The sequence below is a fragment of the Kocuria sp. UBA1838 genome, from assembly GCF_002338785.1.
Classification (GTDB): domain Bacteria; phylum Actinomycetota; class Actinomycetes; order Actinomycetales; family Micrococcaceae; genus Kocuria; species Kocuria marina.
Window position 1 is genome coordinate 72,639 of the sequence record NZ_DDIY01000017.1, and the last position, 48,451, is coordinate 121,089.

The following is a 48,451-nucleotide window of genomic DNA, read 5'->3' on the forward strand; positions in this document are numbered from 1 at the left end:
GGGCCCGGGGCACCAGGGCCCTGACACGTCCCGCTGACACTCACACGGGGCCCTGTTTCCGCTACTGTGACCTAGATCAGTGCAACAGCACACGTCAGTCACCCGGTTCCCCGCTGCCCATCGCGCAGCGGCCGGAACCGTCTTGAGGCAGAATTCCGGGGAATCACATGGATGCGTTGACAGAACTCGTGGGAACGCTGGGCGGTTACATCTGGTACGTCGTCTTCGCGATCCTGATTGGTGTGGGGTTGTACCTGACCATCCGCACCAAGGCCATTCAGCTACGCGGGATCCCCGAGATGTTCAGGGTGCTCACCGATCCGCCCGGTGATGCCGAGAACGGCCGGAAGGGCATCTCCTCGTTCCGCGCGTTCACGGTCTCCGCGGCCGCTCGCGTGGGCACGGGCAACATCGCCGGTGTGGCCATCGCCATCAGCCTGGGTGGGCCCGGCGCGGTGTTCTGGATGTGGGTCATCGCCGCGATCGGCGCGGCCAGCGCGTTCGTGGAGTCCCTGCTGGGGCAGCTGTACAAGGTCAAGACCGGCGACGGCTACGTGGGCGGTCCCGCGTACTACATGGAGCGCGGGCTCAACAAGCGCTGGATGGGTCTGCTGTTCGCGGTCATCATCACCGTGACCTACGGTTTCGTGTTCAACTCCGTGCAGTCCAATTCCATCGTGGACGCCGTGAGCGGGTCCTTCGACGTGGACATCACCAACGGCCAGGGCATGTGGATGCGTGTGGTCCTGGGTCTCGCGCTCGTGGTCATCACCGCGGCCGTGATCTTCGGCGGCATCCGCTCCATCTCCTCCGTGACGCAGATCCTGGTCCCCGTCATGGCCGTGCTGTACCTGGTCCTGGGGCTGCTCGTGGTGGTCCTGAACATCACCGCGGTCCCCGGCATGCTGCTCATGATCGTGGAGGGTGCGTTCGGCATCCGTGAGTTCGTTACGGGCAGCGTGCTCGGTGTGATCATCCAGGGCATGAAGCGCGGTCTGTTCTCCAACGAGGCCGGCATGGGTTCCGCGCCCAACGCCGGTGCGACCGCGTCCATCTCCCACCCGGCCAAGCAGGGCTTCGTGCAGTCCCTGGGGGTGTTCTTCGACACCATGCTCGTGTGCTCGATCACCGCGTTCATCGTGCTGCTCTCCAACCCCACGTTCGGCGACGAGCGCCAGGGTGCCTCCCTCACGCAGAGCGCCCTGGGCATGCAGCTGGGTGACTGGGCCGTGCACTTCCTGACCGTGGCGATCTTCCTGTTCGCGTGGTCCTCGGTGATCGGCAACTACTACTACGGCGAGTCCAACATCCGCTTCATGACCAAGTCCCGTGCGGCCATGAACATCTACCGCTTCGCCGTGCTCGTGTGCGTGTTCCTGGGCGCCATGCTCGCGCTGGACCTCGTGTGGTCCCTCGCGGACCTGTTCATGGCCCTCATGGCCACGCTGAACCTCATCGCGCTGTGCATGCTCGCGGGTGTCGCCGCCAAGGTGCTGGCCAACTACATGGAACAGCGCAAGGCCGGGGTGGAGCCCGTGTTCAAGGCCGGGGACGTCCCCGGGATCACCGGTCTCTCCGCCTGGGACGGCACGGACACCGTCACACTCCCCGTGTTCTGGGAACAGCGCGCCAACCAGAAGAACGGGGCGCGCCGCTGAGAGCGACCCGTACGCGGCGTCGTCGTCCCCGGCTCTTTGCAGGGGCGACGACGCCGCTGTCGTCCCCGCGCGCAGGTCGTCGTCTGTGCGCGGCGCGCGCGGACGACGCCGCTCGCGGGGGCCGCTCGACGGCTGCGCTCAGCCGCGCTCGGGCGAGGGGCTCGGGGAATCGCCCGAGCCGTCCGCGAGATCCTGCTGGACCTGGGTGTCGATCGCGCCGGTGAGGGCGTCGTCGTCCGCGGGGGAATCGTGGGCCGCGTCCCGGAGCTGGTGCTCGTTGAACTCGGAGAACTCCTTGTCCTGCGCGCGACGCTTGGTCAGCAGGGCGCGGATTCGGTTGCGGCGCCCGGCCTCCACGCTGATGTCCTCGCGGTGACGGAACCACCACCACAGCATGACGACCACCAGGACCATGCCCACGTACCCGATGATCGGGTAGACCACGCTCATCAGGGTGCCGAAGCCCACGAGGCTCACCACGTAACCCACCGCGCACAGGCCCAGGAAAATCGGGACGTAGCGGTGGCGGTGGTTCACGGTGACCCGGCGACCCAGGGCGTAGAACATGCTGATGGTCGTGTTGTAGATCATCACGAACGTCACCACAACCATCCCGAGTGCGGCCCAGGGGTGCATGGTCTGGAAGAGCTGGAGCATGGGCACCTCGGAGCCGCCCACGGCATCGAAGTTCACGAGTAGGGCGAAGGCGTTCATGGCCAGAAGAACGGTGTAGACCACGCCGCCCAGCAGCCCGCCCCAGCCGGCATCGCGCGGGTTGAGGGCGTTGCCGCCGATCACCAGGGACATGGACACGCCCAGCATCAGGGCCATGCACGTGTAGTTGATCGCGGACAGCCACCACGGGCTCACGGGGGAGCCCGCCTGCACCGCGAGCTCGTGCAGCGATCCGAGATCCACGGGGAGCTTGGTCAGGGTGTAACCGAACGCCACGATCACGGCCACGAAGATCGCCGGGGTGACCGCCGAGATGATGTTGGTGACCTTGTTGACGTTGAGCAGCCCCGTGACCATCACGAGCACCACCATGATGGCCGAACCGATCCACGCGGGCAGCCCGAACTGTTGTTCCAGTGTGGAACCCGCGCCGGCGAGCATCACGATGCCCATGGCCAGCAGGGTCAGACTCACCGCGATGTCCAGGAACCGGGACACCACGGGAGAGGACACGGACCGGAAGACCCGGCGGTGCTCGTCCGCCAGGAAGTAGCTGCCGATGTGGATGATCACGGCACCCGCGGCGATCATCAGGATCCCCGAGACCACCGCGCCGGCCAGCCCCCAGACACCGAACGAGATGAAGTACTGGATGACTTCTTGACCGGTGGCGAAACCGGCACCCACCAGCAGGCCCACGAAGGCCAGGGTGACTTGCAGGGTTTTCTTGGCGGACACGGGAGCAACTCCTCGGGGGTCGGACGGTTCTCATGTGGCTCGGACCACATTCCAGGTCTTCTCCACTGGTCAAGCATAGGGAGTGGGCTCGTCCGCGCCACGTGGCAGCGGCCTGCCCGTGACGTGATGATGCCGACACCTCCCGACTCGGGGGTCGGCGGAATACGCGGAGGTGGAGCATTCGACGAAGGGCGCACCCCGTGACGCAGCAGTGGCAGGCAGATCTCGAGAGCTTGGTGGCCGGTTGGGACGCCGCCCGCGACGACGCCCCGCAGCAGGAGGTCCTGGTGTGCTCCGGGGAGGCGGGATCGTTCGACGCCCCCATGGGTGACTACTCGCGCTTCGAGGTGGACGAATGGGGTCACCCGTGGTGCACTCCACCCTGAGCGACCCGCACTCGCAGGGCCGATAGCCCTCGCGATTTAACTGAGTAAAAGCAGGGTTTCGCGCCCAAATCTGTTTTTACTCCACTAGAAATTCGATTTCCGGTGCGGGCGTCAGCGGGGGTGGCCGGTCAGCGGCGTCGGCAGCGGCGCGCCGGCGCCGTCGCGCCCCGGTCTCAGGCCAGGACCTGGCGCTTCGAGGAGATCACTCCGGTGTTGAACCCGGCCAGGTGAAGACCGCCGTGGAAGCGCGCGTGCTCGATCTTCACGCACTGGTCCATCACCACGTCCAGCCCGGCGTCCTCCGCGATGGCCGCCGCTTCCTCGTTCCACGAGCCCAGCTGCAGCCACAGGGTCTTGGCGCCCACGGCCACGGCCTCCCGAGCCACGTCGGGCAGGTCCGCGTCCTTGCGGAACACGTCCACGAGGTCCGGGACCTCGGGCAGCTCCGCGAGCGACGGGTAGGCCTTCTGGCCCAGCACCTCGTCCAGCACGGGGTTCACGAAGTACACGCGGTACGGGCTCGACGACTGCAGGTACGTGGCCACGAAGTAGCTCGCACGGGACGGCTTGTTGGACATCCCCACGATCGCGATCGAGCGCGTGCCTCGGAGGATGCCGAGCCGTTCGGGGGCGCTGGGGCCCACCCAGGTGCGTTGCGTGCTCATACCTATTCTCCTTCGGCTCCGGGCAGCGCGCAGGCCGCCGCACTGTTGTCCTGGTCCAGGGTGGTGCGCGCCGCGTCCGTGAGCGCGGCGGAGGGGGCGACGACGCCGCCGTCCCGGTTCCTACCGCTGGCTGCGCTCAGTGCCTGGTCCAGGTCCCACAGGATGTCCGCGGCGTCCTCGAGACCCACGGAGATCCGGATCAGGTCCTCCTTGACCCCGCCCGCGGCGAGCTGTTCGGAGCTCAACTGCTGGTGGGTCGTGGATGCGGGGTGCAGCACAAGGGTGCGGGCGTCCCCGATGTTGGCCAGGTGTGAGGCCAGTTGCAGGCTCCCGATGAATCGGGCGCCCACCTCACGGCCGCTCAACTCGTCCGTGCCGGCCACACCGAAGGCGAAAACGGATCCGATGCCGTGGGGCAGGTACTTCTGCGCGCGTTCGTGGTGGGGGTGGCCCTCGAGTCCCGCGTAATTGACGTAGGAGATGCGTGGATCCGTGGCGAGCCACTGCACGACCTCCTGCGTGTTGGCCACGTGGGCGTCCATGCGCTGGGGGAGGGTCTCCACACCCTGCAGCAGGTTCCACGCGGCCTGCGGGGTCAAGGACGGCCCGATGTCCCGCAGCTGCTCCGAACGCAGTTTGGTCAGGAACCCGTACTCACCGAAGTTCCCCCACCACGTCACGTTGTTGTACGAGGGAACCGGTTCGGTCATGGCCGGGAACTTCCCGTTGCCCCAGTCGAAGCGGCCGGATTCGACCACCACGCCGCCCAGAGTGTTACCGTGCCCGCCCAGGAACTTGGTGATCGAGTGGATCACGATGTCCGCGCCGTGCTCGAACGGGCGGCACAGGTACGGGGTGTTGAGCGTCGCGTCCACGATGAGCGGCACGCCTGCTTCGTGGGCCACCGCGGCGAGCCCCTCCAGATCCGCGATCTCCCCGGAAGGGTTGGCCACGAGCTCGGTGTACACGGCCTTGGTGTGTTCGGTGATCGCGGCCTTGTAGTCGGCGGGCTCGGTCCCGGGGACGAAGGTGGTCTCCACACCGAAGCGACGCAGGGTCACGTCCAGCTGGGTGACCGTTCCGCCGTAGAGCTGGGACGAGGCCACCACGTGGTCACCCTGGCCACACAGCGCGGCGAACGTGATGAACTCGGCGGCCATCCCGGAGGACGTGGCGACCGCCCCGATCCCGCCCTCGAGGGAGGCGATGCGCTCTTCCAAGGCCGCCACGGTGGGGTTGCCGATGCGCGAGTAAATGTTGCCGTACTTCTGCAGCGCGAACAGGTTGGCGGCGTCGTCGGCGTCCTTGAAGACGAACGAGCTGGTCTGGTAGATGGGCACGGAGCGGGCGCCGTGCTCGGCGTCCGGGGTGCCGCCGGCGTGCAGGGCGCGGGTGCGGAAACCGAACTGGTGCTCGGCCATGGATGTCCTCCTCGTCGGCCGGGTACGGCTCCCGTCCGACAGCTGCCCGGGGCCGCGCAGCACTCCATCGGTCCTGGCGGTAGCACCGTGCAGTTGGCCGAGCACTGCGGGTTGCTGCGGCGTCATGGATCCAGGTCTCTCGGCCGCTCGGGATGGTGCGTCTATTGTGTCGCGCGCGTGGGTGACGGACCAAACCGTGCGGATCGCAGCCGCCCGAAAGCGGGTGCGATTGATTCAGAGGGCGCGCGCCACGGGTGCCCCGCCGCGAAGGTCACGCTACAGAACAGGTTCCAGCGTTCTCTGGCCCGCAGGATCCCGGATGCCACGGTGGTCGAGGACTCACGCTCGGCGGCCCGCACCACCACGCGTCCCGCCGGGCCGTTGCGGCTGCCCTTTCCCCGGTGGCGGAAGGGCTGACCCGCCCGTCCGCGGTTCGGCCCCCGGTCGGTGGGGCCCGCGGTGAAAGCGGTGAACTTCCCGCCCTTGGGGTCGCCGACTGCTGGTGAGCTCGCTGGCTTCGGGGCGGAACTCAGCCGTACTTCTCGGGGTCTTTCCGGCGCAGGTTCTCCCGCGCCACCGCGGTGAGGTTCTCGAGTGGCAGCCCCGCCGGGCAGACCTCCGTGCAATCGCCCAGCAGGGAGCACGGGCCGAACTCGTGCTCGGCGGCGTCGAGCACCTTGCTCGAGCGCTCGTCGCGTTCCTCGGGCGTCTTGGCGAGCGGCGGCAGTTCCTTGAGCAGCGTGCCCACGTAGAGCTGGCCCGAGCCGTTGGGGCACGCGGCCACGCACGCGCCGCAGCTGATGCACCCAGCGGTGTTCAATGCCTTCATCGCGACCGGGAACTTGGCCTCCTTGGCCACGCGCCGCAGGGCCTTCTTGTCCACGGACAGGTCCTTCTTGACCGGGAACGCTCCCGCGCGCAGGGGCTCGATGAAGATCTCGTCCCCGTCCCGGTAGGCCCTGAGCGACTGCGTGCACGAGGCCCGGTTCTTCTCCGGCCCGTGGGCCACGCCGTCCACGGTCACGCCGCACTTGCCGCAGATGCCCTCGCGACAGCCGTCGTCGAAGCTCACCGGCTCTGCACCCTGGCGCTCGAGCGTCTCGTTGACGGCATCGAGCAATTCGAGCATGCTCAGGTCCTCGCGGGCCTGCACGGGGTGGACGGTCTCGAAGCCACCGGGCTCGTCCTCGCCCGCCTGGCGCCACACGTGAACGGTCAACAGCATCAGCGCACCACCTTGGTCAGTACGGCCACGGGAATGCTCACGTTCCCCAGGGCGACGACGCCGCCCACGGCCTTAGCGATCGTGTCCACCTGTCGTACCCGTCGCGCGGTTCCGGTCACCCCGGTGTCCATCGCGGCGGTCCGCAAGCCATGGATCATGTGTCCGGCGAGCGCGGCCATCGAGGCCGTATAGAACACCGCCACGGACGGCCGGGACAGGCTCGCCACCAGGTTGCCGTACGCGTCACCGTGGGTGTGGCTTACGGAAGCAGCAGGCCGGGCGCCCGCCGTCAGGTCCAGCACGTGGTACACCGTGAACAGTCCGAGCACCGCGCCCGTGGAGCGCATCGAGCGGGCGATGATTCGGGGGACGGAGCGGCGTCGGCCTCGGGGACGCTGACGTGGCGCGTGGCGGTCGAAGTGGCTGGCCAGGAAGGCTCGGTCGAACGCCGCTTTCCGGTACCGTTGCGTCCCGCTCGGGGCAGGCGCAGTGGGGAAACCGTTCCGTATCTTCTGAGCGGCGGCGCCCACCCGCCACGTGATGGGCCGGAGCGCATCCGCCACCGCGCGGCCCTCGGCGCTCATGGCCCGCAGCGTGAGCTCGGTTCCGGCCAACACATGGGTCGCAGCACTTCCGATCAACCCGATACGCACGACCCACAGCACGGAGTTGCGGGGCAGCACCGGCGCGCCCACCGTGCGAATGAACTCGGCGTACTCGTTGTAGTGGTCCCGGCCTAGGTAGACCTGCATGTTCCCGGCCATGTGCCCCACAGTGAACACGCTCAACACGGTGCCCGAGGCGGCCATGGCGAGCTTGAGGTCGGAGCTGTGGGTGTCCCCGAACATGCGCTGCCAGGCATCGCCGGCCACGGCAGCAATCCCGGCAGTGACGGACGCGTCCGCGGGGGCGGTGGCCGTGCGGGTAGTGCCGGTGACGGGTCGCTCGGTCGAGGGCTGCGCGGCGGAATTCATCACTGAGCCATCTTAGAAGTTCCTTCGGGGCATAACAGTTCGCGGGGTCACACGCGGTCATGCCCGCAGATCAGGAAGAAGCCTGGGTGGTGGTCATCCGCAGTTGGTGGCGTGGGTTCCCCGGTCGGCTCCTTCGTGCGGATGTTCCCCTCCCGATAAGTGACTCACGTGTGCCGTGCGGGCGCGTCCGCGCCGGCCGGGACCGCCACAGATGGATCAGCAGCGCGGCACCCCAGACCAGGAACAGTGGATCCCACAACCATGCGTGACCGATCATGGCTAGTCGCTCGTATCCGGTGGCCGGGCGGATGAGCCCGATGAGCACGGCATTGCTGATCACCGTGTTGGTCCCGCCGTAGACCACCAGGACCACGGCACCCACCCAACTTATGGCCCGCCAGAACCGTCGCCAGGGCACCCTGTCGTAGGCTTCCGCCACTGGAATGACGGCCGCCATGAGCTTGAAAAGCGAAACCATGCCCAGCCCCAGCCCGGCGGCCAGGGGTGCCTCGTAGGACAGCCGTACCGTCCACTGCCCCACGGTGTCCAGCAACCAGTGCCCGCCCAAAGCCCAGTAGAGGCTGAATCCGGCATTCACGACCCCGGCCGCACACGCCAACCAGACCCAGCCGCGACCGCCGTGGGATCGGGGCAACAAGCTCATGTGGTCAAGCTAAGCACGCCCTGCCAAGACCTCCGCGATCGCGTTTAGCGCTTCCTCGTTCTGCAGCGAGGAACGGTCGCCCAGCTGCTCGCCCTCGTAGAGCTGGGTCAGCAGGCGGCGCGTGATCTTCCCCGAACGGGTCTTGGGCAGATCCGGAACCACGATGACCTCGCGCGGTTTGGCGATCGGGCCGATCTCCCGGGCCACGTGCGCGCGCAGCTCCTCGCGGACCTCTTCCGTGGACAGCGATTGCGCATCCGCCGTGAGCACCACGCACGCCAAAATGGCGTGGCCCGTTACCGCGTCGCGGATCGGGGTGGCCCCGGCCTCCACTACGTGGGGGTGGGTCACCAGGGCGGATTCGATCTCGATCGTCGACAACCGGTGCCCGCTCACGTTGATCACGTCGTCTACCCGCCCCAGGATGTAGAGGTCGCCCTCGTCATCGGTGCGTGCGCCGTCCCCGGCCAGGAACCAACCGCGCTCGCCGTAGGCCGCCCAGTAGGAGGACAGGTAGCGCTGCGGATCGCCCCATACCGTGCGGGCCATGGACGGGCCGATCTTGTCGATCACGGCATAGCCCTGCAGGTTGGGGCCCACTTCCTCACCGGCCTCGTCCAGCACCCGCACAGATACGCCGGGGACCGCACGCGTAGCGCAACCGGGCTTGAGGGAGGTGTGCGCTGCGGCCTCGTCGAACGTGCCGGGAGGGGCGAACTGCGGATCGTGCGGGCGCGGGGATGCGACGCAGGAGCCCGTCTCGGACTGCCACCACGTGTCCACGAAGGGCACCTCGTCGCGGCCGACCTGGGCGCGCAACCAGCGCCACGCCTCCGGGTTGATGGACTCGCCCACGGAGCCGAGCAACCGGATCGAGGAGAGGTTGTAGACCGGGGGCAGCCCCTTGGGGAACGCGCCCATGAGCGAGCGGATCAGGGTGGGTGCCGTGTAGTAGTTGGTCACGCCGTAGCGCTCGATGATCTCGAAGTGGCGACCGTAATCCGGGGTGTTGGGCGTGCCCTCGTAGATCACCTGGGACACGCCGTTGACCAGCGGGCCGTAGATCTCGTAGGTGTGCGCGGTGACCCACGCGAGGTCCGCGGTGCACCAGTGCACGGTGGAGTCCACCTTGGCGGGGTCGTTCACGGCGGAGAGCTCCTCCGGGCGCAGCACCCCGGACGCGTCGGGCACGTCCGGGAGTAGGTCGAACAGCAGGGCGTGGGTGTATGCCGTCTGCACCATGTATCCGCCCATCGTGTGGACCAGGCCCTTGGGCCTCCCCGTGGTGCCGGACGTGTAGATGATGAACAGGGGCGTCTCCGCGTCGAACGCCTCGGGCTCGTGGACGTCCGAGACGCCCGCGGTGAGCTCGTGCCACCACACGTCACGCCCGGGGGTCCACGGCACGAGTTCCTCGTCCTTGGAATGCAGGCCCCGGGTGCCGCGCGGCAGATCGGTGCGCCCGGGCCGGGACGTGCGGCGCACCACGATCACGTGCTCGATGCTGTTCTCACCGCTGCAGGCCTCGTCCGCATTGGTCTTCACGGCGACGACGGCGCCGCGCCGGTTCTGCCCGTCCGTGGTCACCAGGACCTTGGCTCCGGTGTCCTCGACCCGGAACTTGAGGGCTTCTGCGGAGAACCCGCCGAACACGAGCGAGTGGATCGCCCCGATGCGCGCGCACGCGAGCGTGATGATCACGGTCTCCGGGATGACCGGGAGGTAGATGACCACGCGGTCGCCCTTCTCCACGCCCAGTTGGAGCAGGGCGTTGGCGGCCCTGGATACCTCACGCTGCAGGTCCGCGTAGGTATAGACCAGGCGGTCCCCGGGTTCACCCTCGAAGTACAGGGCCACGTGCTGACCACGCCCGGCTGCCACATGGCGGTCCACGCAGTTGTACGAGACGTTGAGTTTCCCGCCTTCGAACCACGCGATCTCGGGCACGGTGTAAGTGGGGTTGCCGTCGTGGTCCTCACCCGTGCGCTGCGGCTTCTCGAACCGGTGAGCCGTGTGCCACGGCTGCGCCCAGTCCAGCCGCCCGGCCTGCTCGACCCAGAACTGCACCCGGGCGTCGTCGGAGATCAACGCCGGGTTCGGTGTGGGGTGAGCGGGGTCTGAATACGAGTGCGTACCGGTCACGAGTCCTCCTGTGATGTCGATCCGAACGGTCGGTGTCTGTAACGGCCGGGCCCCCGGTCGAACGACCGGGCCGCGGTGGAACGGCGGGCGCCGGCGGGAACCGGGCGGGTTGTCACCTGGTTCCGGCCACGCTCCAGCGCTGCTGCGTCCACCGCTCGAAGATGCCGAGCAGGGCGTCCGTGAGCTTGCCCAGCACGGCCAGCAACACGATCGCGAGCAGCAACCGGTCCGTGCGGCCGTTGTTCTGCGAATCGGTGAGCAGGAATCCCAGGCCCATGGAGGAGCCCAATAGTTCCGCGGCCACCAGGAACAACCACGCCTGGGCCAGGGCCAGGCGCAGCCCGGAGATCACGGAGGGCAGCACCGCGGGCAACTGCACGGTGGTGAAGAGCTTGACCCCGCGCAGCCCGAAGGACCGTGCGGCTTCGATCAGGTGCCGGTCCACGTGGCGCAGCGCGGCGGACACCGTGGTGTACACCGGGAAGAAGGCGCCGATTGCCACCAGGGTCACCTTGGAGTTCTCCCCGATCCCGATCCACAGCAATAGCAGCGGTACCCACGCGAGGGACGGCACGGCGCGCAGCGCGCCGATCGTGGGCGAGCCGATGGCCCGCGCCCACGGGGAGAGCCCCAGCAACGCGCCGAGCAACAGCCCGAGCCCACTGCCGATCAGGAAGCCCACGATCACGCGCTGCGTGGAGATCCCGACGTGCAACCACAGGTCACCGCTGCGCAGCAGCTCCCATCCCGCGGCGAGCACCGCGGACGGGCGCGGCAACTGCACGGGGGAGAAGGTCCCGTTCGTGGAGAGGGTGTGCCACGCGAGCACCAGCAGCACGGGCAGGACGATCCCGATCAGCCCCAGGGCCCAAGGATTGCGCAGCGCGCTGGGACGCGTGCGGGAATCCGCCGCGGCAGGGGTGTCTGATGGGGGTGCGACGTCGCCGGGTGCCACCGCGCCCGCCTCGTGGCGTCCGTTGTCGTCGGACAGTGTGGCCACCGCAGTGACGCCAGCTGCTTCGGAGGACGCGCCGTCCGAGGACCGCGGTACGGTGGAGGAGGTGTCGTGAGTGCTCATGAGGACTGCTTCCCTTCGATCACCTGGGCCACGGCGGCCGCATCGGCGTGTTGTGCGTAGTGCTGCTCCACGATGTTCGCGAGCGCCTCGTCCACGTCCTGCTGCGAGGAGACGTCCCCGGATTCCACCAGGATGGGCCCGACCCGCTCGAGCACCGCGAGCTGTTCGGGGCCCGGAACGGGGTCGATGTCCAGGTGGGTGCGCTGCCAGACCCGCCGGGCGGTGTCGCGATCGATGCTCGCGCCTTCCGCGAGGATCGCGATCCCCTCCTCCGGGTGCTGCAGCGCCCACTGCCGCGCGTAGGCGTACGTGTTCACCACGTCCTGCGCACCCGTGGGATTCAGCTGCAGGAACACCTCCCTCGCGTTGAGGAACCCGTACGTGTTGAACTCCAACTGCCGGTGGAACAGCACGTCCCCCGCCTTCTCCGCGGCGGCCATCACGGGGTCCAGTCCGGACCATGCGGCCACCTGACCGGTGTCCAGCGCGGTGCGCCCGTCCGCGTGCTGCAGGTTCACCACGGTGACGTCCTGTGCGCTCATGCCCGCCGCGCCGAGGGACTGCAGGAGGAAGAAGTACGGATCCGTGCCCTTCGTCGCGGCCACGGACGTGCCCGCGAGGTCCGCCACGGTGCGCACGGGGGAGTCCGGGGTGCGCACGAGCGCGGACCACTCGGGCTGTGAGAACAGGTCGATCGTCCTGATCGGCGAGCGATTGGCACGCGCGAGCAGTGCGGCGGAACCTGCCGTGGAGCCCACGTCCACGACCCCGGCGCGTAGCGACTCGTTGGCCTTGTTGGAACCGGCCGAGTACACCCACGTCACGGTCTGGCCGTGGGCCCCGGCGACCTTTTCGAGCCAGCCCTTGGCCTTGATGATCAGGGACAGCGGGTTGTAGGTCGCGTAGTCCAGGTAGATCTCGTGCGCGGAACCGCCGGCCACACCGCGGCCCGGACCTTCGCCCTCCATGACGCATCCGCTCAGGGGCAGCGCCAGCGCGGACAGGCCGAGTGCCTGCAGTGCGCGGCGTCGGGACAACTGCGCCATGCGCTCAGCGCTCCACGCCGAGCAGGGCCAACAGGTGGGTGCGCAGTGCGGTGATCTCACTGTCCTCGCGGGAGCGCGGGCGGGCCAGCTCGGGGGAGATGATCTCGGCGATGGTCGCGGGGCCCGTGGCCGTTTCCCGCGCGAGCACCACCACGTGATCGGAGAGCACCAGGGCTTCCTCGACGTCGTGGGTGACCATGAGCACGGTCGTGGGATCGGCGCGGTGCACGTCCAGCAGCAGATCCTGCATCCTGATCCGGGTCAGGGCGTCCAGGGCCCCGAAGGGCTCGTCCAACAGCAGGACCCGCGGGTTCCGTGCCAGGGCCCGGGCGAGGGATGCGCGCTGTGCCATGCCCCCGGAGATCTCCGAGGGACGGTGATTCGCGTGGTGGGACAGGCCGACGAGCTCCAACAGCTGCGCCACCCGCCGCTTCCCCTCCTGGGCGGGAGTCCCGTGGGGCAGACCCAGTGCCACGTTGCGCGCCACGCTGCGCCACGGCAGCAACCGCGGTTCCTGGAAGCCGACGGCGCAGCGCGGGTCGATCTCGCGCACCACCGAGTCGTCGATCCGGACTTCGCCCTCGCTCGCCGTGCCGAGCCCGGCCACGGCGCGTAGCAGGGTGGACTTGCCGCACCCCGAGGGGCCCAGGACGGAGACGATCTCGCCCGGACGCACCGTGAAGGTCACGTCCCTCAGGACCTCGTGGACATGCGCTCCGTTGTGTGCGGGGAAGGACTTGCCGACCCGGTCGAAGGTGACCGCCGCGGCGTCGACGGCAGATTCCGGGCGCGTGAGGATATGGCTCAATTCATCAACTCCATCGTTCCTGGCATTAGCACCTTGCCCGCGTGGGGCTGGTTGCTGCGACGTCAACGAGCCAGGTCTCTCAGCCGCTCCGGATGGGAACCCCACCATTGAACGGGCCGGGAGCCCGCGGGTGCAAATCGTGTGACGCGCCGGGGCGCCGTCGTGACGTGCTGTAACCCGAGGTGTTTCCGAGGACCGGGGATCCCCGTTAGGATCGATGCCACAACGATCACGAGTGCCGACGTTTAGCCCTGGCTTGTCGGACGGCAACCCTCTCCCGTAGCGGGGTGCCCCAGGTGAGGATCGGGCCGCATGACACACCGCATGCGGCAAGTACGGCGCCACACAAGCGCGCTGGACCCGCAAGGTAGGCCGCCGTAGGTGGTGCACGGGGCGCGGGTCGTGTTCCTGCTGAGGGGCTGACCGAGATGAGCAAACGGATTTCCGTCAACGCGTTCGACATGACCTGCGTGGATCACCAGAGCTTCGGGTTGTGGCGCCACCCGCGGTCCCGGGCCACCGAGTACAACACCATCGAGTACTGGACGGAGCTGGCCAAGCTGCTGGAGCGGGGCAAGTTCGACGCCCTGTTCCTTGCGGACGTGGTGGGCATCTACGACATCTACAAGAACTCCGCGGCTCCGGCCGTGCGTGACGGGGCCCAGGTCCCGGTCAACGACCCGTTCATGCAGGTCTCGGCCATGGCCGCCGTGACCGAGCACCTGGGTTTCGGCGTGACGAGCGCGGTGACCTACGAGCAGCCCTACACCCTGGCCCGCAAGTACGCCACGCTGGACCACCTCACCAAGGGCCGCGTGGGCTTCAACGTGGTGACCTCCTACCTGCCCTCCGCCGCGGAGAACCAGGGCCTGCCGCGCCAGATCGAGCACGATACGCGTTACGAGATCGCGGAGGAGTTCCTGGACGTGTGCTACAAGCTCTGGGAGGGCTCGTGGGAGGAGGACGCTGTGGTTCAGAACCGTGAGACGGGTGTCTACGCGGATCCCACCAAGGTCCATCCCATCCGGCACAGCGGGGAGCACTTCACGGTTCCCGGAGCGGGGCTCACGGCACCGTCCCCGCAGCGCACACCGCTGATCTTCCAGGCCGGCGCGTCCTCGCGCGGGCAGGCGTTCGCGGGTAAGCACGCGGAAGCCGTGTTCATCGGCGGGTTGCGCCCGGACCTCACGCGTTTCGTGACCGACAAGATCCGCGACCGGGCTCAGGCCGAGGGCCGCAGCCGTGACGACGTCAAGATCTACGCGATGCTCTCCGTGGTCGTCGCGGACACGGACGAGCAGGCCCAGGAGAAGTACCGCGATTACCTGCAATACGTGGACCTGGAGGCCTCCCAGGCGATCATCGGTGGGTGGTCCGGCGTGGACCTGTCCCAGTTCGACGAGGACGAGGCCCTGAACTACATCAAGACCGACTCCATCCAGTCCTTCCTGACCCCGTTCACGCTGCAGTCCAAGGACAAGCAGTGGACGCGCGAGGAGATCGCCAAGCACTGCGCCCTGGGCGGGATGGGTGCCGTGCTCGTGGGCTCCGCACAGACCGTCGCGGATCAGCTCGAGACCTGGGTGGACGAGGGCGGCCTGGACGGCATCAACCTGGCCTACCACGTGAGCCCCGGTTCCTTCGAGGACTTCGTGGAGTACGTGGTCCCCGAGTTGCAGAAGCGCGGGCGCTACCGCACCGAGTACGAGGGCACCACCCTGCGCGAGTCCCTCTACGGCGAGGGCCAGCTGCGGGTCAAGGACACCCACCCCGCCGCGAAGTACCGCGGCGCGTTCGTGGGCAAGCCCTCCGTCGCGGACACGCCGTCCCGCGAGCTGGTGGGCTGACACCTCCCTCCAACGACGACGCCGCTCGCGCCCGGTCCCGCAGGTCCGGCAGGGCGGCGTCGTCGGCTTCCTCGCCCGTTGCCAGGGCGGGACCCCCGTGTGAGAGTGGAACGCGTGCAACCCGGTTACGACCACTTGGCGAACGACTACGAGAAGGCTTTTCCCGCTCCCTTCCGCACGGCGCTCGAACGGCGCGCGGTGGAGGCCTTCGCGGATCACGTCATCGCGGCAGGGGCGCCCGGCCCCGCGATGGATGTGGGGTGCGGCACGGGCCACGTCACGGCCGCACTGTCCGAGCGGGGTCTGCACGTGGTGGGGGTGGACCCGTCCGAATCCATGCTGGGTATCGCGCGCACATCGTACCCGCAGGTCGCCTTCGAAGCCGGCGATGCGAATCCCACGTCGTGGGGTGGTGCAGCGGGGCCTGACCGCCGAGTGGCCGCCGTTCTTGCGCGGTTCAGTCTGATCCACGTGCCACCCGCGCGGCTCCCCGGCATCCTGGACTCCTGGGCGGACGTGATGGCACCCGGAGGGGTGGTCATGGTGGCGTTCCAAGCACTCGACGGAGAGCGTGCCGTGGTCTCGTTCGATCACGCCGTGGCTCCGGCGTGGCGCTGGCATCCGGACGTGATGGCCGATCATATGAAGCATGCCGGGTTCACGGAGGCCTGGCGTACCGTCAGTCGCCCGGACGCAGAACATCGCTTCCCCGAGTGCCACCTGTTGGCGGCACGGTGACCTGATCGAGCACGAGATGGATGGGTTGTTTCATAGTGTGGGGGAAATGCCCGTGACCCGGAGGGAACCGTGGACGAGGACCTGCTCGGAGTGATCATGCTGTCGTTCAGCACGGTCCTGGTGTGCGTCGTGACCGTGGTGACCGTCAGGGCAGCGGCCGCCGGCTCGCTCGATCGCAACGGGGCCGTGGGCCTCCGGACCTGGCACACGCGCACGTCCGACGCCGCGTGGTCCGCGGGTCACGCCGCGGCCCTTCCGAGGGTGCGGTGGTCCGTTCCCGTGGCCGTGTGTGCCGTGGTGGCGGCGATCGTGTTGCTCGTTCTGGGGCGGCCCGAATGGGGCATCGTCGCCGGGCTGGTGGGTGTACTGCTGCAGGTCGCGGTGCTGGTGTCCGCCGTGGGGCCGGCCAACCGTGCCGCTCGGCGGGCCGCGCAAAAGTCGGCTCCGGAACCCCGCGCCTGGGACCGGGGCGCATCAGCGGCGTCGTCGACGGCGCGGCGGGCGTAGGGGGGGTCACGACGGGGCGCTCGCGGGAGGCCTTCGCCGGAATGGAGAGCGGCCGGTGCGGGCGGCCAGGTTGCGGGTCAGTGACTCGCTTCGAGCTCCACGAGCAGGACACCGGCGGCGGTCCAGATCCCGTAGGTGACCCCCAGGGGCATCCCGCGGCGCAGTACCAGCGTGAGACACATGAAGGCCCCGGCGTACCCCAGCACCACCACGGCGTACAGGGCGGGTTGTCCCAGGGCCGCCTTGATGCTGAGCGTCGCGGTGACCTCCAGGAGGATGGCCCCGGCCAGGAAGAACCAGGCCATGACGTTGCCCTGCCTCATGACACCCGGTCTCGGCGGTTGCGAACACCGGCGACGGCACGGTCGGGCGCTGTGGCGCTACTCGGGCAGGAGATCATCGCCGGTGAGCCTATCGCGGCGGCACCCGGAGCCATGCCGTGTGACCGAAGTCGGGCGGCGGTTGCCGTTGACCGCGCGGGGGCGCGCGAGCGTCGTCGTCCCTCGAACCGACGGGAGCGAGTCCGTGGACAATTCACCCCGGCGGCCTAGAGTGGTGACACAGCTTACATGGTAAGGCGATTTCCACACACGCTACGAAGGAGTAAACATGAAGGTTTTCGCGCACACGGAGCCGGGTGGAGCAGCCCAGGAACTCGAGGTGGAACGGCCCGAACTGGAAGGCTCCGCGGTCATGATCCGCGTGACCAACTCGGGGGTCTGCCACTCGGACGTGCACTGCCAGGACGGGTACTTCGACCTCGGCAACGCCGGGCGCTACGAACTGACCGCGGCGGGCGCGCAGTACCCCGTGGTGCTCGGGCACGAGATCGTGGGGGAGGTCGTGGCCGCGGGACCGGACGCCACGGTGACGCCCGGGGACACCAAGTACATCGTGTTCCCGTGGATCGGTTGCGGCGAGTGCCAGGCCTGTTCGGAGGACCGCGAGAACTACTGCAGCGGGAAGAAGCGCAACCTCTCGGTGCAGCGCCGCGGCGGCTACGCGGAGGAGGTCCACGTGCCGGACGAGCGCTACCTGGTGCCGCTGGGCGACATCGACCCGTCCTTCGGCGCCACGCTCGCCTGCTCCGGCCTGACCTCCTACTCAGCGGTCAAGAAGATCATGCCGCTGCCCGCGGATAAGCCCGTGGCCGTGATCGGCGCGGGCGGTGTAGGGCTGATGACCGTTGCGGTGCTCAAGGCCCTGGGTCACGAGAACATCGTGGCCGTGGACATGAGCGAGGCCGCGCTGAAGAACGCCCAGGCGGTGGGCGCGTCCGCCACGGTGGCCGTGGGCGGCGAGGACCTCGTGGGCGACATCGTCCGGGCCGGCGGGGAGAAGATTGCCGCGGCCATCGACCTCGTCAACAACGGGGACACCTCCAACGCCGCGCTCTTCGCCATGGCCAATGGCGGGACCCTGGTCAGCGTGGGCCTGTTCGGGGGCCAGTACCAGTTCCCCACCGCGCTCACCGCGTTCAACCTGCTGAACATCCGCGGCAATTTCGTGGGCAGCCTGCCCGAGCTCAAGGAGCTCGTGAAGCTCGCCCAGGACACGGATCTGCCCAAGCCGCCCATCACGGAGCTCCCGCTCACCGCACAGGAGGTCAACTCCGCGCTGGACGGCCTGCGCAACCGCACGTTCAACGGCCGCGCGGTGCTCGTAGCGGGCTGATCTGCACCGGGCCCCGTGCCCACCGTGCACGACGCCGTCGCCACCCCGATCTCTGCGGGCGGCGACGGCGTTCGCGCACCCGGGCGAGGAACGGACACTCGTGCCCGCCCCGGGTGGGCGGCACCGAGGGGACGGACGACGCCGCGCCCGGCCCCGCGGCGTCGTCGTCCGGGGCGCGTCAGAGCAGGCCGGAAGTAAGGCGGCAGACGTTCTCCACGAACTTGCGCCCCAGCGAGCGTTTCTCCCAGGCGTCCAGGTCCAAGAGGGTGGAGTTGGCGCGGAACTGCCCCACGACGTCCTCCATCCGGGTGCGGAACGACTCGTCCACGATCAGGACGGAGACCTCAAGGTTCAGCGCGAAGGAACGCTCGTCCATATTGGAGGAACCGATCACGGAGACGATGTCGTCCACGAGCACGAACTTGGCGTGCAGCACGGTGGGGGAGCTGTAGCGGTAGATCTCCACCCCGGCGCGCGCGAGTTCGGAGTAGTACGAGTTCTGGGCGTGCTGCGCGAGGAACTGGTCCGAGGTCTCACCCACGAACAACTGCACCCGTACGCCCGCCTGGGCCTCCGTGGTGATGGCGTGGAGCAGGGACTCGTCCGGGACGAAGTACGGGCTGGAGATCACTACGCGGTGATTGGCGTTGTAGATTAGGTGGTTGAACAGGCGCAGGTTGTTCTCGGTCTCGAACCCGGGCCCGGACGGCACCACCTGGGCGTACATGGGCTCGGCCGTGTGCTCGAGCGCGGCGGGGGTCTCGTCCAGCAGGAGGTCGTCGGTCTCCGAGTACCAGTCCGAGACGAACACCGCGTTCAACTCGGTGACTACGGATCCCGTGCCCCGGACCATGAGGTCCTTCCACTCGAGGCCCTTCCGCAGGTTCTTCTTCTTGTTGTAGGAGCGGTGGATGATGTTCTGTGAGCCCGTGTAGGCCACCTGGCCGTCCACCACCAGGATCTTGCGGTGGTTGCGCAGGTCCGGGCGCTGCCACTCACCGCGCCACGGGCGGATGGGAAGCATGCGCCGCCACGGCACCCCGGAACGGTTGAACTGGCGGACCAGTTCCGCGTACCCCGGGTAACCCAGGGACCCCACGTGGTCGATCAGGATCCGCACGCGCACACCTCGTTCGTGGGCGCGGATCAGGGCATCGAGCAGCTCTCGGGAGACCTGGTCCACGGCCACGATGTAGAACTCGAAGTGCACGTAGTCCGTGGCGCGGTCCACGTCCCGGGCCATCCGGGCCATGGAATCGTGATTGTCGGTGAGGACCTCGAAGTCGTTACCGCCCACCATGGGCAGGGCACCCAGGTTCTGGTTCAGCTCCGCGGTGGTGCGCACCCATTCCGGGTGCTCGGCGAACTCGGGCCCCAGCGGGAGGCGCTCGGGGGTGTTCTCCTGGATCACGTGGTTCATCCGGGCCTGCTTGGCCATGCGTTTACGCGGTAACCGGGTGGAACCGATCACCACGAACAACAAGAGCCCCGCGTACGGCATCAGGAAGATGGCGAGCAACCACGCGAGCGCCACGGACGGACGGCGCTGATGGGGGATCCAGCCCAGGGCCAGGATCTTCAGGAGCAGGTCCAGGACCGCCAGGATGATGAGGATCCACTCCGGCAGGGTGTCCGCGGGGAGCAGGTCGAAGGGTATCCAGGGGTACATCCGTGACCGTTCGTCAGGGGCGTCGCAGGTAGTAGGTGTCCTCCGAGCCCTCGGAGGGTCGTTTCACGAACCCGCAGCGCACGAGCACCCGGCGTGCCGGTTCGTGGTCGGCCGGGACGGAGCCGTGCACCGCACGGATCCCGGGGTCCTCGAATGCGCGGTCCACGAGCGCACGCAAGGCCTCGGTGGCCAGCCCCTGGTTCTGGTGCTCCGGGACGATGGACCCCTTGACCTCCAGTTCGTGGTCCATGGCGGGTCCCGCGAACCCCGCGGCGCCAATGACCTGCCCCGAGCTGAGCCGGATCACGACGAGCAGGGCGCAGTCGCTCTCCGTGAAGAAGTGCTCACCGGCCTCGATCGCCTCCCGGGCCCAGTCCTCGTTCTCGGGGGTGGGGAAACCCGGCGCGAACTGGGGCAGTCGTGAGCCCCCGGCCACGGCCTCGAGTTCGTCCGGTGTGAACGCGCGCAGCTCCAACCGCTGCGTGCGCAACGGCTGCGGCGGAACCGGCCGCGGCATATCGTCCAATATGGCTCCCTCCGAGGGTTCTCGTGCTCTGGCCCCGGCCCGTCAGCCGAAGTGACGGGGCAGGGTTGATGCGTGGGCGGTCTTCAGCTCGTCCAGCGCCACCGTGAACTCGCCCTGGAAGTCCAGGGCCCCGGCCTCGGTGTCCACCACGCCGATCCGCGCGAACGGGTAGCGGCGCACGGTGCACATGTCCTGGAAGCGCACCTCCTCCGAGCGCGGCACGGCCACGACGGCGCGGCCCTGCGTCTCGGAGAACAACAGCGTGAACAGGTCCACGCCGTCCCGCTCGGCGACCTCACCGAGGCCGATCCGGGCGCCCACGCCGAAGCGCAACGCCATCTCGGCGAGCGTGGCCCCGAGGCCGCCCTCCGCGACGTCGTGCGCGGCGTCGATCATCCCGTCCCGGGACATGTTGATGAGCATGTCACCCAGGACGCGCTCGCGGGCCAGGTCCACGCGCGGGGGCAACCCACCCAGGTGGCCGCGCACGCGCGCCCACTCGGAGCCGTCCAGCTCGTCCGCGGTCTCGCCGAGCAGGTAGATCGCCTGGCCATCCTCACTCCAGCCCGAGGGCGTGCGGCGCGTGACGTCGTCGAACACGCCCATCATGGCAATCACCGGGGTGGGGTTGATGGCCACGCCGCCGGTCTGGTTGTAGAGGGAGACGTTACCGCCGGTCACGGGCACACCCACGGTCTGGCACCCGTCCGAGAGGCCGCGCACGGCCTCCGCGAACTGCCACATGATGTCCGGGTCCTCGGGGGAACCGAAGTTCAGGCAGTCGGACACGGCCACGGGGCGCGCGCCCGCGGTGGCCACGTTGCGGTACGCCTGGGCGAGCGCCAACTGGGCGCCCTGGTACGGGTCCAGGCGGGTGTAGCGGCCGTTCGAGTCAGTGGAAAGGGCCACGCCCAGGTTGGTGCGCTCGTCCACGCGGATCACGCCGGCGTCATCCGGCATGGCCATGGCGGTGTTGCCCTGAACGTAGCGGTCGTACTGGTCGGTGACCCAGTCCTTGGAGCACAGGTTCGGGGAGGCCATCAGTTCCACGAGCGCAGGGCCGAGCTCCGCGCCGGACGGGCGGGCGGCGTCCTCCGGGGAGCCCGTGAAGTGGGCTGCCTGCAGGGCGTCCTGGGATTCGGGGCGCGCGTAGGGGCGTTCGTACACGGGACCGTCGTGGGCCACGGTGCGGGGATCCACGTCCACGATGACCTCACCCTGGTAGTCGATGACCAGGCGGCCGGTGTCCGTGACCTCGCCGATCCACGAGTACTCCACGTCCCACTTGGCCATCACGGCCTCGAAGCCCGCGACCTTCTCGGGGGTGACCACGGCCATCATGCGTTCCTGCGACTCGGACATCAGGATCTCGCCCGGGGTCAGGGACGGATCGCGCAGCAGGACCTCGGTGAGGTCCACGCGCATGCCGCCGTCACCGTTGGACGCGAGCTCGGACGTGGCACACGAGATGCCCGCCGCACCGAGGTCCTGGATGCCCTCCACGAGCGAGCCCTTGAACAGTTCCAGGCAGCACTCGATGAGCACCTTCTCCGCGAATGGGTCACCCACCTGCACCGCGGGGCGTTTGGAGGGCTTGGAGTCGTCGAAGGACTCGGACGCGAGCACCGAGGCGCCGCCGATCCCGTCCCCGCCGGTGCGCGCGCCGAAGAGCACCACCTTGTTGCCCGTCCCGGACGCGTTCGCCAAGCGGATGTCCTCGTGGCGCATCACGCCCACGGCGAGCGCGTTGACCAGGGGGTTGCCCTGGTAGCACGGGTCGAACTCCACCTCTCCGCCGATGTTCGGCAACCCCAGCGAATTGCCGTAGCCGCCCACGCCGGCCACGATCCCGTGCACCACACGCTGGGTGTCCGGGTGGTCGATCGCGCCGAAACGCAACGGGTCCATCACGGCCACCGGGCGGGCACCCATGGAGATGATGTCCCGCACGATCCCGCCCACGCCCGTGGCCGCACCCTGATAGGGCTCCACGTAGGACGGGTGATTATGGGACTCGATCTTGAAGGTCACGGCCCAACCGTCCCCGATGTCCGTGACGCCGGCGTTCTCACCGATGCCCACCATGAGGTTCTTGCGCATCTCGTCCGTGACCTTGTCCCCGAACTGGCGCAGGTGCACCTTGGAGGACTTGTACGAGCAGTGCTCAGACCACATCACGGAGTACATGGCCAGTTCCGCCGCGGTGGGGCGGCGGCCCAGGATCTCCTTGATGCGCTCGAACTCGGTCTCGTTCAGCCCCAGTTCCGCCCAGGGCAGCTCGGTGTCCGGGGTGGAGGCGGCGTGCTCCACGGTGTCCAGGTTGAAGTGGGTTTCGCTCATGACGACTACTAGATCCCTTTGCGAACGATGGGGCGTGCGGTGCCGGGCGGGCGCTCACGCGGAGGCATGGTGTGGGCCGGGTGCGGTTCCCCGAACTGGCCCGATGACGAACGGATGGGACGCCGCGGTCCTCGCTGCGGGCGAGCGCGGCGTGGACGGGTCAGCGCAATAGGTGTTCCAGGGCGGAGACGAAGACGTCCAGCCCGTCTGTTCCCTGGCGCATCTGGACCGGACCGGAGCCGGAAAGATCGGCGCCGAAGCCCGGTTCCACGGCGTGCTCGGGGTGGGGCATGAGTCCCACCACGTTGCCCCGCGCGTTGGTGATCCCGGCGATGTCGTTGCGGGAACCGTTGGGGTTGCCGCCCGCGTAGCGGAAGACCACCCGGTGCTCGGCCTCTAACTCGTCCAGGGTGCGCTGATCCGCGACGTACTGCCCGTCCTGGTTCTTCAGCGGCACCACGATGGTCTGGCCCTGCTCGAATCGCCCGGTCCACGCAGTGTCCGTGTTCTCCACGCGCAGCGCCTGGTCCCGACAGATGAACTTGAGCTGATCGTTCTTGATCATGGACCCCGGCAGCAGGTGGGCCTCGGTGAGCACCTGAAAACCGTTGCAGATCCCCAGCACCGGCATGCCCTCCCGGGCATTGGCAGCGTCCACGATCCTGTCCATGAGGGGGGCGAAGCGGGCGATCGCACCGGCGCGCAGGTAGTCCCCGTAGGAGAAGCCACCGGGCAGGATCACGGCGTCCACACCGTTGAGGTCCTTGTCTGCGTACCACAGCGGCACCGCGGTGCCGCCGGCGATCTCGACGGCGCGAGCGGCGTCGCGGTCGTCGAGCGTGCCCGGGAAGGTCACGACACCCACCCGCACGTCCGCGAGTCGAGAATCGGTGGCGGGTTCGGAGAGGTCCGCCACGAGGGGCGTCTGCTCGGCCGTGAGGTTCTGGGCCACGCTCAGTCCTCCTCGGGGGCCACGGAGACGTTCACGACGTCCTCGATCACCGGGTTGGACAGTAGCTTCTCCGCGGCTTCGCGGGCCTGGGCGAGCACCTGCTCGTCCGCTTCGCCCTCGACCGTGAGTTCGAACCGGCGGCCCTGGCGCACCTCCGTGAAACCGCTGAGCCCGATCCGGGGCAACTCATTCGCGATCGCCTTGCCCTGCGGGTCAAGGATTTCCGGTTTGGGCATGACGTCAACGACGATACGGGCCATTTCCACTACTCCTGCGCTTACGGGCCAATCCTCGCCCATCCTATCGGCCCGCGGGTGGGCCGCGGGCAGACGGCAGAGCTGCCGTGCGCGGCCCGCAGGGGATGTTTCCGGACACGGGCGTCCCCTACGATGGAAAGTGTGCTGAGCGTCGGCCCGCCCGGGAGCCCTCCCGGTCACCGGGTCGGCGAAGCGCGAGAGCTCGCCCGGACCCGCTCCACCAGAGAGGACACTGTCATGGGATTCCCTGAACAACAGCAAGAGGCCCCCGGACTGCAGGCCGAGATGAACCCTGTCCCCGATTGCGGTGAGGACAGCTACCGCGGATCGGGCAAGCTCGAGGGCAAGGCCGCGGTCGTCACCGGTGGTGACTCCGGGATCGGCCGAGCGGTGGCTATCGCCTACGCCCGCGAGGGCGCGGACGTGCTGATCACCTACCTGCCCGAGGAGGAACGGGACGCCCGCGACGTCGCCCGCTACATCGAGGAGGCGGGACGCAAGGCCGTCCTGGTCCCCGGGGACCTGTCCGAAGCGGCGCACTGCCGTGCCGTGATCGCGAAGGCCGTGGAGGAGTTCGGCAAGGTGGACGTGCTCGTGAGCAACGCCGCCTACCAGATGACGCGCGAGAGCCTCGAGGAGATCCCCGACGAGGAGTGGGAGCACACCTTCAAGCTCAACGTGGGGGCGTACTTCTACCTGGCCAAGGCGGCCGTGCCGCACATGGCGCCGGGATCGGCGATCATCGGCAGTTCGTCGGTCAATTCGGACATGCCGGTCCCCACCCTGGCGCCGTACGCGGCGACCAAGGCGGCGATCGCCAACTTCTCGGCGAGTCTCGCGCAGTTGCTCGGGGAGCGCGGGATCCGCGTCAATAGCGTGGCCCCCGGGCCCGTCTGGACACCGTTGATCCCTTCGACCATCCCCGCGGAGCAGCTCGAGAGTTTCGGGGACGCGGAGCCCCTCGGGCGCGCCGGCCAGCCCGCAGAACTGGCCCCGGTGTACGTGTTGCTCGCGTCCGACGACGGCAGTTACGTCTCCGGGGCGAGGATCGCCGTCACTGGCGGCAGCCCGATCCTGTGACCCGGCCGCGCTGACGTCACCGAGTCCTCCGGAGGGCGGGTCGTGCCGTTCCCGCGGCGCGATCCGCCGTCCTCCCGTCCCGCCTCACGAGAGAAACGAGCCCCGTGAACGCAACCCCCGACCGCGCCGAGTCCCTGAACAAGGTGTCCCGGCGCCGGGACGGCTACGTGGACCTGCGTTCCTACGCAGCCCTGGGTAACGGGCGCACCGTGGCGCTGGTGGCCCAGGACGGATCCGTGGACTGGTACCCCGTCCCGGACCTGGACTCCGCGCCGCCGTTCGCCAAGCTGCTCGACGCCGAGCACGGCGGGTGCATCGAGCTGCGCCCGGAGGAGGAGTTCGAGGTCACCCGGGAGTACGTCCCCGGGACCAACATCCTGACCACCACGTTCTCCACGGCCTCGGGGACCGTGCGGGTCACCGATTCCCTCAACATGGGGTCCACGGGGCAATTGCCGTGGAACGAACTGGCCCGCTCGGTGGACGGTGTGACCGGGAACGTGGCCATGGTGTGGCGGGTGGCCCCGGGCACCATGTTCAACACCGTCTCCCCGTGGGTCGAGATGATCGCGGGGGAGCCCGTGCTGCGCACGAACCGGGTGGGCATGGGGGTCCGCACCGACGATGCGGGGGAACCGCAGGTGGGGACCCAGCAGATCTCCGGGCGGTTCACCACGCGCCCCGATTCCGAGCACCTGCTCGCGGTGGTCGCCACGCACGATGAGCCCTTGCGCCTGCCCTCGCCCCGTGAGATCCGCAAGAACGTGGCCATGACCCGGGACACGTGGCGCCGATGGCGTGATCTGCTCGACTATGACGGTCCCTACCGCGCGGAGGTCGAACGCAGCGCCCTCGCGCTCAAACTGCTCAGCCACAGCCCGTCGGGGTCCGTGGCGGCCGCGGCGACCACGTCCCTTCCCGAGAACAGGGAGGGCACCAAGAACTTCGATTATCGCTTCGCGTGGATCCGTGACGCCACCTACACCCTGCACTCGCTGTTGCGACTGGGGGAGCAGGAGGACGTGCACGCGCAGGTGTCCACGATCCTGCGCCGGGCCCGGGCACAGACCCCCGACCTGCACGTCCTTAACCGCTTCGACGGCGAGGTCCCCGCCTCCGAGATGACCGAGTACGACGCCCCCGGGTGGCGGGGGATCGGCCCCGTGGTCTCGGGCAACGACGCCGCGGACCAGTTGCAGTTGGGCGTGTACGGGGACGTCTTCGACATCGCGCACCTCTACGTGGGCGGCGGCAACGTGTTGGACACCGCCACCGCCCGGATGTTCGCCGACCTCGCGGACGCGGTGTGCGACCTGTGGCGCCGCCCCGACTCCGGGATGTGGGAACTGCCCGAGCACCGGCACTACACGAGCTCCAAGCTGGGGTGCTGGCACGGCCTGGACCGGGCCGTGAAACTGGCGGAGGCCGGTCACATCCCCGGGTGCGTGGACCGGTGGCGCTCGGAACGGGAACGGATCCGGGAGTGGATCGAGACCGAGGGCTGGAGCGAGGAACGGGGCGCGTACGTCTGGTACCCGGGAACCGACGAGCTGGACGTGTCCGTGTTGCTGCACGCGATGACCGGGTTCGATCGTGGTCCCCGCATGTCCTCGACCATCGACGCCGTTCGGGAGGAGCTGGGCCGCGGTCCGCTCATGTACCGCTACAGCGGCATGGAGAAGGAGGAGGGAGCGTTCGTGGCGTGCTCGTTCTGGACCGTGGCGGCGCTGGCCACGGTGGGCCGTCGTGAGGAGGCCGTGGACCTCATGGACGAGATGCTCCCTCTCGCCAATGACGTGGGGTTGTTCACCGAGATGATCGACCCCGAGGACAACTCGTTTCTGGGCAACTTTCCGCAGGCCCTCAGCCACCTGGCCCTGCTCAACGCCGCCGTGGCACTCGAGCAGGCGGCGCTCGAGTAGGACGCGCTGCAGCAGGAGACGACGAACGCCGAGGTCCGCTCAGTCGAAGCGCGCCACCACCCAGCCGTCCACCACATCCACGGCGGCCGCGGGGAGGTCCTTGGCCGGGTCGTGCGGCAGCTGCCGACCGGCGGCCATGGCCAGTCGCGAGCCCAGGAACCGGCCGTCCGGGCCGAACACCCAGTAGTGGTTGGGACACTCGAAGCTCTCGGCGCGCCCCGCGGCCTCCCGGCACACCGTGGCCTGCTGGTGTGGGCACGTGTTGGACAGCACGTGCAGCGCCCCGTCTGCATCCCGGGTCACGAGCACCGGGCCCGCGCTCGAGCGGGCGGTCACGAAGTCGAGGGGTTCCGCCACCGCGGAGACCACGGTGATCCGTTCCCATCCGTGGGCGGTTTCCCCGGGCCTCATGAACGGTCTCCGCGGGTCCGAGCGGTTCGGCCCTGCATGACGACGCCGCTCGCGCCGTTCCGTCCGACTGCTCCGGTCCGCGCCATAGCGCCGATGTGCCCGCCCGCTCCGGACTGCCTCGTCGCGCCATCATGCCCGGCCGCGCGGACGGGCACCGCGGCGTCGTCCGAACGGCGTGACCGGGGCGCGGAGCCGGCGGAATCGAGCGGCGCGGACGCGGCGTCGTCGACCCCGTCCAGGAGCCGCTCGACGGCCGCCGCCAAGCGCTCTCGCAACCGATTACCCCGCTGCGCGAAGGCGCGCTGGCGCCGGACGTACTCGGCCTTGCCCTCGGGCGTCTCGATCCGCACGGGCTCGTACCCCCATTCCGTGAGGTCGTAGGGGGAGGCCTCCATGTCGGTCACGCGCACGTCCCACGCGAGGTCGAAGCAGTCCGCGAGCAGGTCCGAATCCACCGCGGGCAACAACTTGTAGGCCCACTTGTACAGGTCCATGCTCGCGTGCAGGCACCCCGGCTGTTCCATGCGGCGCTGTGACTCGCGCGTGGGCTGCAGCTCGTTGCGTTCCACGGCCTGGGGCTGGAAGAAACGGAACGCGTCGAAGTGCGAGCAGCGGATCCGGTGGGCCTCCACCACGTCGTCTGTCCCGGACGCCCCCAAGCGCAACGGCGCGTCCTCGTGGCGCACACCGTTGCTCTGCGCGCGGTAGGCCATGGCCCACTCATGCAGCCCGAAGCAGTCGAACGTCCCGCTCCTGGCCAGGGTGTTCGCGAGGATCTCGCGCGTGAACCGCACCGCGGTGCCCCGCTCGGTCACGAATTCCTCCACCGCGACGACGACGCCGCTCACGCCCTCCCCCGCGCCCGCCGCCTCGAGCTCCGCGGTCGTCGCGGGACGGTAGTGCTTCCAGCCCTCGCGCTCCGAGGCATCCAAGAGGATGACGCCGGGCCCAGGGTGCCACCGCGTGAACTGGGCCGGGGACAGCGTGTAGTACGTGAACAGGAAGTCCTCCACGGGATGCTTTTCCCCGCGGGACCGCCGGTCCAGGAACGGCCGGGTGTGGGGCGCCACCCGCTCCGCGTGCGCGTGCGCCCGGCGTGACCACTCCTCCCGGGTCAGCGCCTCATGCACTCTCGGCGTCCTGGGTGTTGTCGATCAACCGCTGCATCCCGCGGTTCAGCAACCGGACCTGTTGAGGGGACAACCGCAACCGGCGCATCATCTCCGGTTGCACGGCCTGCGCCCCGTCCTGCAGACGCGCGCCCTCCTCCGTGAGAGTCACGGCAAGGGCCCGCTCGTTGTGCGGATCGCGTTCCCGCGTGAGGTAACCGCGGGCCTCCAAGCGTTTGAGCAGGGGCGAGAGCGTTGCCGAATCTTGCATGAGCTGCTCGCCCAGGTCCTTCACCGTGCGCGGGTTGGCATCCCACAGCGCGAGCATCACGAGGTACTGGGGCAGCGTCAGTCCCAGAGGCTCCAGCACGGGGCGGTAGCTGTGCGCGACCCTGCGTGACGCCACGGACAGCGAGAAGCACAGCTGGTCCGCCAGGGACAGCGGATCCTCGACGGCGGATTCGTCCGAACCACCCAGGAAGTCGATGATCTCGGCGAGCCGGGGATCCTCGGACGGGTCCGAATCAGAACTCATGGATGAAGCCGGGGTCAGCGTCCCGTACCCCCGTACACCGTGGCGGTCTCGTCCGAGTCCAGACCGAACGCCGTGTGCACGGCCCGGACGGCCTCGTCGAGCTTGGCGATGGACGTGATGATCGAGATCCGGACCTCGGACGTGGAGATCATGTCCACGTTGATGTCGTTCTCCGCGAGCGCCTCGAAGAACGTGAACGCCACGCCGGTGTTGGTCTTCATACCGGCGCCCACGAGGGAGAGCTTGCCCACCTCGTCGTCGTAGTCCAGGCTCGCATAGCCGATCTTCTCTTCGGCGGCACGCAGCAGGTTCATGGCCAGGTCACCCTGGGACTCGGCCAGGGTGAAGGACACATCGGTGAGCGGGTTCTCGCCGGTGGAGACGTTCTGGACGATCATGTCCACGTCCACCTTGGAGTCGGCCAGTAACCGGAAGATCCGCGCGGCGATCCCGGGGCGGTCGGGGACCCCCACGATGGTGATCTTGGCCTGGCTGCGATCATGAGCGATACCGGCGATCAGCGGCTGTTCCAAGGGGATCTCCTTCTGCGGCGTGAGGTTCTCGTGCGGGCTGGGGATGACCATGGTGCCCTCGTTGTGACTGAAAGACGAACGGACGTGCAACGGCACGTTGAAGCGGCGGGCGTACTCCACGCAGCGCAGGTGCAGGATCTTGGCGCCGTTGGCGGCGAGCTCGAGCATCTCCTCGGAGGAGACCCGGTCCAGTTTCTGGGCGGTGGGGACGATGCGGGGGTCCGCGGTGTAGACGCCGTCCACGTCCGAGTAGATCTCACACACGTCCGCGTCCAGGGCGGCGGCGAGCGCCACGGCGGTGGTGTCCGAACCGCCGCGGCCCAGCGTGGTGATGTCCTTGGATGAGCGGTTGACGCCCTGGAACCCGGCAATGATCGCGACGTTGCCGTGGTCGAGCGCCTCACGCACTCGGAGGGGGCTGACCTCCACGAGCTTGGCCGCACCGTGGGCGCCGTCCGTGATCATTCCGGCCTGGGATCCGGTGAAGGACTGCGCGGGGACGCCGAGGTCGGAGATGGCCATGGCCAACAGGGCCATGGAGATGCGTTCCCCGGAGGTCAACAGCATGTCCAACTCGCGAGCCGGTGGTTTGCGGGCCACCTCACCGGCGAGGTCCAGGAGGTCGTCCGTGGTGTCACCCATCGCGGAGACGACCACGACCACCTGGTGGCCGGCGTTCCTGGTCTCGGCTACTCGCCGGGCGACCCGGCGGACACCGTCGGCATCGGCGACCGATGAACCGCCGAACTTCTGGACAATGAGGCTCATACATTCCTCTCACAGGCAGGCACCCGGCCCGAACGCACGGGCGGTCTCGCGGGATCAGTGATCCATGCTATCCGCTCACCCGCAGCCGCGCGGAGTCGAGCGGGCATTCGTGGACACAAAGAGGGACGCGAATGTTACGGGCCTCAGCGGGCCTCGGAGACCACCGTGCGTCCCTCGAAGGCCCTGCCCAGCGTGACTTCGTCGGCGTATTCGAGGTCACCGCCCACGGGCAGCCCCGAGGCCAGCCGGGTGACCCGGATACCCAGCGTTTTCAACATCCTGGTGAGGTACGTGGAGGTGGCCTCGCCCTCCAGATTGGGGTCCATGGCCAGCACGATCTCCTGAACTGTCTCGTCCGACAACCGGGTCATCAGCTCGCGGATGCGCAGCTGATCCGGTCCCACACCCTGCAGCGGCGAGATCGCGCCGCCCAGCACGTGGTACAACCCCCGGTAGCTGCGGGTGCGTTCGATGGCCATGACGTCCTTAGACTCCTCCACCACGCAGATCACGCTGCGGTCCCGGCGGGCGTCCCGGCAGATCGCACACTCCTCCTGCTCTGTGACGTTGCCGCAGATCACGCAGAACGACACCGAGGTCTTCACCGTGGTGATGGCCTCCACGAGCTGCTGGACCTCGTCCTTGTCCGCGTCCAACAGGTGGAAGGCGATGCGCTGCGCGGACTTGGGGCCGATACCCGGCAACCTCCCCAGCTCATCGATGAGGTCCTGGACCGGTCCTTCGTACACCGCGCTCCTTCATTGTCGTGTTCGTGAACAGCCGGGCGATGGGCCCGGTCACTGATCCGTTCCGTGGGCGTGCTCGTCGATGAGCATGCCGCCCAGGATGCGCTCGATGGCCGCCCGCCCGTACAGGGACGAGTCCTCGAGGGATTCGTCGTCCGCGCCCGGGACGAAGTTCTCGTCCTCCATGCCGGGGCTGCGCGAGGTCGGGGGCGCGATGTCGGTGGAGCGCCGTTCCGCCGCGGCAATCGCTTCCGCGTGGCGCTCTCGCCAGCTCGGGCGGTTCCCGCCGGGGCGGGTGTCGCCGTTCTCGCGAGGGACGACGCCGCCGGGGCGGGTGTTCCCGCGCCCGTCGTGGTCGGGACCGGGACCCGCCGGGTTGTCGCCGCCGGGGCCGTTCCCGCCCTGGGCCCTGCGATCCCTCGCGGGCGACGGCGTTCGGGGCACGGGTTCGTCGTACATGTCCGCCGGGGGGTCATCCTCCGGTGAGGGCGGCGGTTCCTCCGGGCTCCAGTATTCCGGGCCGCGATCCCGCGGTTGCGGGGCACGGAAGGAAGGAGCACCGGATGCGGGGTCCTCGGGAACGGAGCCGTCGCGCACGGAACCATCCCGCATGGAACCGTCACGCATGGACAGATCGGGTCCGCCGGTAGCGGCCCCGGGATCGTGGGACTCGGACGCCGCGGAGTCATCGGAAGCGGGAACATCCGACCCGGGGCCATCCGACGCGGGGGCACCAGGGGTCCACGAGGTCGCGCCGACGTCCGCGGAGTCACTGGCACTGCCCAAGCCCTCACGAGACGGAACCGAGGTGGAATCGCCGGTGCCAGCGCGGTCGTCCGCCGGGGAATCCGTCGCTCGGTGGGTATCGTCCCTGGAGGAGTCGCCCACGGAGCTATCGGACGTGTCCGGATTCTGGTCCGAATCATCACGCGTGGGCGCCGCATCGGCGGTTTTCGACGTGGAATCCCCGCCGCTCGGTGCGGCGAAACCCGGTTGGGGAATGGAGGCCACGGACCACGAGGTGACGGGTTCGTCGTCGTCCGGGGCGGATGCGGGCGCTGAGTGCGCCGAGGAAGCGGGCACGGAGGACCGGTCAGTGCCGGGCGTGGAACGAGAGGCGGAATCGGGCATGGACCGCGACTCGCGTTCCGGTGTCGGTTCACGGTCGGGCGCGGGAGGATTGCCCCGACGACGATTGACCCCGAAGCCCTCCGGCTCGCGGAAATAGTCCGGCTGGTCGGAGGATCCGGCCTGGTTCGAGGCGTTCAGCCTGGTGTCCCGCCCGGTGGGTCCGTCGCCGCGAGATGCACCGGTGTCTCGCCGTGAGCCGGATCCGTACTGTTGGCCGTGCTCCGAGGAGGAATCGTCGCGTTGATAACCCTGGTCCTGCTGCGATCCGCGATCCTGTCGGGATCCCTGAGCATTCTGGGGCCCGCCGCCCCGGGGCGCGGGGCGATCTCCCCGGTAACCCTGTCCACCGCCGGCGTCCCGCCCGGGACCGGGCCCGGTGCCACGGCCCGCGTTCGACGGCGGACCACCCGCACCCGGGGTGTCCTGTCGGCCGCGCGTGTCACCGGGGCGCACTGCTTCCACTGCACAATCCAGCCCCACCACGCTCTGGATGGCATTACGGACGTCCGCCTCGAAGCGGGGGAAGTTCAGGAGGTCGCCGTCGTTCTCGAACGCGATCCGTAGAGTGCGGTTCTCGAACGAGATGGGCGTTCCTCGCACGGTGATGGCCCAGGCCACGCGGCGGATCTCCGCGAGCGCGGACACGATCTCGGGCCACGAGGAACGCAGCAGTTCCAGTTCACCGCTGGTGACATCGCTCGGGGCGGCCTGCTCCTCGGACGCCTGCGGGGCTTGCGGCTGGTGGTCATCGTGTGGCGCGACGTCACGGCGAGGCTCCCCCTGCGCGTACTGGCGGGATGCGGCGTCGTCAGGCCGCTGGGACCCGTACTGGTTCGACGTCTCCCGTTGCTGCATGCGTGCCGAGACATCGGCCCCCGGGTCCTGTGCCGCGGGGGAGCGGGTGTCGGTCGTGCCGTCCGCGGGCGGGTGCTGGGCATCGGGGCCGCGCTCGTCTTCCGGAACGGGGTCCGCAGCGGCGGGGTGGCTGCTGCCCTCGGGCTGTTCGGAATAGTCCTGCGGGTCCGTGGGTTCCTGGACGTCCGGGGTCTCCTCTGCGGGGCGACCCGTTGCGGAACCGTCCGCGCCGTCCGCGGCGGACCCGTCCGGGCGCACGGGCTGCGACGGGGCAACGGAGTCCGTTGCGGCGTCGTCGAGCGCGGGGGGCATCGGGGAAGGTACCCCGGCGGATTCCGGTGCGGGGGCGTCGTACGACGCGGGTGCCGGCGCGGCGGTGCCGGATTGTTCCGGAGATGTGGGCTCCTGGCTTCCGCGTGCGGTCGGTTCCACCGCGGGGGACGACGACGCGGCGTCGTGCGCCGTCGTACGAATTCCGGTGCCCCGAGGAATGCTCAGGCGGCGTTCCAAGCGGTCCACCCGGGACGTGATGCCCCGCGTTGTGTGGTCCGCCGAGGGCAGTAGGATGCGGGCGCACAGCAGCTCCAGGTGCAACTGCGGGGAGGTGGCCCCGGTCATCTCGTTGAGGGCCTCATTGGTGATGTCCGCGGAGCGGGAGAGCTCGGCCGCGCCCAGCTGGGTGGCCTGGTTCCGCAACCGGTTGATCTGGTCCGTGGGCATCCCGTGCAGGATGTTCGCGGCGGAATCGGGGACCGCGTTGACCACCACCAGGTCGCGGAAGCGCTCGAGCAGGTCCTCCACGAAACGGCGGGGGTCCTGCCCGGTTTGGATGACGCGGTCCACGGACGCGAAGACCGTGGCGGCGTCGCCGGCGGCGAAGGCGTCCACGACGTCGTCGAGCAGGGCCGCGTGCGTGTAGCCCAGCAGGGCGACCGCGAGATCGTAGGTGATGCCGCCGTCGTCGGAGCCGGCCATGAGCTGATCCAGGACGGAGAGCGAATCACGCACCGAGCCGCCGCCGGCGCGCACCACGAGGGACAGGACGCCCGGTTCGGTGGTGACGCCCTCCTCCTGGCACAGCTGCTCGAGGTAGCGCATGAGTGGTTCCGGGGGAACGAGGCGGAAGGGGTAGTGGTGCGTGCGGGAGCGGATGGTAGTGAGCACCTTGGAGGGCTCGGTGGTGGCGAAGATGAACTTCACGTGCTCCGGCGGTTCCTCCACGATCTTCAGCAGGGCGTTGAAGCCCTCCCGCGTGACCATGTGGGCCTCGTCGATGATGAAGATCTTGTAGCGGTCCCGGACGGGGGCGAACGTGGCGCGTTCCCGCAGGTCACGGGCATGATCCACGCCGCCGTGGGAGGCCGCGTCCATCTCGATGACGTCCAGTGAGCCGGCACCGTCCCGGGCCAGATCCTGGCAGGACTCGCAGTGACCGCACGGTGTGGCCGTGGGCCCTTCCGCGCAGTTGAGGCAGCGGGCCAGGATGCGCGCGGACGTGGTCTTACCGCAGCCGCGCGGGCCGGAGAAGAGATAGGCGTGATTGACCCTGTTCTTGCGCAGCGCGGTCATCAGGGGCTCGGTCACGTGTTCCTGACCGATGACATCCTGAAAGGTCTCCGGGCGATAGCGACGGTACAGGGCGGTAGTCACGTATGAAACCTTAGCCGGGGACTCGGACGCGCACAGCGCACTCGCGGAGGTGGGGAGCCGGGTACGAAAAGACCCCCCGTGCACCCGCCAGAGCCCATATACCCTTGCTACCTTCCGGTCCTGGGGGAGTTTTACGAGATGGCGCCACACGAGGGGCTGCCCCATACTTTAGCTCAAGCTGGCGAGGAGTTCGAACCGGGCGGTGCCGTCGAGGATCGCGCGATGAAGTGGGCCCGATGCAGTTCGTGGCCGGCGGTGACCGGTTCCCCGGCTAACTGGCGCAGGAGCAGCTGCGCGGCGCGGGTGCCCTGATGGTGGGCTTGCTGGTCGATGGTGGTCAGCCCGAAGGCCTCACCAAGGGGATGGGCGTCGATGCCGATCACGGACAGATCCCGGGGGATCTCGAGGCCCAGGTCCCTCGCTGCGAGAATGGCGCCGGCCGCCATTTCGTCCGTCGCGGCGAATACGGCGGTGGGCCGTTGCTCTGGCTCGGCGAGCAGATTCTTAACCTGCTGATAGGCGCCCAGGAACGTGAAGTCCGAGACGAGTTGGTCCCTCTCGTGGATCGGCAGTCCCGCAGTTGACATCGCTCGTTCGAAACCGCGGCGTCGATCACTGGACATGGGGAAGGAACGGCCGGCCTCGGGGGGCCCTCCGATGAAGGCGATACGGCAATGTCCCAACTGGATCAGGTGATTGGTCGCGCGCAGTCCCGCATTCAGATCGTCCACGCTGATCGTGGGGGCACCCTCGAGGGAACCCCCGATCCCTACCAAAGGAATACCGGTGGAGAACAAGTGTTCGGTTTCCCAGGGCGTCAATCGCAGCGAGACCACGGCGGCCGCGTCCAGCCGTTTGCGGAGCAGGAAATCGGTGAGCACGCTCTCGCGGAAGTTCTCGCCCTGCAAGTTGTACAGGGCGGCGTCGTACCCGGCTGCTGTCAGTGTGCTCGCGATGCCGTCGAGGACCGTGGCGAAGAACCAGCGATCCACGTAGGGCAGGACGACGCCGATGTTCCGGCTGCGCCCGCTCGCGAGACTCGATGCGTGGTAGGACGCCACGAACCCGAGTTCTTTGGCTGCGGCCTCGATGCGGCGTTTCGTCCCCGGGGAGACGGGCCCCCGGCCCGTGAGCGCGCGTGAGACGGTGGCCGTGGACATCCCCACCTTGGAGGCCACGTCCTTCAAGCGGGGTGGCCCCTGCGGCCGACGCGTTGCCGACAGTTCTCGGGCGATCATGGGCGTGCCTCCGCATCAAGGGGTGGGTACCAGCGTGATCCCGCACAGAACACGTGGCGGGGCGGTGGATGAGCTGCGATGCGGGCCGCCACCGCCGCATGCGCCAATTATGGCCCGAAACCTTCCACGGCGGACCGGCCTCCGGCCAACCCGTGTTCCCTCTCCTCTGCGGGTCTCACCCCATTTCTGGAAACGCTTGCTCCTTCCTTCCGACATGTCAACGCAACAAAGTGTCGATCCTGCCTCCCACTGATGGAATCGCTTACATTAGTGAGGTCCATCACTATCGCATGGTGGTGGTGGCGCCCGGCAGTCTCCTCGTGACATGTCGGAATTTCCCCGTGACGGGGACTCTGAAAGGAAGCTCAGCCCATGGCCGCCGTGACCTTCGACCACATCACCTGTCAGTACCCGGGAGCCGAGCGCCCCTCCGTGACCGATCTGAACCTCGACATCGCCGACGGGGAGTTCCTGGTCCTGGTCGGCCCTTCCGGGTGTGGCAAATCGACGACCCTGCGCATGCTGGCCGGACTCGAGGAGGTCACGGACGGCACGATCCTGATCGGCGACCGTGATGTCACGGATGTCCCGTCCCGTGATCGGGACATCGCCATGGTCTTCCAGAACTACGCCCTCTATCCACACATGACGGTGGCGGAGAACATGGGCTTCGCGCTCAAGATCGCCAAGGTCAATCCCGAGGAACGGCGTCGGCGGGTCGAAGAGGCCGCGAAGATCTTGGACCTGACGCAGTATCTCGATCGCAAACCGAAAGCCCTCTCCGGCGGCCAGCGGCAGCGCGTCGCCATGGGACGCGCGATCGTCCGTTCACCGCAGGTGTTTCTCATGGACGAGCCACTGTCCAACTTGGATGCCAAGCTGCGTGTCCAGACGCGGACCCAGATCGCGTCCCTGACCCGTCGGCTGGGTGTGACCACGGTGTACGTGACCCACGATCAGGTGGAGGCCATGACCATGGGTGACCGGGTGGCTGTGCTCAAGGACGGGGTGCTCATGCAAGTGGACACCCCTCGCAACCTGTACGACCGACCGAACAGCGAATTCGTGGCGGGCTTCATCGGGTCCCCGGCCATGAACCTGTTCCGAGCCCCGGTTTCCGCCGGTCATGTGGAGTTGGGCACGCTTTCTCTGCAGTTGTCCTCCGCCCAGCAGGAGGCGGTGACCGATCATCAGGTCACCGTCGGAATCCGCCCGGAGGACCTGTCACCCGCAGCGGAAGGGACGGGGGTCCCGATCACGGTGGAGGTCGTTGAGGAACTCGGCGCCGATGCATACGTGTACGGCCAACTCGCCCCGCTGACAGCCGCCACGTCGGTGGTACGGGTGGATCCGTCCGCACACGCCGCGGACCACTCCATCGATTCCGAGAAGGAACGGACCGATGGGGGCGCCAGCCCCATCGTGGTTCGGACGGACGGCCGCACGCCGCCGAGCGCCGGGAGCACCCTGTGGGTCGCTCCCGATCCCGAGCGCATCCACCTTTTCGATGCCGCGACCGGAAACCGGTTGCCCTCGTGAGCCCCGTGCGACCCGGTGGGCGTGCCGGACGACGGACCCGAACGAGAGATGAGGACAAGCCCATGAGACGCACGCGGTGGGCAGCCGCTCTGGCTGGTTGCGCTCTGCTACTGGCCGGGTGTTCGAGCGTACCCACAACAGGGGTGGCGGGGCTGGGCGGAGGGCCGGGGGAGGTCACCATCCAGGCCGGTGACGACGAGATCCCCGCGCTGCGTGAGATCGCGCAGGAATACACGGCCGACACGGGTGTGAACGTCCGGTTCATCGAGCGCGAGATCAACGCCCAGGCCATCTCGAACTTCATCTCCCAGAGCCCCACGGGTCAAGCTCCGGACATCATCGTGTCACCGCACGACAACCTCGGACAGTTGGCGGCCAACGGGGTGGTCGCCCCCGTGGAGCTGGGGGACCGGGGTGAGGAATTCACGAAGAACGCGCGGGACGCCGTCGTCTACAACGGAGTCAGCTACGGGGTGCCCTACGCCGTGGAAAGCGTGGCCCTGGTGCGCAACAATGCCTTGACCACTGATGATCCCGCGACCTTCGACGAACTGCGCGCCGAGGGCCATCGGCTCATGGACGAACGCGGCATCAAATACCCCTTCACGGTGAGCCAGTCACCCGATGCCGGGGATCCCTATCACCTCTACCCCCTTCAGACCTCGTTCGGTGTGGAAGTGTTCCAGCGGGGCGCGGACGGTGAGTACTCGAACGAGCTGGCCATGGGTGGACAAAATGGTCACGAGTTCGCCCGCTACCTGGCGGAGCTGGGGCGCAGCGGTGACCTCAGGACGTCCATGACACCGGACATCGCAAAAGAATCCTTCATCTCCGGGCAATCCGCCTTCCACATCGCGGGCCCGTGGGAGCTCGGCGACATCGAAGCCGCGGGTATGGACGTGACCGTTCTTCCCGTCCCGTCCGCGGGTGGGAAGGAAGCACGCCCGTTCGCCGGAGTCCAGGCGTTCTTCGTCAATGCGAACGCGGCGAATCCCGTGGCCGCGCAGGACTTCGCGACCAACTACCTGACACGCTCGGAATCACAGACTGCGCTCTACAAGAGCACGGGGCGGCCACCGGCCAGCAAAGTGGCCATTGACGGTATGCAGGGTGACCCGCTGCGTTCCGCCTACGCAGAGAACGCCACCAAGGCACTGCCCATGCCCGCCATCCCCGCGATGGGCGCAGTGTGGTCCTTCTGGGGAACCACCGAGAACGGAATCGTCAACGGCAACGGGGACCCGATCGAGCTGTGGGATCGCATGATCGCCAATATCGAAGGACAGATCCAATGAGCACGACCCCCGCCCGTCCAGTGATCTCTCCGACGGAGAGGGACTCAGCAGGTGACGGCCGGCCGGAGTCACCTCCGAGCATCCGGCATTCCCACTCGCGCGGCTTCGGCATGGGGTTCGTGATCAAGCTCGTGCTCATGGCCCTGATCAACGCCTTCGGGCTGTTCGGCATCCTGTCCGCATGGGCGGCCGAGAGCTGGGGCATCCTGGTGTTCCTGCTCCTGGCCCTGATCGCGGCGGACCTCGTGTACTTCCTACCGACCCGCAGGATGCTCCCGGCTAAGTACCTCTATCCCGGGCTGATCTTCCTACTGGTCTTCCAGATCTTCGTGGTCCTCTATACCGCGGCCACCGCGTTCACCAATTACGGTGATGGTCACAATTCCACGAAACAAGCGGCCGTCAATCAGCTGACCCGTACGTACGAACAGCGGGTGGCGGGTGGTCAGGAATATCCGGTCTCGGTGCTCAATGCGGACGGTGACCTGGCTTTGGCGACCGTGCAGGACGGCCGGGTTCTCGTCGGCTCCGCACACCAGGCGCTCAGCCCGGTCGAGGGTGCGACCGTGACGAACGGTGCCATCGATGCGGTCCCCGGTTACGACATCCTCGATTACGGGCAGGTCACCGCGGCGCACGACGCGGTCATGGACCTGCGAGTCCCGGTCTCCGATGATCCGGCCGTCGGCGCGCTGCGCACCGATGACGGCCGCACTGCGTATCCCTATACGCCCACGTTGGTCTACGACGAGCAGGCCAATGCCATGGTCTCGGACGACGGGACCGTGTACGCGGACAACGGGCAGGGAGCCTTCGTCGGCCCGGCGGGAGAAGAACTGCGTCCCGGGTGGCGGGTTTTCGTGGGGCTGGACAACTTCGCGGCCATTTTCGATCCCGCCATCCTTGGCGGGCCGTTCGTTTCCGTCACCCTCTGGACCTTCGCCTTCGCGATCCTCTCGGTGGCCCTGACGTTCTTCCTCGGTCTGTTTCTGGCCATGCTGTTCAATGACAAGAACCTCAAGTTCCGTAACGTCTACCGGGCCATCATCTTCTTGCCTTACGCCTTCCCCGCGTTCCTCTCCATCTTGATCTGGGCGGGGCTGCTCAACGCCGACTTCGGTTACATCAACCAGGTGCTGCTGGGCGGGGCGAACATCCCGTGGTTGGACAATCCGTGGCTGGCCAAGGCTTCACTGTTGCTGGTGAACCTGTGGTTGGGGTTCCCCTACATGTTTTTGGTAACTACCGGCGCGCTCCAGTCCATCCCGTCGGAACTCTATGAATCCGCGGACATGGACGGTGCGGGAGCCGTCCAGAAGTTCCGCTCGATCACTCTGCCGATGCTCATGGTGGCTGTGGGGCCCCTTCTGATCGCTTCCTTCGCCATGAACTTCAACAATTTCAACGTCATCTATCTGCTCACCGGCGGCGGGCCCCAGGACTTAGAATCCACGACGGGAGTGGGGGCCACGGACATCCTGATCTCGTTCGTCTACAAGATCGCCTTCGCCGGCGGTGCCAACGACTACGGAGTTGCCTCCGCGCTGTCGATCCTCATCTTCATCATGGTGGCGGTGGTCTCGGCACTGACCTTCCGCCGCAGCAGGGCACTCGAGGAGATCAACTGACATGTCCACATCACGAGTCTCGAACGTCGCCTCCAGGAAGCCAGGGTCCCGGTCACGGCTCAGTGTCGGACAACGGTTCGCCCGTGGGGGATGGAAACACGTGGCCGCAGTCATCGCGTGCGTCTTCGCCCTGTTCCCCCTGGTCTACGCGCTATCGGCCTCGTTGTCGCCCACGGGGTCCTTGTTGGGATCCAATGACCTCTTCGCGGAGATCACCGGCGCCAACTACCGAAACCTTCTTAACGATCCACAGAACCCGTTCTTGACATGGTTCGGAAACTCCATGTTGATCTCGTCCATCACGACTGTGGGCACGGTTCTCATGGGCGCGGCAGCTGCATACGCCTTCTCCCGGTTCAGGTTTAGGTTCCGCACGGGCGGTCTGATGTCCCTGTTGATCATTCAGATGTTCCCGCAGTTGCTGGCCTTCGTGGCAATCTTCTTGTTGCTCTTCAGTATTTCCGAGGTGTATCCGTTCCTGGGGCTCAATTCCCGCATGGGTCTGGTCGCGGTCTACCTGGGGGGCGCGTTGGGGGCGAACACCTTCTTGATGTACGGCTTCTTCAACACCATTCCACGTGACCTGGACGAAGCTGCGACACTGGACGGCGCATCACACTCCCAGATCTACTGGACGATCATCCTTCCCCTGGTCACACCCATCCTCGTGGTCGTGGGCATGCTGTCGTTCATCGCGTCCTTCTCGGACTTCCTGTTGGCTCAAATCGTGTTGCAGGACCCGCAGAAGTACACCTTGGCCGTGGGCTTGTACCAATTCGTCTCCGTACAGTTCGGTGAGAACTGGGGAGTGTTCACCGCAGGCGCCATCCTGTCGGCGATCCCCGTGGTGCTGCTGTTCCTTTTCCTGCAGCGCTACATCGTCTCCGGTCTCACCGGAGGGGCCGTGAAGGGGTAGTTCGGGGGCTCACGACGTCGCTGGGCCCGCCGCGGGCGGCTCACTTACTTCATCGATTCGCGTCCGCCCGCCCAGTTCCGTTATGCTGATGGCCGCACGTTACCCACGTATGTGGGGCTCGTGCTTGCTTGGAGGATTCGCCTAGCGGCCTATGGCGCACGCCTGGAACGCGTGTTGGGTTAACGCCCTCGGGGGTTCAAATCCCCCATCCTCCGCACTGCGAGAAGGACTCCTGACCAGGAGGAATGCCTGGTCAGGAGTCCTTTGTCGTATCCCTCCGACTCCAAATTGACTCCTCAGGGTCCAGGGCGTGGGCACGAATGACGCGTCTGACCGTCCCTTCATAGTCGAAGGGTCCCGGCGACGATGCTGTATGGGATGCGCGCACCGGGGAACGCGCCAGCCCGCTCTTGAAGCAGCACTGACGAACCTGGGCCATCCCGCCGTCCCATACTTGCGAAACGGCGGGATGGTGATGTGGCCCTGGTCCTCACTGTTTTCGAGAATGTCACCCCGCGGCAGGCTCACTGTGCCGACAGAGCACACCTGCAACGGCGCGTCAGCGACGCATGCGGCGTTCCGCGCTCTCATCCTCGTGTCGGGCGTCAGCATCGTACGAGGCGGCGATCTGGTCCAGCAACTTCCCGGTGCGCGGCCACTGGTCTCGGACGCGGTCGGCCCATCCGCGGTATTTCTCGCCCAGCGCGCGCTCTTGGGCTCCGCCGTCGTGGAGACCGCGCACGGTGATGCCTCGTTGGTTCTTCCGTGTGATGGAGAGCTGCTCCTCGAGGGCATCGTCCTGTTCTCGTTCGAGGACGTCTCGGACTGCCTCACAGGGCCAGGTGCCATCAGGGTCGGTCGTGGTGCCAGCAAGGGCCTCACCGATGGCCAAAGACGCGATGCCGGCGCGGTTTCGGGCGGCGAGCTGCTGGCGTGCTTTCACCACCCAGGCGTGCATCCGATCGGCGTCCGGTGTGATTCCGTAGGTCGCCCCAGGGAGCGGTTCGCGCCACCGACGGATGAGATTCCAGCATGCCTCGCTGAGCTGGTACTCATCGGCCGACCGCTCGTCGCCTGTGCCTTGATCGCCTGTCCCCTCCCTAGCCGATGATGGATCGATCTCCGGTTTCGGGTCGGGTGTGTACATGTGACTGACTGCCTCTGCGAACAGCTCGGCGTCGTCTGCGAGCTGCTGGTGCAGGGCGCGCGGTTTCCGGTCCTCATCGAAAAGCGGCAAATAGAAGAACTCGAGGCGGGCCAAGTCGTCTACAGGGACTCCGGCGGCTTCGAGTTCATCGAGAAGCTTGCCGATCGCATACTCGGCGGCAGGCAGCACCGTTAGGCTCTCCTTGCTGCCGGCCATGGGTGCACGCAACACTCGCAAGATGAGGTCCTGTGACGTAGATCGTTCGTTGAGGGACATCGTGTCTATGGCGCTGTAGGGGCGATTGGCGGCCAGGAGACCCTCGACGAACCTTTCCAGGACTTTGTCGTGGCCGCGAACAGGGTTGACTTGACTCCAGTACAGGAGCTGCTGGTCCTCGGACAGGCCAGCGACCAGGTCGAGGGTGTCACTTGTTGCTTCCTGTGTGAGCAGTAGCCAGCCCGCCTGGGTGGGGCGTTGCTCGATGGTCTGCACGAGCCAGCCCGGTGTTTGGCTGCGAAGGTTCACTAGTCCAACGGCCAAGGCCTGTGACTTGCGGTCTTCGCTGTCGATGAGGTCGAGGATCTGGTTGTCAAGGTTCGTGGCCGCCTGGCCGACGGCGTAACCAACGAAGTCGGCGCGTTCCACGCTCTGCGCCACCGTCAGGATGTCGTCGAGCCCGCCACCGAGGACCTCTTTGATGGCCTCGACACGGTGACGTTGCAGGTCCTCGCGCCCCTCCTCGGTGGTGATGTCGAAGCTCGAGGGCCGCCAGCTGAACAGTGATGGGTTCTGCTTGACGACCGCACCATTTTTGGTAAGAAATGTGTCGAGTGCGGCGACATCTTCGGCGGTCATCGACCATCGCGCCTCGGGAGATCGGCGGTGACGGTCGGCCACTCCCGACACTGCCTTGGAAACGCTGATCTGCTCTTCGGAGCTGAGTTGCTTCCAATTTGCGGTGAGCGCGTGGAGTACCTTGGCGCGTCCGGTCGGGGTGATGTTCCCTATGAGCTCGGCTGCCGCCAGCAGACCACCGCTATCACCTGCCAAGAGGCGGTCGGTGATGCCGTCGATAGCTTCGACGATCTCCGCGTGCGTTGACTTAGTGCGCGGCGTCGCCCAGTCGCGGTACCGGGGCCCGGATCTAACAAGGACGCTCCGCTTCGTCTGGGTCACGACCTTGACCAGCACGGCCGGTGCGATCACGGGCGAGGCACGCCGCACGGAATCGATGATGTTGAGGCGATTGGTCGAGTCCACAGCGCCCTGGGGGACCCGAAGGTGCAGCAAAGAGGTCAACGACTCCGAAGGCCGGTTGGCCCACTTACCACCGGGGTCGAATTCGGCCAGCTTGGCGAGGACGATCGCGACGCGGGACACGTGGGTGGGGGCGAACGCGAGGGTCTCCAGGGCCCATAGCAGGGGGGAGTGGTAGCTACGCTGCTGGCCAAGCCCGTCGTCGGTTTCATCGAAAAGCGCCATCACTGGACGCTCGGGCTGCCGCAGCGACGTCTCAACCGCGTCGAGGAACACCTCGGGTGCCGCTTCCGCGAACAGTGGCAGGAGGCTGCTGAGCGTCAGCCATCGGTCGGCATCAGCGTCGCTGAGCAAGGCCTGGACCAGACGGTTCGCGACGATCGCACCAGTCAGTTCACCCGCGATCGGGGTGTCGCCGACGACGGAGCCCAGGACGGCCAGCGTGGTCGCCATGCCGTTGCGGAGCGTCCCAGAGTGCCAGCGCCGGGGGCGGTCAGGGTCGAGGGAGTGCTTCAGACGCTCCTGGCCGGTCAGGTGTAGGGCCGGGTCGGTCTCGGTGAGTACCTTGGTCGCCTGCTCCATGAAGACTTGGAGGTCCTCGGCGCTCGGATTCGTCGCAATTGCATCCCACGCATCGATGGCGTCGACGAACGTCCATTGCGTGCCGACCTCGACAAGGGGTGGGTCGTCTCCCCGGGTCAGCGGCGCCAGATCGCGTGCAAAGTTGCGCCACGTCGGCCTTTCGGCGAGTGCCAGCAAGACCTCCTTGTCGCCCTCCGCGTTGGTGTCCCAGCCACCTGCCAGTAACGCGGTAGCCAGGAGCGACGCCCACGGCCCGGTCGCCCACTCGGGTACCTGGTAGGTGCTGTGGCGTGCGATGCGACGGCGCAATGAACGCAGGTTCCTGCGCGAGGCGCGGGCGAAATCGTCCGCGTCATGGAAATCAATGCCGGCCTTCATCCAGGCATCTCGGGCATCATTGATGCCCAACGGCGCAAGTCGCCCTTTTTCCCGCGCGTTGCGAGCAACGCGCGGGAGTATTACATGATGGCCAGCGTCGATGGCATCCTGCACGGAGCCAGGGGGGAACAGCGGAATGAGGATCTGAGGCTCTGCGTGCTGGCACCACCGGCGCCACGCGCTGTCGTCCTCGACAACCACGCTGCGGGCCAGGAGCGCTTCCAGTTCCTCCGGCGCACGTACTCGAGCTTGCTCGACACCCGGTCCGGCAACGTCTTCGACCGCCTCTACTTCGCCGGGCTCCGCCATAGCTTGCCTCTGCCCACTAGCGATCTCCGGTTGCACCTGCGGCCCTAACATCAGAGTCGCGGCCACAAAAGCGACCACCTCCTCGACCGTGGATGAGCATCTCTCAATAGCCTGAGGGCGCCCCTCAAGCTCGTTGAGAAGACGGACGGCATCTTTCTGACGGCCCGCCAGTAGCAATGTCGTTGGCGTAGGCGGCTTGGTCTCCACCGACCATCGCTCGAACCATCGGGCGAGACGCACAAGGCCGACCGGGCGGTTGAGATGATCCGACAGCCAAGAGTGGACTCCGGGGCACGTGGACAGCCAAGTTGTGAGGTCCTGAGCGTCAAGTACCCGGATGTCCTTCCACCCGTCACCCAGCGCCTTGGTCTCCTCCACCCAGTCTGCGTAGCCCCAAGAGCGGGTTGTGACGAAGACGAAGGTGGTGCTCGCCCGTTCCCCCGGGGAGGTTTCGTTGGTTCGCTTGGTGTAGTCGCGGGTGGCCTTGGACTTTGAGTTCGCCTGCGTGCTGGCCTCCCACACTGAGTTACCCGCCGGGACGTACGGTGGTGCGCCCCCGGGTACCGAAAGAATGCCGTCAAGACCCTTGAGCGCGATGCCTTCATCCGCGGGGAACCGGATCCGCTCCGGTCGAACTGTGGACATGATGAGTTGTCGGACCACCGCGGGCAACTGCCCCTGGGCATCACGGCGGCTAGACCACTGGTCGAGGTCACTGCTGGTCAGTTCGGTGCTCACAGACGGCCTTTCCTCTTCCCAGCAAACAACGCGGCATATTCAATCTACTCCCAAATTGCCGACCGAAGGGACGCGGCTCTCGACAGGTTAGGAATGACTGCGGTGGGCGCTCGGAGGATTCTGGAATCCCAAGTTCCCGCTGTGTTCCGGAGTGTTGTTGGGGTGTTGATTGAGAGCCCTAATATCTCTAGATGTTTCAGACTCCCGCCGCCGCATACAAGCAATTAGAGTCATTAACCTGCAATTCGATTAAAATCGAACGGAATGTACGTGATGTCACGAGGGACCTCGGTCGGCGGGTGAACGTCTAAGTGCGGTTCACGGTCCGTGCATGGTCTGCGGCGGGGTGATGATTCCAGAAACTGCTGTTCCATGCGTTAAGAGACATCGACTGGGACTGCTGCACGAAAAGGTGACCTGCGTCCCGGGAAAGGTTCCAGTTTCGGTGGCTAACTGGTGGTCTGATCCGGAAGGCTCACCATCATGCCCCGCCCCTATCCGCCGGAGTTTCGTGCTCGCGCTGGCGTGCTCGTGCTGGCGTGCTCGTGCGTGCCGGCAAGCAGGCCAAGCAGACCGCCGTTGAACTCGGTATCCATCCCGTCACGCTCTCGAACTGGATCCGCCAGGACGACATCGACAACGCCCGCCGTCTCGGTGTCCCGTCATCGGAGTCAGCACAGCTGCCCCGGCAGTGGCTGACGGGGCTGATCCGTGAAGCGCACGTCACCTCACACGGTACTAACGGATACCGCCGCGTCCACGCCGAGCTGACCATGACCATGGGTGTCACCGTCAGCGAGCCCACGGTGCACACGCTGATGCCTCTGGCCGGAATCTACGGGCTCCCCGGGCCGATCCGCACCACATGACTACGAGGCGTGGTCACGGCCGATGATCTCGTGAACCGGAAGTTCGCCCGCCCCCGACCGAACGAACTCTGGGTCACGGACATCGCGCAACACCGCACGCGCGAAGGCTGGGTCTACTGCGCCGCCGTCCTCGACACCTAGTAGTCGGCGAATCGTCGGCTGGTCGATCGACTCGAAGCAAGACACCACGCTCGTCATCAACGCTGTCGAGAGGGCCATCGGGAATCACCGCCCCGCACCGGGCGGAATCGTGCACGCGGGCCACGGGAGACAAGTCACCTCCTGGCTGTTCGGCCAGAAGATCCGATCCGCCGGACTCCTGCCCTCGTTCGGATCCCTCGGCGAGAGGCTGGACAACACGATGATGGAAAGCTTCTGGTCATCGATGCAGATCGAACTGTTGAACCGGAAGAGGTGGAAAACGCGAGTCGAGCTCGCCACCGCGATCTTCGAATACATCGAGATCTTCCATAACTGTCAGCGCCGACACTTTGCCCTCGGCTACCGGGCACCGATCGAATACCAAACACTCGACATCAACAACATCCCCGCCGCGAGTTAGCGACCCGGACAGGCACCAAATCCCTGGGGCAGGTCACTTCAGCGTGCACTTGAAGGAGCGGGGGTGGACTACCTGTCACCCCATGATCTGCGTCATACGGCGGCGAGCTTGGCGGTGCAGTCGGTTGCATCCGTCAAAGCAGTGCAGCGCATGCTCGGGCATGCCTCCGCCGTGATGACCTTGGACGTCTACGCGCATCTTTTCGACTCGGACCTCGATGATGTAGCGGCACGCATGGACGACGGGTAGCACGCTACCTGCTCCCTGTGACTCCGCAGTGACTCCATACCCTAGTTATCGGGGGTGATCCTAAGTGTTCGGCAAACACACATTAGCCCTGGTCGCAGAGCATTAGGGGACGTCAGCTGAAAGGAATAAGGGGGTTCAAATCCCCCATCCTCCGCGCTGTGATCGACGAAATGCGCCCCGTGTCAGCACGGGGCGCATTTCTCGTTTGTGCACTCTGGCCTGTGGGGGGTGGGCCCTCCGTCGAACCTCGTGTCGAATTGCTCGTGGAGTAAGAGCAGCCTCGCGTGCGCCAGGCTGCTCTTACTCCACTTAATTTTCACCATCGGAGGTGGGGAGAGAGGGTCCCACCACCCGAGGCGTCAGCGCTTCGGCGTGAACGACGTGGAGCACTTCCACGTGGTCTTGCCCGAGGTGGCGACGACGTCCACGACCACCTTGCGGTTCAGGGTGGCCCGGCCGATCGAGTAGGTCGTCACGGCGGTGCCCTTGGTTGAGGCGACCGCGGTCTTCTTGGTCGTGGTGGTCTTGTACTTGGCCGTGGTGGTGACGTTGGCGCGTGCGCCCACCTGGGAGACCTTCACGGAGGTCTTGGTGTACTGGCGGGGCTGCGTCACGGACATGCTGGCCTTGCACGGCTTGACCACGGCGGCCTCCGCCGGTGCGGAGGAGCCCACGGCAACGGTGCCGGAGGCGAGGAACAATGCGATGAGCCCGGTCGTGACCGAGCGGCGGATGGAGGTTGCGGCGGACATGCGCGGATCCTTCGTTAAGGGTGAGGAACCTCGTGGCGGGCGTGTGATGGCAGCTCCGCAGGCCCGTGCGGTACTCACCGATCAAGGGGGTGAGCACATCATAGGAACAGGAATGACCCTTGAGTAATATCCGCCGAATAATTACGATCGCACATGTCTGCGCGGAGCCGTCACCGGTTCGCGAGGCCCCGGCACTGGTTGGTCAGCCCGGTCATCTTGCCCTCGACCGCTTGCATGGGGTTGTTGCCGTTCTCGAAGTTGT

At 67.3% G+C, this 48,451-nt stretch carries 36 protein-coding genes, 1 tRNA gene, 1 other RNA gene, 3 pseudogenes and 3 riboswitches; of the genes and pseudogenes, 15 read left to right on the forward strand and 26 right to left on the reverse strand.

What is annotated here, in order from left to right; genetic code table 11:
• The first annotated feature begins 167 nt into the window (after positions 1–167).
• On the forward strand, positions 168–1,658 hold the full coding sequence (locus B3I25_RS09435) for an alanine/glycine:cation symporter family protein (RefSeq protein ID WP_098053524.1): 1,491 nt from the start codon (positions 168–170) through the stop codon (positions 1,656–1,658).
• Between the two features lie 138 nt (positions 1,659–1,796).
• Here B3I25_RS09435 and B3I25_RS09440 read toward each other — a convergent pair whose 3' ends face one another.
• Entirely contained in the window at positions 1,797–3,071 is a 1,275-nt protein-coding gene (locus tag B3I25_RS09440; protein ID WP_064846521.1) for a hypothetical protein, read from the reverse strand.
• A 200-nt stretch (positions 3,072–3,271) separates the two neighbouring features.
• On the opposite strand from B3I25_RS09440, the gene B3I25_RS09445 reads away from it, so the two are divergent.
• Positions 3,272–3,457 (forward strand): hypothetical protein, encoded by a 186-nt coding sequence (locus tag B3I25_RS09445; RefSeq protein WP_144997093.1) that lies wholly within the window; start codon positions 3,272–3,274, stop codon positions 3,455–3,457.
• Between the two features lie 173 nt (positions 3,458–3,630).
• On the opposite strand, the gene B3I25_RS09450 is transcribed toward B3I25_RS09445, so the two are convergent.
• From B3I25_RS09450 to B3I25_RS09490, 9 genes are all read right to left on the reverse strand, one after another.
• Positions 3,631–4,122: a CoA-binding protein gene (locus B3I25_RS09450; RefSeq protein ID WP_064846522.1), complete on the reverse strand. Its 492-nt coding sequence runs from the start codon at positions 4,120–4,122 to the stop codon at positions 3,631–3,633.
• A gap of 2 nt (positions 4,123–4,124) precedes the next feature.
• Complete coding sequence (locus tag B3I25_RS09455; protein WP_064846523.1) at positions 4,125–5,543, reverse strand: O-acetylhomoserine aminocarboxypropyltransferase/cysteine synthase family protein; 1,419 nt, start codon at positions 5,541–5,543, stop codon at positions 4,125–4,127.
• 61 nt (positions 5,544–5,604) lie between these two features.
• A riboswitch (SAM riboswitch) is annotated at positions 5,605–5,702 on the reverse strand.
• Positions 5,703–6,072: 370 nt separating this feature from the next.
• On the reverse strand, positions 6,073–6,768 hold the full coding sequence (locus tag B3I25_RS09460) for a succinate dehydrogenase/fumarate reductase iron-sulfur subunit (protein WP_098053523.1): 696 nt from the start codon (positions 6,766–6,768) through the stop codon (positions 6,073–6,075).
• Positions 6,768–7,742 carry a succinate dehydrogenase cytochrome b subunit gene (locus B3I25_RS09465; RefSeq protein WP_098053522.1) on the reverse strand — a complete coding sequence of 325 codons (975 nt, stop codon included), beginning with the start codon at positions 7,740–7,742 and terminating at the stop codon, positions 6,768–6,770. Before B3I25_RS09465 ends, B3I25_RS09460 begins: the two co-directional genes overlap by 1 nt.
• Before the next feature lie 70 nt (positions 7,743–7,812).
• Positions 7,813–8,406, reverse strand: coding sequence for a DUF3995 domain-containing protein (locus tag B3I25_RS09470; protein ID WP_098053521.1), 594 nt, complete (start codon positions 8,404–8,406; stop codon positions 7,813–7,815).
• 9 nt (positions 8,407–8,415) lie between these two features.
• Entirely contained in the window at positions 8,416–10,548 is a 2,133-nt protein-coding gene (locus B3I25_RS09475) for an AMP-binding protein (RefSeq protein ID WP_286738747.1), read from the reverse strand.
• 112 nt (positions 10,549–10,660) lie between these two features.
• Complete coding sequence (locus B3I25_RS09480) at positions 10,661–11,626, reverse strand: ABC transporter permease (protein WP_286738748.1); 966 nt, start codon at positions 11,624–11,626, stop codon at positions 10,661–10,663.
• On the reverse strand, positions 11,623–12,672 hold the full coding sequence (locus B3I25_RS09485; RefSeq protein ID WP_131332225.1) for an aliphatic sulfonate ABC transporter substrate-binding protein: 1,050 nt from the start codon (positions 12,670–12,672) through the stop codon (positions 11,623–11,625). Before B3I25_RS09485 ends, B3I25_RS09480 begins: the two co-directional genes overlap by 4 nt.
• A 4-nt stretch (positions 12,673–12,676) precedes the next feature.
• Positions 12,677–13,480, reverse strand: coding sequence for an ABC transporter ATP-binding protein (locus B3I25_RS09490; RefSeq protein WP_414672706.1), 804 nt, complete (start codon positions 13,478–13,480; stop codon positions 12,677–12,679).
• 7 nt (positions 13,481–13,487) lie between these two features.
• Positions 13,488–13,579: riboswitch (SAM riboswitch) on the reverse strand.
• Between the two features lie 128 nt (positions 13,580–13,707).
• Positions 13,708–13,822, forward strand: a riboswitch (SAM riboswitch).
• Between the two features lie 77 nt (positions 13,823–13,899).
• Between B3I25_RS09490 and B3I25_RS09495 the strand changes: the two genes are divergently transcribed.
• The 3 genes from B3I25_RS09495 to B3I25_RS09505 all read left to right on the forward strand — a co-directional run bounded on the left by B3I25_RS09495 (position 13,900) and on the right by B3I25_RS09505 (position 16,572).
• Positions 13,900–15,327 (forward strand): LLM class flavin-dependent oxidoreductase, encoded by a 1,428-nt coding sequence (locus tag B3I25_RS09495; RefSeq protein ID WP_193519328.1) that lies wholly within the window; start codon positions 13,900–13,902, stop codon positions 15,325–15,327.
• A gap of 105 nt (positions 15,328–15,432) precedes the next feature.
• Positions 15,433–16,065, forward strand: a complete 633-nt coding sequence (locus tag B3I25_RS09500) for a class I SAM-dependent methyltransferase (protein ID WP_286738749.1) — start codon at positions 15,433–15,435, stop codon at positions 16,063–16,065.
• 69 nt (positions 16,066–16,134) lie between these two features.
• A complete protein-coding gene (locus B3I25_RS09505; protein WP_286738750.1) occupies positions 16,135–16,572 on the forward strand; it encodes an SdpI family protein in 438 nt (145 codons plus the stop codon).
• 77 nt (positions 16,573–16,649) lie between these two features.
• Here the strand turns inward: B3I25_RS09505 and B3I25_RS09510 are convergent, their stop codons facing one another.
• On the reverse strand, positions 16,650–16,895 hold the full coding sequence (locus B3I25_RS09510) for a DMT family transporter (protein WP_349676539.1): 246 nt from the start codon (positions 16,893–16,895) through the stop codon (positions 16,650–16,652).
• Between the two features lie 286 nt (positions 16,896–17,181).
• Here B3I25_RS09510 and B3I25_RS09515 point away from each other — a divergent pair, with 286 nt between their 5' ends.
• Entirely contained in the window at positions 17,182–18,246 is a 1,065-nt protein-coding gene (locus B3I25_RS09515) for an alcohol dehydrogenase (RefSeq protein WP_098053518.1), read from the forward strand.
• A gap of 178 nt (positions 18,247–18,424) precedes the next feature.
• Here B3I25_RS09515 and cls read toward each other — a convergent pair whose 3' ends face one another.
• From cls to purS, 5 genes are all read right to left on the reverse strand, one after another.
• Positions 18,425–19,915 carry a cardiolipin synthase gene (cls, locus tag B3I25_RS09520; RefSeq protein ID WP_098053517.1) on the reverse strand — a complete coding sequence of 497 codons (1,491 nt, stop codon included), beginning with the start codon at positions 19,913–19,915 and terminating at the stop codon, positions 18,425–18,427.
• Positions 19,916–19,928: 13 nt separating this feature from the next.
• The gene (locus B3I25_RS09525; RefSeq protein WP_286739020.1) at positions 19,929–20,432 is read right to left on the reverse strand and encodes a GNAT family N-acetyltransferase; all 504 of its coding nucleotides are present in this window, start codon (positions 20,430–20,432) and stop codon (positions 19,929–19,931) included.
• A 51-nt stretch (positions 20,433–20,483) separates the two neighbouring features.
• A complete protein-coding gene (gene purL / locus B3I25_RS09530; protein WP_064846533.1) occupies positions 20,484–22,781 on the reverse strand; it encodes a phosphoribosylformylglycinamidine synthase subunit PurL in 2,298 nt (765 codons plus the stop codon).
• Positions 22,782–22,941: 160 nt separating this feature from the next.
• Positions 22,942–23,733 carry a phosphoribosylformylglycinamidine synthase subunit PurQ gene (purQ, locus tag B3I25_RS09535; protein ID WP_286738751.1) on the reverse strand — a complete coding sequence of 264 codons (792 nt, stop codon included), beginning with the start codon at positions 23,731–23,733 and terminating at the stop codon, positions 22,942–22,944.
• Between the two features lie 2 nt (positions 23,734–23,735).
• Positions 23,736–23,993 carry a phosphoribosylformylglycinamidine synthase subunit PurS gene (purS, locus tag B3I25_RS09540; protein WP_035960791.1) on the reverse strand — a complete coding sequence of 86 codons (258 nt, stop codon included), beginning with the start codon at positions 23,991–23,993 and terminating at the stop codon, positions 23,736–23,738.
• Between the two features lie 234 nt (positions 23,994–24,227).
• Here purS and B3I25_RS09545 point away from each other — a divergent pair, with 234 nt between their 5' ends.
• Both B3I25_RS09545 and B3I25_RS09550 read left to right on the forward strand, forming a co-directional pair.
• Complete coding sequence (locus B3I25_RS09545; RefSeq protein WP_064846535.1) at positions 24,228–25,070, forward strand: SDR family oxidoreductase; 843 nt, start codon at positions 24,228–24,230, stop codon at positions 25,068–25,070.
• A 104-nt stretch (positions 25,071–25,174) separates the two neighbouring features.
• Positions 25,175–26,992 carry a glycoside hydrolase family 15 protein gene (locus B3I25_RS09550; RefSeq protein WP_286738752.1) on the forward strand — a complete coding sequence of 606 codons (1,818 nt, stop codon included), beginning with the start codon at positions 25,175–25,177 and terminating at the stop codon, positions 26,990–26,992.
• A gap of 39 nt (positions 26,993–27,031) precedes the next feature.
• Here the strand turns inward: B3I25_RS09550 and B3I25_RS09555 are convergent, their stop codons facing one another.
• From B3I25_RS09555 to B3I25_RS09590, 8 genes and pseudogenes are all read right to left on the reverse strand, one after another.
• Complete coding sequence (locus B3I25_RS09555; RefSeq protein WP_085107873.1) at positions 27,032–27,403, reverse strand: Rieske 2Fe-2S domain-containing protein; 372 nt, start codon at positions 27,401–27,403, stop codon at positions 27,032–27,034.
• A gap of 233 nt (positions 27,404–27,636) precedes the next feature.
• Positions 27,637–28,533 (reverse strand): annotated as a pseudogene (locus B3I25_RS09560) (3-methyladenine DNA glycosylase); the annotation flags it as partial.
• Complete coding sequence (locus B3I25_RS09565; RefSeq protein ID WP_082943329.1) at positions 28,526–29,047, reverse strand: MarR family winged helix-turn-helix transcriptional regulator; 522 nt, start codon at positions 29,045–29,047, stop codon at positions 28,526–28,528. The gene B3I25_RS09565 and the pseudogene B3I25_RS09560, both read right to left, overlap by 8 nt.
• A gap of 14 nt (positions 29,048–29,061) precedes the next feature.
• Positions 29,062–30,348 carry an aspartate kinase gene (locus B3I25_RS09570; RefSeq protein ID WP_098053513.1) on the reverse strand — a complete coding sequence of 429 codons (1,287 nt, stop codon included), beginning with the start codon at positions 30,346–30,348 and terminating at the stop codon, positions 29,062–29,064.
• Between the two features lie 143 nt (positions 30,349–30,491).
• Positions 30,492–31,097 (reverse strand): recombination mediator RecR, encoded by a 606-nt coding sequence (recR, locus tag B3I25_RS09575; protein ID WP_064846538.1) that lies wholly within the window; start codon positions 31,095–31,097, stop codon positions 30,492–30,494.
• Positions 31,098–31,145: 48 nt separating this feature from the next.
• Positions 31,146–34,730, reverse strand: a complete 3,585-nt coding sequence (locus B3I25_RS09580; protein WP_286738753.1) for a DNA polymerase III subunit gamma and tau — start codon at positions 34,728–34,730, stop codon at positions 31,146–31,148.
• 64 nt (positions 34,731–34,794) lie between these two features.
• An RNA gene (gene ffs / locus B3I25_RS09585) (signal recognition particle sRNA small type) lies at positions 34,795–34,891 on the reverse strand.
• Between the two features lie 12 nt (positions 34,892–34,903).
• Positions 34,904–35,968, reverse strand: coding sequence for a LacI family DNA-binding transcriptional regulator (locus tag B3I25_RS09590; protein WP_286738754.1), 1,065 nt, complete (start codon positions 35,966–35,968; stop codon positions 34,904–34,906).
• Positions 35,969–36,340: 372 nt separating this feature from the next.
• On the opposite strand from B3I25_RS09590, the gene B3I25_RS09595 reads away from it, so the two are divergent.
• The 5 genes from B3I25_RS09595 to B3I25_RS09615 all read left to right on the forward strand — a co-directional run bounded on the left by B3I25_RS09595 (position 36,341) and on the right by B3I25_RS09615 (position 41,561).
• Complete coding sequence (locus B3I25_RS09595) at positions 36,341–37,507, forward strand: ABC transporter ATP-binding protein (protein ID WP_286738755.1); 1,167 nt, start codon at positions 36,341–36,343, stop codon at positions 37,505–37,507.
• A 62-nt stretch (positions 37,508–37,569) separates the two neighbouring features.
• The gene (locus tag B3I25_RS09600; RefSeq protein WP_035960781.1) at positions 37,570–38,802 is read left to right on the forward strand and encodes a sugar ABC transporter substrate-binding protein; all 1,233 of its coding nucleotides are present in this window, start codon (positions 37,570–37,572) and stop codon (positions 38,800–38,802) included.
• A gap of 110 nt (positions 38,803–38,912) precedes the next feature.
• Positions 38,913–40,430 (forward strand): ABC transporter permease subunit, encoded by a 1,518-nt coding sequence (locus B3I25_RS09605; protein ID WP_286738756.1) that lies wholly within the window; start codon positions 38,913–38,915, stop codon positions 40,428–40,430.
• Between the two features lie 100 nt (positions 40,431–40,530).
• Positions 40,531–41,346, forward strand: coding sequence for a sugar ABC transporter permease (locus B3I25_RS09610; protein ID WP_414672707.1), 816 nt, complete (start codon positions 40,531–40,533; stop codon positions 41,344–41,346).
• Positions 41,347–41,476: 130 nt separating this feature from the next.
• Positions 41,477–41,561: transfer RNA gene (locus B3I25_RS09615), tRNA-Ser, on the forward strand.
• Between the two features lie 344 nt (positions 41,562–41,905).
• On the opposite strand, the gene B3I25_RS09620 is transcribed toward B3I25_RS09615, so the two are convergent.
• Positions 41,906–45,757 carry a hypothetical protein gene (locus tag B3I25_RS09620; protein ID WP_286738758.1) on the reverse strand — a complete coding sequence of 1,284 codons (3,852 nt, stop codon included), beginning with the start codon at positions 45,755–45,757 and terminating at the stop codon, positions 41,906–41,908.
• 483 nt (positions 45,758–46,240) lie between these two features.
• Between B3I25_RS09620 and B3I25_RS09625 the strand changes: the two are divergent.
• Both B3I25_RS09625 and B3I25_RS09630 read left to right on the forward strand, forming a co-directional pair.
• Positions 46,241–47,188: pseudogene (locus B3I25_RS09625) on the forward strand (IS3 family transposase).
• Positions 47,189–47,215: 27 nt separating this feature from the next.
• Positions 47,216–47,437 (forward strand): annotated as a pseudogene (locus tag B3I25_RS09630) (tyrosine-type recombinase/integrase); the annotation flags it as partial.
• Between the two features lie 359 nt (positions 47,438–47,796).
• On the opposite strand, the gene B3I25_RS09635 reads toward B3I25_RS09630, so the two are convergent.
• Positions 47,797–48,189, reverse strand: coding sequence for a hypothetical protein (locus tag B3I25_RS09635; RefSeq protein WP_085108731.1), 393 nt, complete (start codon positions 48,187–48,189; stop codon positions 47,797–47,799).
• Positions 48,190–48,451 lie beyond the last annotated feature (262 nt).

Coding starts and splice junctions, on each gene's coding strand:
- B3I25_RS09545 (WP_064846535.1), top strand. CDS start 24,228: ATGGGATTCCCTGAACAACAGCAAGAGGCCCCCGGACTGCAGGCCGAG.
- B3I25_RS09480 (WP_286738748.1), bottom strand. CDS start 11,626: ATGAGCACTCACGACACCTCCTCCACCGTACCGCGGTCCTCGGACGGC.
- B3I25_RS09570 (WP_098053513.1), bottom strand. CDS start 30,348: ATGAGCCTCATTGTCCAGAAGTTCGGCGGTTCATCGGTCGCCGATGCC.
- B3I25_RS09460 (WP_098053523.1), bottom strand. CDS start 6,768: ATGCTGTTGACCGTTCACGTGTGGCGCCAGGCGGGCGAGGACGAGCCC.
- B3I25_RS09595 (WP_286738755.1), top strand. CDS start 36,341: ATGGCCGCCGTGACCTTCGACCACATCACCTGTCAGTACCCGGGAGCC.
- B3I25_RS09455 (WP_064846523.1), bottom strand. CDS start 5,543: ATGGCCGAGCACCAGTTCGGTTTCCGCACCCGCGCCCTGCACGCCGGC.
- B3I25_RS09600 (WP_035960781.1), top strand. CDS start 37,570: ATGAGACGCACGCGGTGGGCAGCCGCTCTGGCTGGTTGCGCTCTGCTA.
- B3I25_RS09510 (WP_349676539.1), bottom strand. CDS start 16,895: ATGAGGCAGGGCAACGTCATGGCCTGGTTCTTCCTGGCCGGGGCCATC.
- cls (WP_098053517.1), bottom strand. CDS start 19,915: ATGTACCCCTGGATACCCTTCGACCTGCTCCCCGCGGACACCCTGCCG.
- purL (WP_064846533.1), bottom strand. CDS start 22,781: ATGAGCGAAACCCACTTCAACCTGGACACCGTGGAGCACGCCGCCTCC.
- B3I25_RS09555 (WP_085107873.1), bottom strand. CDS start 27,403: ATGAGGCCCGGGGAAACCGCCCACGGATGGGAACGGATCACCGTGGTC.
- B3I25_RS09515 (WP_098053518.1), top strand. CDS start 17,182: ATGAAGGTTTTCGCGCACACGGAGCCGGGTGGAGCAGCCCAGGAACTC.
- B3I25_RS09465 (WP_098053522.1), bottom strand. CDS start 7,742: ATGAATTCCGCCGCGCAGCCCTCGACCGAGCGACCCGTCACCGGCACT.
- purS (WP_035960791.1), bottom strand. CDS start 23,993: ATGGCCCGTATCGTCGTTGACGTCATGCCCAAACCGGAAATCCTTGAC.
- B3I25_RS09450 (WP_064846522.1), bottom strand. CDS start 4,122: ATGAGCACGCAACGCACCTGGGTGGGCCCCAGCGCCCCCGAACGGCTC.
- B3I25_RS09485 (WP_131332225.1), bottom strand. CDS start 12,672: ATGGCGCAGTTGTCCCGACGCCGCGCACTGCAGGCACTCGGCCTGTCC.
- B3I25_RS09470 (WP_098053521.1), bottom strand. CDS start 8,406: ATGAGCTTGTTGCCCCGATCCCACGGCGGTCGCGGCTGGGTCTGGTTG.
- B3I25_RS09605 (WP_286738756.1), top strand. CDS start 38,913: ATGGGGTTCGTGATCAAGCTCGTGCTCATGGCCCTGATCAACGCCTTC.
- B3I25_RS09525 (WP_286739020.1), bottom strand. CDS start 20,432: ATGCCGCGGCCGGTTCCGCCGCAGCCGTTGCGCACGCAGCGGTTGGAG.
- B3I25_RS09590 (WP_286738754.1), bottom strand. CDS start 35,968: ATGATCGCCCGAGAACTGTCGGCAACGCGTCGGCCGCAGGGGCCACCC.
- B3I25_RS09635 (WP_085108731.1), bottom strand. CDS start 48,189: ATGTCCGCCGCAACCTCCATCCGCCGCTCGGTCACGACCGGGCTCATC.
- B3I25_RS09565 (WP_082943329.1), bottom strand. CDS start 29,047: ATGAGTTCTGATTCGGACCCGTCCGAGGATCCCCGGCTCGCCGAGATC.
- B3I25_RS09435 (WP_098053524.1), top strand. CDS start 168: ATGGATGCGTTGACAGAACTCGTGGGAACGCTGGGCGGTTACATCTGG.